The organism is Roseicyclus mahoneyensis, from assembly GCF_003148775.1.
Classification (GTDB): domain Bacteria; phylum Pseudomonadota; class Alphaproteobacteria; order Rhodobacterales; family Rhodobacteraceae; genus Roseicyclus; species Roseicyclus mahoneyensis.
This window is the reverse complement of record NZ_QGGW01000011.1, coordinates 1-55485: the sequence shown is the minus strand read 5'-3', so window position 1 is coordinate 55485 and position 55485 is coordinate 1. Positions and strand designations below refer to the sequence as shown.

The 55485-nt window shown below is 65.6% G+C and carries 58 protein-coding genes and 1 riboswitch (1 of these 59 only partly in view); of the genes, 18 read left to right on the top strand and 40 right to left on the bottom strand.

Going from position 1 to position 55485, the window contains the following annotated elements:
* The 10 genes from C7455_RS17460 to C7455_RS17430 form a co-directional block, all read right to left on the bottom strand.
* Nucleotides 1–1017, bottom strand: partial view of a threonine aldolase family protein gene (locus tag C7455_RS17460; protein ID WP_109670478.1) — the 5' portion only. It extends 12 nt beyond the left edge of the window; the window shows 1017 of its 1029 coding nt (coding positions 1–1017); it begins with the start codon at nucleotides 1015–1017; the stop codon falls past the left edge of the window.
* 279 nt (nucleotides 1018–1296) lie between these two features.
* Nucleotides 1297–1419, bottom strand: coding sequence for a hypothetical protein (locus C7455_RS20630; RefSeq protein ID WP_281269423.1), 123 nt, complete (start codon nucleotides 1417–1419; stop codon nucleotides 1297–1299).
* Nucleotides 1420–1422: 3 nt separating this feature from the next.
* On the bottom strand, nucleotides 1423–1629 hold the full coding sequence (locus C7455_RS19980) for a hypothetical protein (RefSeq protein WP_146200038.1): 207 nt from the start codon (nucleotides 1627–1629) through the stop codon (nucleotides 1423–1425).
* Complete coding sequence (locus C7455_RS17455; RefSeq protein WP_170119131.1) at nucleotides 1607–1999, bottom strand: metallophosphoesterase; 393 nt, start codon at nucleotides 1997–1999, stop codon at nucleotides 1607–1609. The genes C7455_RS19980 and C7455_RS17455 overlap by 23 nt, the downstream gene beginning before the upstream one ends.
* Before the next feature lie 249 nt (nucleotides 2000–2248).
* Entirely contained in the window at nucleotides 2249–3088 is an 840-nt protein-coding gene (locus C7455_RS17450) for a metallophosphoesterase (RefSeq protein WP_109670417.1), read from the bottom strand.
* A 381-nt stretch (nucleotides 3089–3469) separates the two neighbouring features.
* Entirely contained in the window at nucleotides 3470–3667 is a 198-nt protein-coding gene (locus C7455_RS20505) for a metallophosphoesterase family protein (RefSeq protein WP_245904401.1), read from the bottom strand.
* Nucleotides 3667–3981, bottom strand: coding sequence for a hypothetical protein (locus tag C7455_RS17440; RefSeq protein ID WP_109670415.1), 315 nt, complete (start codon nucleotides 3979–3981; stop codon nucleotides 3667–3669). Before C7455_RS17440 ends, C7455_RS20505 begins: the two co-directional genes overlap by 1 nt.
* Before the next feature lie 170 nt (nucleotides 3982–4151).
* Nucleotides 4152–4289, bottom strand: coding sequence for a hypothetical protein (locus C7455_RS20230; RefSeq protein WP_170119130.1), 138 nt, complete (start codon nucleotides 4287–4289; stop codon nucleotides 4152–4154).
* Nucleotides 4290–4447: 158 nt separating this feature from the next.
* Nucleotides 4448–4939: a hypothetical protein gene (locus C7455_RS17435; protein WP_109670413.1), complete on the bottom strand. Its 492-nt coding sequence runs from the start codon at nucleotides 4937–4939 to the stop codon at nucleotides 4448–4450.
* A gap of 521 nt (nucleotides 4940–5460) precedes the next feature.
* On the bottom strand, nucleotides 5461–5772 hold the full coding sequence (locus tag C7455_RS17430; RefSeq protein ID WP_109670476.1) for an ETC complex I subunit: 312 nt from the start codon (nucleotides 5770–5772) through the stop codon (nucleotides 5461–5463).
* 350 nt (nucleotides 5773–6122) lie between these two features.
* Here C7455_RS17430 and uvrB point away from each other — a divergent pair, with 350 nt between their 5' ends.
* From uvrB to C7455_RS17420, 3 genes are all read left to right on the top strand, one after another.
* Nucleotides 6123–8315 (top strand): excinuclease ABC subunit UvrB, encoded by a 2193-nt coding sequence (uvrB, locus tag C7455_RS17425; protein ID WP_109670411.1) that lies wholly within the window; start codon nucleotides 6123–6125, stop codon nucleotides 8313–8315.
* Nucleotides 8316–8347: 32 nt separating this feature from the next.
* On the top strand, nucleotides 8348–9037 hold the full coding sequence (locus C7455_RS20225) for a hypothetical protein (protein ID WP_170119129.1): 690 nt from the start codon (nucleotides 8348–8350) through the stop codon (nucleotides 9035–9037).
* A 242-nt stretch (nucleotides 9038–9279) separates the two neighbouring features.
* The gene (locus C7455_RS17420; protein WP_109670409.1) at nucleotides 9280–9621 is read left to right on the top strand and encodes a hypothetical protein; all 342 of its coding nucleotides are present in this window, start codon (nucleotides 9280–9282) and stop codon (nucleotides 9619–9621) included.
* Here C7455_RS17420 and C7455_RS17415 read toward each other — a convergent pair.
* Nucleotides 9618–10217, bottom strand: coding sequence for a rhodanese-like domain-containing protein (locus C7455_RS17415; RefSeq protein WP_109670474.1), 600 nt, complete (start codon nucleotides 10215–10217; stop codon nucleotides 9618–9620). The genes C7455_RS17420 and C7455_RS17415 overlap by 4 nt on opposite strands.
* Nucleotides 10218–10345: 128 nt before the next feature.
* Here C7455_RS17415 and C7455_RS17410 point away from each other — a divergent pair, with 128 nt between their 5' ends.
* From C7455_RS17410 to C7455_RS17400, 3 genes are all read left to right on the top strand, one after another.
* On the top strand, nucleotides 10346–10783 hold the full coding sequence (locus C7455_RS17410) for a hypothetical protein (RefSeq protein ID WP_109670407.1): 438 nt from the start codon (nucleotides 10346–10348) through the stop codon (nucleotides 10781–10783).
* 116 nt (nucleotides 10784–10899) lie between these two features.
* Nucleotides 10900–11820, top strand: coding sequence for a ring-cleaving dioxygenase (locus C7455_RS17405; RefSeq protein WP_109670405.1), 921 nt, complete (start codon nucleotides 10900–10902; stop codon nucleotides 11818–11820).
* Nucleotides 11817–12467 (top strand): alpha/beta hydrolase, encoded by a 651-nt coding sequence (locus tag C7455_RS17400; protein ID WP_109670403.1) that lies wholly within the window; start codon nucleotides 11817–11819, stop codon nucleotides 12465–12467. Before C7455_RS17405 ends, C7455_RS17400 begins: the two co-directional genes overlap by 4 nt.
* Here C7455_RS17400 and C7455_RS17395 read toward each other — a convergent pair.
* The 7 genes from C7455_RS17395 to trmB form a co-directional block, all read right to left on the bottom strand.
* Nucleotides 12464–14023 (bottom strand): polyamine aminopropyltransferase, encoded by a 1560-nt coding sequence (locus C7455_RS17395; RefSeq protein WP_109670401.1) that lies wholly within the window; start codon nucleotides 14021–14023, stop codon nucleotides 12464–12466. The two genes, C7455_RS17400 and C7455_RS17395, sit on opposite strands and share 4 nt — an antisense overlap.
* Before the next feature lie 7 nt (nucleotides 14024–14030).
* Nucleotides 14031–14252, bottom strand: coding sequence for a DUF350 domain-containing protein (locus tag C7455_RS17390; protein ID WP_109670399.1), 222 nt, complete (start codon nucleotides 14250–14252; stop codon nucleotides 14031–14033).
* 16 nt (nucleotides 14253–14268) lie between these two features.
* Nucleotides 14269–14454 carry a hypothetical protein gene (locus tag C7455_RS17385; RefSeq protein ID WP_109670397.1) on the bottom strand — a complete coding sequence of 62 codons (186 nt, stop codon included), beginning with the start codon at nucleotides 14452–14454 and terminating at the stop codon, nucleotides 14269–14271.
* A gap of 4 nt (nucleotides 14455–14458) precedes the next feature.
* Nucleotides 14459–15727, bottom strand: coding sequence for a DUF4178 domain-containing protein (locus tag C7455_RS17380; RefSeq protein WP_109670395.1), 1269 nt, complete (start codon nucleotides 15725–15727; stop codon nucleotides 14459–14461).
* Entirely contained in the window at nucleotides 15724–16350 is a 627-nt protein-coding gene (locus tag C7455_RS17375; RefSeq protein WP_109670394.1) for a DUF4178 domain-containing protein, read from the bottom strand. Before C7455_RS17375 ends, C7455_RS17380 begins: the two co-directional genes overlap by 4 nt.
* Before the next feature lie 110 nt (nucleotides 16351–16460).
* Nucleotides 16461–17831, bottom strand: coding sequence for an aspartate aminotransferase family protein (locus tag C7455_RS17370; protein ID WP_109670392.1), 1371 nt, complete (start codon nucleotides 17829–17831; stop codon nucleotides 16461–16463).
* Between the two features lie 184 nt (nucleotides 17832–18015).
* Nucleotides 18016–18723: a tRNA (guanine(46)-N(7))-methyltransferase TrmB gene (gene trmB, locus C7455_RS17365; RefSeq protein ID WP_109670390.1), complete on the bottom strand. Its 708-nt coding sequence runs from the start codon at nucleotides 18721–18723 to the stop codon at nucleotides 18016–18018.
* Between the two features lie 134 nt (nucleotides 18724–18857).
* Between trmB and C7455_RS17360 the strand changes: the two genes are divergently transcribed.
* Nucleotides 18858–19991, top strand: a complete 1134-nt coding sequence (locus tag C7455_RS17360; protein WP_109670388.1) for a site-2 protease family protein — start codon at nucleotides 18858–18860, stop codon at nucleotides 19989–19991.
* 21 nt (nucleotides 19992–20012) lie between these two features.
* On the opposite strand, the gene metK is transcribed toward C7455_RS17360, so the two are convergent.
* From metK to C7455_RS17320, 8 genes are all read right to left on the bottom strand, one after another.
* Nucleotides 20013–21194, bottom strand: a complete 1182-nt coding sequence (metK, locus tag C7455_RS17355) for a methionine adenosyltransferase (protein ID WP_109670386.1) — start codon at nucleotides 21192–21194, stop codon at nucleotides 20013–20015.
* Nucleotides 21195–21204: 10 nt separating this feature from the next.
* A riboswitch (SAM-SAH riboswitch) is annotated at nucleotides 21205–21252 on the bottom strand.
* Between the two features lie 16 nt (nucleotides 21253–21268).
* Nucleotides 21269–22813: an apolipoprotein N-acyltransferase gene (lnt, locus tag C7455_RS17350; protein WP_245904400.1), complete on the bottom strand. Its 1545-nt coding sequence runs from the start codon at nucleotides 22811–22813 to the stop codon at nucleotides 21269–21271.
* Nucleotides 22810–23709: a transporter associated domain-containing protein gene (locus C7455_RS17345; protein WP_109670384.1), complete on the bottom strand. Its 900-nt coding sequence runs from the start codon at nucleotides 23707–23709 to the stop codon at nucleotides 22810–22812. Before C7455_RS17345 ends, lnt begins: the two co-directional genes overlap by 4 nt.
* Nucleotides 23710–23752: 43 nt before the next feature.
* Entirely contained in the window at nucleotides 23753–24250 is a 498-nt protein-coding gene (gene ybeY, locus C7455_RS17340) for an rRNA maturation RNase YbeY (protein WP_109670470.1), read from the bottom strand.
* A 47-nt stretch (nucleotides 24251–24297) separates the two neighbouring features.
* A complete protein-coding gene (locus tag C7455_RS17335; protein ID WP_109670382.1) occupies nucleotides 24298–25590 on the bottom strand; it encodes a flavin monoamine oxidase family protein in 1293 nt (430 codons plus the stop codon).
* Nucleotides 25591–25598: 8 nt separating this feature from the next.
* On the bottom strand, nucleotides 25599–26606 hold the full coding sequence (locus C7455_RS17330; protein WP_109670381.1) for a PhoH family protein: 1008 nt from the start codon (nucleotides 26604–26606) through the stop codon (nucleotides 25599–25601).
* A 175-nt stretch (nucleotides 26607–26781) separates the two neighbouring features.
* On the bottom strand, nucleotides 26782–27123 hold the full coding sequence (locus tag C7455_RS17325; protein WP_109670469.1) for a hypothetical protein: 342 nt from the start codon (nucleotides 27121–27123) through the stop codon (nucleotides 26782–26784).
* A 13-nt stretch (nucleotides 27124–27136) separates the two neighbouring features.
* Nucleotides 27137–27691, bottom strand: a complete 555-nt coding sequence (locus tag C7455_RS17320) for an OmpA family protein (protein WP_245904399.1) — start codon at nucleotides 27689–27691, stop codon at nucleotides 27137–27139.
* A gap of 391 nt (nucleotides 27692–28082) precedes the next feature.
* On the opposite strand from C7455_RS17320, the gene C7455_RS17315 reads away from it, so the two are divergent.
* The gene (locus C7455_RS17315) at nucleotides 28083–28418 is read left to right on the top strand and encodes a hypothetical protein (protein WP_146200037.1); all 336 of its coding nucleotides are present in this window, start codon (nucleotides 28083–28085) and stop codon (nucleotides 28416–28418) included.
* Between the two features lie 5 nt (nucleotides 28419–28423).
* Here the strand turns inward: C7455_RS17315 and miaB are convergent, their stop codons facing one another.
* Nucleotides 28424–29755 carry a tRNA (N6-isopentenyl adenosine(37)-C2)-methylthiotransferase MiaB gene (gene miaB / locus C7455_RS17310; RefSeq protein WP_109670376.1) on the bottom strand — a complete coding sequence of 444 codons (1332 nt, stop codon included), beginning with the start codon at nucleotides 29753–29755 and terminating at the stop codon, nucleotides 28424–28426.
* Between the two features lie 151 nt (nucleotides 29756–29906).
* On the opposite strand from miaB, the gene C7455_RS17305 reads away from it, so the two are divergent.
* Together C7455_RS17305 and C7455_RS17300 are read left to right on the top strand one after the other, a co-directional pair.
* Complete coding sequence (locus C7455_RS17305) at nucleotides 29907–30779, top strand: hypothetical protein (RefSeq protein WP_109670467.1); 873 nt, start codon at nucleotides 29907–29909, stop codon at nucleotides 30777–30779.
* A 4-nt stretch (nucleotides 30780–30783) separates the two neighbouring features.
* Complete coding sequence (locus C7455_RS17300) at nucleotides 30784–31971, top strand: MFS transporter (protein WP_109670374.1); 1188 nt, start codon at nucleotides 30784–30786, stop codon at nucleotides 31969–31971.
* A gap of 52 nt (nucleotides 31972–32023) precedes the next feature.
* Here the strand turns inward: C7455_RS17300 and C7455_RS17295 are convergent, their stop codons facing one another.
* The 6 genes from C7455_RS17295 to C7455_RS17270 form a co-directional block, all read right to left on the bottom strand.
* Nucleotides 32024–32479 (bottom strand): Hsp20 family protein, encoded by a 456-nt coding sequence (locus C7455_RS17295; RefSeq protein ID WP_109670372.1) that lies wholly within the window; start codon nucleotides 32477–32479, stop codon nucleotides 32024–32026.
* A gap of 155 nt (nucleotides 32480–32634) precedes the next feature.
* Nucleotides 32635–33417, bottom strand: coding sequence for a trypsin-like serine peptidase (locus tag C7455_RS17290; protein ID WP_170119128.1), 783 nt, complete (start codon nucleotides 33415–33417; stop codon nucleotides 32635–32637).
* Nucleotides 33418–33576: 159 nt separating this feature from the next.
* On the bottom strand, nucleotides 33577–34896 hold the full coding sequence (gene glcF / locus C7455_RS17285; protein WP_109670369.1) for a glycolate oxidase subunit GlcF: 1320 nt from the start codon (nucleotides 34894–34896) through the stop codon (nucleotides 33577–33579).
* Between the two features lie 10 nt (nucleotides 34897–34906).
* Nucleotides 34907–35248: a hypothetical protein gene (locus tag C7455_RS17280; protein WP_109670368.1), complete on the bottom strand. Its 342-nt coding sequence runs from the start codon at nucleotides 35246–35248 to the stop codon at nucleotides 34907–34909.
* A gap of 10 nt (nucleotides 35249–35258) precedes the next feature.
* The gene (locus C7455_RS17275; RefSeq protein WP_109670465.1) at nucleotides 35259–36374 is read right to left on the bottom strand and encodes an FAD-binding protein; all 1116 of its coding nucleotides are present in this window, start codon (nucleotides 36372–36374) and stop codon (nucleotides 35259–35261) included.
* Nucleotides 36375–36484: 110 nt separating this feature from the next.
* Entirely contained in the window at nucleotides 36485–37930 is a 1446-nt protein-coding gene (locus C7455_RS17270) for an FAD-linked oxidase C-terminal domain-containing protein (RefSeq protein WP_109670366.1), read from the bottom strand.
* Between the two features lie 125 nt (nucleotides 37931–38055).
* Between C7455_RS17270 and C7455_RS17265 the strand changes: the two genes are divergently transcribed.
* Together C7455_RS17265 and C7455_RS17260 are read left to right on the top strand one after the other, a co-directional pair.
* Nucleotides 38056–38466, top strand: a complete 411-nt coding sequence (locus C7455_RS17265; protein WP_109670365.1) for a CopD family protein — start codon at nucleotides 38056–38058, stop codon at nucleotides 38464–38466.
* 51 nt (nucleotides 38467–38517) lie between these two features.
* Entirely contained in the window at nucleotides 38518–38883 is a 366-nt protein-coding gene (locus tag C7455_RS17260; protein WP_109670363.1) for a hypothetical protein, read from the top strand.
* Between the two features lie 48 nt (nucleotides 38884–38931).
* Here the strand turns inward: C7455_RS17260 and C7455_RS17255 are convergent, their stop codons facing one another.
* Genes C7455_RS17255 through C7455_RS17240 form a run of 4 tightly spaced genes read right to left on the bottom strand, consistent with a single transcriptional unit; the run spans nucleotide 38932 to nucleotide 45653 of the window.
* Nucleotides 38932–40998 (bottom strand): hypothetical protein, encoded by a 2067-nt coding sequence (locus tag C7455_RS17255; protein ID WP_109670361.1) that lies wholly within the window; start codon nucleotides 40996–40998, stop codon nucleotides 38932–38934.
* 1 nt (nucleotide 40999) lies between these two features.
* Nucleotides 41000–43759 (bottom strand): DUF4159 domain-containing protein, encoded by a 2760-nt coding sequence (locus C7455_RS17250; protein ID WP_109670360.1) that lies wholly within the window; start codon nucleotides 43757–43759, stop codon nucleotides 41000–41002.
* Nucleotides 43756–44649: a DUF58 domain-containing protein gene (locus tag C7455_RS17245; protein ID WP_245904398.1), complete on the bottom strand. Its 894-nt coding sequence runs from the start codon at nucleotides 44647–44649 to the stop codon at nucleotides 43756–43758. Before C7455_RS17245 ends, C7455_RS17250 begins: the two co-directional genes overlap by 4 nt.
* The gene (locus C7455_RS17240) at nucleotides 44646–45653 is read right to left on the bottom strand and encodes an AAA family ATPase (RefSeq protein ID WP_109670358.1); all 1008 of its coding nucleotides are present in this window, start codon (nucleotides 45651–45653) and stop codon (nucleotides 44646–44648) included. The genes C7455_RS17245 and C7455_RS17240 overlap by 4 nt, the downstream gene beginning before the upstream one ends.
* A gap of 62 nt (nucleotides 45654–45715) precedes the next feature.
* Here C7455_RS17240 and C7455_RS17235 point away from each other — a divergent pair, with 62 nt between their 5' ends.
* The 3 genes from C7455_RS17235 to C7455_RS17225 all read left to right on the top strand — a co-directional run bounded on the left by C7455_RS17235 (nucleotide 45716) and on the right by C7455_RS17225 (nucleotide 47537).
* Nucleotides 45716–46330 (top strand): DUF1285 domain-containing protein, encoded by a 615-nt coding sequence (locus C7455_RS17235; RefSeq protein WP_109670357.1) that lies wholly within the window; start codon nucleotides 45716–45718, stop codon nucleotides 46328–46330.
* Nucleotides 46331–46413: 83 nt separating this feature from the next.
* Entirely contained in the window at nucleotides 46414–46788 is a 375-nt protein-coding gene (locus tag C7455_RS17230) for a VOC family protein (protein ID WP_109670355.1), read from the top strand.
* 59 nt (nucleotides 46789–46847) lie between these two features.
* Nucleotides 46848–47537: a helix-turn-helix transcriptional regulator gene (locus tag C7455_RS17225; RefSeq protein WP_109670353.1), complete on the top strand. Its 690-nt coding sequence runs from the start codon at nucleotides 46848–46850 to the stop codon at nucleotides 47535–47537.
* On the opposite strand, the gene C7455_RS17220 is transcribed toward C7455_RS17225, so the two are convergent.
* Nucleotides 47504–48340: a cobalamin B12-binding domain-containing protein gene (locus C7455_RS17220; RefSeq protein WP_109670351.1), complete on the bottom strand. Its 837-nt coding sequence runs from the start codon at nucleotides 48338–48340 to the stop codon at nucleotides 47504–47506. The genes C7455_RS17225 and C7455_RS17220 overlap by 34 nt on opposite strands.
* A gap of 703 nt (nucleotides 48341–49043) precedes the next feature.
* On the opposite strand from C7455_RS17220, the gene C7455_RS17215 reads away from it, so the two are divergent.
* Together C7455_RS17215 and C7455_RS17210 are read left to right on the top strand one after the other, a co-directional pair.
* Nucleotides 49044–50030, top strand: coding sequence for an ABC transporter substrate-binding protein (locus tag C7455_RS17215; RefSeq protein WP_109670461.1), 987 nt, complete (start codon nucleotides 49044–49046; stop codon nucleotides 50028–50030).
* A 42-nt stretch (nucleotides 50031–50072) separates the two neighbouring features.
* Nucleotides 50073–51746: an ABC transporter permease gene (locus C7455_RS17210; protein WP_245904397.1), complete on the top strand. Its 1674-nt coding sequence runs from the start codon at nucleotides 50073–50075 to the stop codon at nucleotides 51744–51746.
* A 3-nt stretch (nucleotides 51747–51749) separates the two neighbouring features.
* On the opposite strand, the gene C7455_RS17205 is transcribed toward C7455_RS17210, so the two are convergent.
* Nucleotides 51750–52778, bottom strand: a complete 1029-nt coding sequence (locus tag C7455_RS17205; protein WP_109670349.1) for an ABC transporter ATP-binding protein — start codon at nucleotides 52776–52778, stop codon at nucleotides 51750–51752.
* A gap of 860 nt (nucleotides 52779–53638) precedes the next feature.
* On the opposite strand from C7455_RS17205, the gene C7455_RS17200 reads away from it, so the two are divergent.
* On the top strand, nucleotides 53639–55186 hold the full coding sequence (locus tag C7455_RS17200; protein WP_109670347.1) for a phospholipase D family protein: 1548 nt from the start codon (nucleotides 53639–53641) through the stop codon (nucleotides 55184–55186).
* 93 nt (nucleotides 55187–55279) lie between these two features.
* Here the strand turns inward: C7455_RS17200 and C7455_RS20380 are convergent.
* Nucleotides 55280–55485: hypothetical protein (locus C7455_RS20380; RefSeq protein WP_211315514.1), on the bottom strand; the 206-nt coding region annotated here is incomplete at its 5' end.

The following is a 55485-nucleotide window of genomic DNA, read 5'->3' as shown; positions in this document are numbered from 1 at the left end:
CCGAACTGCTGCCAACCCTGCTATCAAGGCGTCCGCGTCTACAGGGCCTACATCAAGATGTGTCACGATACGGATGCGTCTGTGCCCGACAACGGTGACGGTCACGTTCTTTTCCCGCAACAGCCTGGATGTTTCACGAGCGTCCGGCCCCTGTTGATCAAGATCAGCGATTATGATGTTCGTCTCAATCGGCAACACACGCGCGATGATCGGAAGGTCCAAAAGGCGCGCGCCTATGGATTGCGCGAGCGCATGATCTTCAGCCAGCCGTTCGACATGGTGATCAAGCGCGTACAGACACATTGCGGTCAAGACCCCAGTCTGGCGCATCGCACCACCCCAGCGCCGTTTGAGAAGCCACGCATTTTCAACGAAGTCGGCTGATCCCGCAAGTACGGCCCCAACCGGGCAGCCGAGCCCTTTGGTAAACGCGATCCACGCGCTGTCGAATCCGCGCGCATACGCGGCCGCGGGAACACCGGTTGCAACCTGGGCATTCAGCAATCGCGCGCCATCCAGATGTGTCGCGAGGCCCGCCGCTTTTGCGACCGCGGCGACACTGTTTAACTGTTCCAGAGGCCAGATCGCCCCGCCCGCAAGGTTTGCGGTTTGTTCAGCCACCAGCAGGCGACTGCGTGGGGCGTGCGCAGACCGCGGGCGGATTGCACTGGCCAGCTGTTGTTGCGTCAGCATTCCGCGTTCGCAGTCAATCGGGTGCATCATCACACCCGAAAGCGCGGCGGGTCCGCCACTTTCAGCGAAGATGATGTGACTTTCTCGAGTACAAATCACCTCGTCACCCGGGCGGGTATGCACTGCGATCGCAATCTCGTTGCACATCGTGCCGGACGGCAGGAAAACTGCCGTCTCCATTCCAAGCATATCAGCCACCCGCTCACACAGTTCCAGCGTTGCCGGGTCTGCATCGTGCCTTTCATCACCCAGCGGAGTGTCAAGGGCGGCCTCGCGCATGGCCCGCGTCGGCCGAGACTGTGTGTCGGAATAGAAATCGTGCATTGAGCCTGCCATTTCGGTGAGTGGAAACCTTACCCAACAGCTTTGCCATGGGCAGTGTCGACAGTAATGCCACATAGTGTCGGAGCGAAGATGAAACACCTTTATTTATCAATCCGTCGCGCTGCCGGCAAAGCACCACCCCCACCCCGGAGAACGCTTGTGCAATCGAGGCGGCCCAAAATGGGCGGTCCGTTTTTCGGGGATGCTATGCAAAGTTCAGGTTCGTCTGAGCACCAATATGTCTGCGTCAACCCGCACGGATAGTCTTTCAAGACTGTCCTAGGTGTTCAGTCCCGGCATCTGGTGGATCGGGTCGCCAATGTCCGTATCCATGTTGGCCGGATCCACGATGGACGAGCCGAGACCGCGCGCCGTTTCGGCGAGATAGCTGGAAAAAGGCATGTCTTACACCTCGGGCCACCCATCCGGTTCGGGGAGCATCGTGCCGATGATGTCACCGGCAGCGACGGAAGCGGTTTCCCGTGCGAAGCGTTCGGCTAGACCGATTGTCGGATCCGTTGCGAGCCTCAGATGGACAGATGCGGCGGCCTGCATCTGCGTTATAGCTTCCCGAGCACAAAAAAGCCGTTCACGGCGATCGGCGAGGCTCATCTCCGCGTTCAAGGCGAACATCCAAGGCGCGGCTGCCACGAGTGGGTCGGTACCCACCCCATAGCGTTCCTTGGGCGTAATGCGCGCCCGCGGTGGTCACGATCCGCGCGAGGCGGTCCTCTCCGTCAAGGACTTGGTCATAAAAACAGTGATTGCCCGGGAAGACCTGGAGCCGGTCGAGGGGGATGTGCCGGCCAATCTGCTCGAGCGCGGGCGCCAGCCGGACTTTGGGCTTGTCGACCACGTCGCCCGAGAGGATCACCATGTCGAATTGGCCGAACCAGCCGGGTGGCATGAGCGCCAGAGGATCGCGGCGCGCTGCGGCCCACCTGTCGTGGTGAAGATCGGCAACGACGAGGAGCCGGGGCATTACGGAGTTTCCCCTCAACAAGCAGGCGCAGCGGTTGGATCCTGCCATCGACGATGACCTTGATCGGGTCAGCGAAAGACGCGTCGTAAATGTCGGCGAAATGAACATCGGCCTTTATGCCTTCCTCATCGGCAGGATCCTTGTTGACCGCCGTGCCAATCCGCCTTGCAAAAACCAGCCGATCCCCTAGCTCGTCAAGGCGCGGCTGGACGGGCAGCAAAGCCGGCGCGCGCAATCCTTCGATCCCCGTCATCGCAGCACCTGGGCAAGCATCGTCACCTCATCGAAGGACCCGCGCGTCCATTCGGACGGATAGCCGATCGAGACGCAGCGGACGTCGGTCTTGCCGACCGTGGCCTGACAGCGCCTGTGCGAATGTCCGAAGAGCCAATAGTCGGGCTGTGTCTCGAGGATCAGGTCGTCGAGATCGGAATGAAAGGCGGCGGTCAGGCTGTCGATCGCGCCGGCCGCCGTTGCGCGGCTTGGCCCATGATGGGTGACAACAAGGGTCACCCCCTCGGCGCCCGCGAAATGCGGGCTGCAGAGCTGGTCCTCAAGCCAGGCGCGATGGTCGAGATGCACGCGGATAACATCCTCGGGCAGGATCTGCCGGTTGTGGCCCGCGATGGTGCCAAGGGACCGGCTTGTCGTGATCTGGTGGTAATCGTTCAACCCTTGCCGCGCGGCGCGCGCATCGAGCTCCGGGGTGCCGTTGAGCGCGAAATCCGTCCAGAGCGTGCAGCAGAAGATCCGGACCTTGCCGATGCGGATCTCTTCCTTCTGCGCAAAGCGCATCCCGGCCCGCCTCGCGATACGCCGCAGTTCGTCATCCCCGTCGAAGCTGAAGCGGTAGTAGTCGTGGTTGCCGGGAATGATCACGACATTCTCGGGAGGGACGTAATCCACGATATCGCGCAGGGCCATGGGCCAGTTCCACATCGGATGGTTGGCGATATCCCCGGCAATGATCAGGAGGTCCGGCGCGTTGTCCAGAATCCACGGTCCAAGGCCAGTTTCCTCGAGAACCCTCGTACCAAGGCGCCCCCACGTGTCGGCATGAAGGTCGCCAAGGACAAGGATGCGGGGCATGCGGCCAGCGATTTGATCAGTAATTTCAGGTCACTCCTCGGTTCGACGGTGCTCCAGAGCGGGTTGACGGGGAGGGTGGCCGCCCGACGCTTGATCTCGGCGATGCCGACGTGCCGGAACTCCCAGACATCCACGCAGACATTCACGCTGTTGCGCGTGCCCGGGCAGTTGTTGTGGACATGACCGAAGAGCTGCAAGGCCCCGTGCCGCGCGCCCGGGGAAGGTTACCATCGGGTAATGGCACAGCGTCAGCGCCGTCTCCCCGGCGACGATCTCGACCAGATCATGGACACTGCTCCAGCCCGACATCTGCGTCATCCAGGTTCTGTCGTGGTTGCCACGGACGAGGTGCTTGCGCCCCGGGATCGAGGATAGATAGCCCTAGAACCGGGCTGCCCTGTCGGGTCCCCCGAAGGCGAAATCCCCGATCACCCAGAGATCGTCGTCCGGCGTCATCGCGGCCTGCATCCGGGTCAGGATATGGCTGTCCATCTCCGCGATCGAGGCCAAGGGGCGGTTGCAGAAGTCGATGATGCGGGCGTGCCCGAAATGCGGGTCGGCGGTGAAGAGATGGGCCATTACTGGGTCTCCTCGAACAGGGGGTGCGCTGCGACCAGCAAGGTCAGTTGCGCCCGCAGGAAGGTGTCGACCGCGACCGGGTCGGGGTTGAAGGTGCCGCGCGGCGTATCGAGATGGACCAGCGGGCTGGTCACGATCGCCTCATTGTCGGCGAAGTCGGGGCTGCCTTGCACCACGCCAGCCAGCGCCAGACTGCCGTTCCACAGGATCGTGAAGGACCAGTCCCGCAGGAGCGGGCTGGCCGAGATCTCGTTCGGCGATGGTCCCGCCAGCACGGCGGCGGCAGCGTCGGTCATCTTCTTGTTGAAGGTCATTTGTAGGATCTCCTTTATGAAAATCGGGTGGTGCGGCCATTGCCGGTCCATCCTGTGTGGTCGGTGATGCCCGGTCCCGGACTGCCGAAGCCCGCGAACATCACCGCGGCCCCTGTCTCGGCGAATATGATCGGCGACCGCCGTGATCGTGGCTTGGTTGCGCCACGGCGTCAGTTCAGCGAGGGGAGTTCTCCCAATGCTTCCAGATCGTCGATGATCCGCAGGATGCCGCGCAGGCAGAGGTCGATGTGGCCGTCAGGCATGGCCTTCATGAGGGCGCTCACGACCACCAGAGCACCGCTTTCCATCCCGCGCTTGCGGATCTGGCGCTCGGCGAATTCGAACAGCTCGCGAGGATGGTCTCCACCACGCGCCCCGGCGTTGACCGGCCCCAGTTCCGCGTCGATCCGGCCAGCCGGAACCCGTCACTGCCCGAGCCGATGTCGATCGAGACCTCGGGCACCTTTCATAACCGCGCGAGGCTCCGCGCCAGATGCGTCTTGCCGATCGAGGGCGGCCCGTCGAGTTGGATCGGCCGGAACCGCAGACCATGACCCTGTGCCGCGGCCCGTCGCATGTCGCGCCAGATGTGTTCGGTGGCCTGCCGCATCCACGGCATCTCTGCCAACAGGTCCACCGCAATCTCGTCGGCACGATGCTCGGTCGCGGGGCCGCAAAGCGTGATGCCCTCGAACACGGCGCTCAGCTGCTCCCAGTCCTCTTTCCTGAGGTTGGGGTTCTTCTGTGCCTTGCGCTGCGCTTCGTGCAGCCTGCGGGCGCGGCGGCCGATGCGGTCCCAGTCAGGTCGGGAAACGGGGTCGAGCATGGCTTCCGCATCATCATCGGCGGCCTTGCGGCGCCTCAGATCGGCGAGGAACCGACCGAGGCGTTTCTCGATCTCGTTCGTCGGAGTAGGTTGCCGTCGCAGGCCGGGGGCGAAGTCGAAGGGTTTGGGCATGAGATGTCCGTTGCGCCGCCAAGGCTTTGCCTCGCGCGCTTTCGTGGGTGTGCTGGATCAAGAGGTTGGACGCGCGCTCAGCGCGGCTGCGATCCGGCTATCGACCGGAGGCGTGCGACGACGCTTGGCGTATTTGCCAGCGCCGCGAACACGCGCGGGGGCACCTTTTTCGAAGGGAACAGGGGACATCATGGAAGACAGTCTCGGGCAGCGGGGAGCCATGACCCGGACCTTGGTCCGAGTCGCGATCGTCAGATAGACGTGCCTATGAGCTGATTACGACCCATGCGGCGAGGAGGCGCGCGGCACTGGCGGCTGTCAACGGTGCTTTTTTACAATCTGGTGGATGGTGGGCTGCAGCTTCACGGACGCCAGACTGCGAAACATCATTCGGCTCGCCGTCCTATTGGAGATCTACATCCTGTAGAACTGGCAGTAAGCAACACTGCATATAGCCGAGGCAAGCGTTCCGCGAAATCCTTGGCCCGATTCCGAGACAACTTTGCCCCGATTTACAGCCCTCAGTGGGTCCAGGCGCCGCGGCGGTTGGTGGCGAAATTCTCGCCATAGCCGCCTGCACGGATGTTGGGTTTGCGGGTTTTGGGCTTGAGCACCAGCGCGTCAAGGCCTTGCGCCTTGGCATAATCCTGCGCTGCCTCCAACGTGTCGAAACGCAAGCGCACCTGAGAGTTCATATCCGACGACGAGGTCCAGCCCATCAACGGATCGACCTCGCGCGCTGACGCCGGGGCGAATTCCAGAACCCAGTGGTCGGTCTTCGCCGTGCCCGAGGACATCGCTGTTTTCGCAGGCTTGTAGATGCGGGCGCGCATGGGGATCCATCCGATGGTCATGTCTGGTTCTTATATGGAAAAGACCCGGCCACTTGTCCACCACCCAAGCTGTCGCGGGTTGGAGGTGACCCAAGCACAGAGGGTTGCCGACCGGGCCCGAGGGAGCGAGGGGTGGGTGGGTGGTTCGACCCCGGCCGGCAACCGCATCTGCTGCTTGCACGGAAAAGCTACGACAACCCTACCGGCCATTGCAACGAAATTTTCGCCTTAAAGTTGTAAAAATTGTCGCGGTTTTCGCAAGCTTGCGTTAACCAATTCGCGCCTCCGGACCGGCGGGGTTGAACCTTGTCCCGATAAGGTCAATTTGCTGGGGATGACGGAGGCCACCGATGCACAACAACTCCCCCCAGCAGATGCCTGATACCGGCCTTTCGGTCGATATCGTACGTTCCCGCCCAAAGCTGGAAGGCGGTCGGCGCTTTGTCTTGCATACGGAATTCGAGCCCGCCGGTGACCAGCCCAAGGCCATCGTGGAGCTGTCGAAGGGCCTGATCGCAGGCGAACAAAATCAGGTTCTGCTCGGCGCGACAGGCACCGGCAAGACCTTCACCATGGCCAAGGTCATCGAGGAAACGCAGCGCCCCGCCATCATCCTTGCGCCCAACAAGACGCTGGCCGCGCAACTTTACGGCGAGTTCAAGGGGTTTTTCCCGGAGAACGCGGTCGAATATTTCGTCAGCTACTACGACTACTACCAGCCCGAGGCCTATGTCGCGCGGTCCGACACCTATATCGAGAAGGAATCCCAGATCAACGAACAGATCGACCGGATGCGCCATTCGGCGACCCGGGCGCTTCTGGAACGCGACGACGTCATCATCGTGGCCTCGGTGTCGTGCATCTACGGCATCGGCTCGGTCGAAACCTACGGCGCGATGACCCAGGATCTGTTCACGGGCCGCGAGTATGACCAGCGCAAGGTGATGGCCGATCTGGTGGCGCAGCAATACCGCCGCAACGATCAGGCCTTCCAGCGCGGATCGTTCCGCGTGCGGGGCGACAGCCTCGAGGTCTGGCCAGCCCACCTTGACGACCGGGCGTGGCGCCTGTCCTTCTTTGGCGAGGAGCTGGAGAGCATCACCGAATTCGACCCTCTGACCGGCCACAAGACCGACACCTTCGAGAAGGTGCGGCTCTACGCCAATTCGCATTACGTGACGCCGCGCCCGACGATGCAGCAGGCGATCAAGGGCATCAAGGCGGAGCTCAGACAGCGCCTCGACCAGCTGGTGGGCGAGGGCAAGCTGTTGGAAGCGCAGCGGCTGGAACAGCGCACCAATTTCGATCTGGAAATGCTGGAGGCGACCGGCGTCTGCAACGGGATCGAGAATTATTCCCGTTACCTGACCGGCCGCGCGCCCGGTGAGCCGCCCCCTACCCTGTTCGAATACATCCCCGACAATGCCATCGTCTTTGCCGACGAGAGCCACGTAAGCGTGCCCCAGATCGGCGGTATGTATCGCGGCGACTACCGGCGCAAATTCACGCTGGCTGAACACGGGTTCCGCCTGCCGTCCTGCATGGACAACCGGCCGCTGAAGTTCGAGGAATGGGACGCGATGCGCCCGCAATCGGTTTTCGTCTCGGCCACCCCCTCGGCGTGGGAACTGGACCAGGCGGGCGGCGTTTTCACCGAACAGGTGATCCGCCCCACCGGCCTTCTGGACCCGATGGTCGAGATCCGGCCCGTCGAGATGCAGGTCGACGACCTGCTCGACGAGATCCGCAAGGTCGCGGCAAACGGCATGCGCATTCTGGTGACGACGCTGACCAAACGCATGGCCGAGGATCTGACCGAATACCTGCACGAACAGGGCATCCGCGTGCGCTACATGCACAGCGACATCGACACGATCGAGCGGATCGAGATCCTGCGCGACCTGCGGCTGGGGGCCTTTGACGTGCTGATCGGCATCAACCTGCTGCGCGAAGGGCTCGACATTCCCGAATGTGGCCTTGTGGCGATCCTCGATGCGGACAAGGAGGGCTTCCTGCGGTCCGAGACCTCGCTGATCCAGACTATCGGGCGCGCCGCGCGCAACGAACAGGGCCGCGTGATCATGTATGCCGACCGTATCACCGGCTCGATGGAGCGGGCGCTACGGGAAACCGACCGGCGGCGGGCGAAACAGATCGCCTACAATATCGAACACGGGATAACCCCCGCGACCGTCAAGAAGAACGTCGAGGACATTCTGGCCGGCCTCTACAAGGGCGACGTGGACATGAACCGCGTCACCGCCAAGGTCGACAAGCCGATGGTGGGCGCCAATCTGGCGGCGCATCTGGACGGGCTGCGCACCCAGATGCGCAAGGCCGCCGAGAACCTCGAGTTCGAGGAGGCGGCGCGGCTGCGCGACGAGGTCAAGCGGCTGGAGGCGGTGGAGCTTGCCGTGGCCGACGACCCGCTGGCGCGCCAATCGGCGGTCGAGGAGGCGGTGGAGGGCGCGGTGAAGATGGCCGGACGCAGCACGGCGGGGCGGCCGGGGCAGCGGGGCGGGAAGGCGCGGCGGGGGAGATAAACAACACATCCGTTATAGGGAAACAGAAATAATTGCCAAACATTTACACTGATAAACCATTTATGATGGGGAATGCTCTCGAGAAGCTTGGAAGTGACGCTCGCCGCCTTCAAGCCCCACTTTATGAGCGGTGGGTAGAAACCTATGCGACGCTATCAGAATTTAGACAGGACGAATCTCGAGCATTCAGTGGACATCTAGATGCAAACATTGACTTGATTCTCCGAACCTTGGAAGATGAGCAATTGGAATTCCAAGCGAAAGCTGGCGCACACCGCGATGGCGGCGCGTTATTTCTTCAAGTTTCCCTCTCACAAGGTTGGCTTCTCGCCACATACGAGCTGCTTCGGACAACGTGCGACCACATACATTGCGTGCACCCCAAAGAAGACAAAGATCTGGCTATAGTTTCATGCTTGGGATGCCGTGTAAGAACTGTGAAGAAGCATTTTTCCCTCGTTCGGATTTCATTAGCCAAGTTTGAACCCGAAGGTTTTCAAAAGAGAGACTCACCACCCTCGCACATAAAGATTGAGGACCATGAGTCAGAAACTCAGGTTGCCCAGATATATCCAGGGCACGGCAGATACCACCCTGAACTCGTCTTTGAAAACAATTCAGGCAGCATTGGATGGAAATTATTTGATAAAAAGAGTGGATTGGGGCGGACAATAAGTCGTCGATGGCTTTCCGACTTATTTCTTTCCTTGACCAGCGATTAAGGGAAAACGAGTTTGTATTGGCGCGGCGGCGCCCGCGCGTCGGCCGTAGGCCACTATGCACGCTTGGGTAATTCGCTCGAAAAATGACAGCGTATGGACTGCCAACCCTAGAACCCTACAGACCGTACGTCAGCCCGACACTCCTCCCCCAAAGGTAAGGCTTCCCACCATTGCCCACCGACGCACCCTCACCCACCCTACCCCCATTATCAGGGGGCCTGCGCAGCATCGCAGGGACAGTCATGCAAAGCATTTTCTACGGCTTCGGCTTCATCGCCGTCACCGCGATGGTCGTCATCGCGGGGGACTTCTTTCTCAAACTCGCCGCCGACCGCGGCCTCACCGCGATCTCCTCGCTCGTTGCCATCGGCATCGTGCTCTATGCCGTCTCCGCCGTGCTCTGGTTCGCGGCCATGCGGCACATCACGTTGGGACAGGCAGGCGTCGCCTATTCCATGCTCACGCTGATCGCGCTGGCGGTGATCGGGGCCACGGTTTTCGGCGAAAAGCTGGGCGCGCGCGAATGCGCGGGCATCGGCTGCGCGCTGACGGCCATGGTCTTGATGGTGCGGGTGGGCGGTTAACCCCCCGCACCGCCCGGCACCACGGTCAGGCCCAACCCCTGCCAGTTCTGCATGCCGCCACGGTAGTAGCTGATGTTCTCGGCCGGGAAACCCGCTTCGATCATGTTGCGCGCCGCCGTGGGCGACTGGCCGCACCACGGCCCGTTGCAGAACAAGACCACCTGCATCAGATCGCCCTCACAGATGAAGCCGTCGAAATCGACTTCGCATCCCAGTTCGTCCAGACGGTCGGCAGCCTCGTTATAGGGCACGGAGACCGCTCCGGGGATCGTGCCTGCCTCGAACTCGGGGCGGATACGGCCGTCGATCACGACCGTGTTGGCGTCTTGCAGCGCGGCGATCACCTCAAGCTCGCCCACGGGCGTGACGCCGGGCGCTGGCACCATCGGCTGGATGCAGAAGTTCGGACAGGGCCGCGAGGTCAGCGTCCAGTCGCCGGACAGGCGGTTGGCATTGTCTTGATTGCGCAAGATCTCGACCGGGCCCGAAGGCGTGGGCACGGTCGCCGACATCATGTCAGGGGTCAGGCCGACCGGGTCGGCCAGCGCCGCGCCGGGCAGCGCGATGAGGGCGAAAGCAAAAGCTGTGATACGCATGGGGTCCTCCGTGGTCTCCTCCGGCGACAGGGTCTTCCTGATGATGGGCATAGTCAACCTCTGGTTGGGTGCGCGGTGCGCGACACCGCACCCCTTTTCACCGCCGCCCGGGGCGCTACCCTTCCGACATGCGTTTGCACCTTGCCGCCCTGCTATCCCTGACCCTCGCCACGACCGCCCATGGCTGGCAGGCGGGCCACGACGGCGCAATCTGCACGCTGACCCATAGCGAGGACGGCGTCGAGGTGCGCCTGACCCATGACCCGGGCCCGCCGCTTTGGACGATCGCGGTCAGGGGGCCCGAGCCATGGCCCGAGGCCCCGAGTTTTGCCATCGCTTTCCTTGGTGGGGCAGAGCTGACCATCAGCACCGACCGCCACACCCTGTCGGCGGATGGTCGCACGATCAATGTCGCGGACCGCGGTTTCGGCAATGTGCTGGCGGGTCTCTCGGGCAATGCGCACGCGGTCTTTCGCGCAGGCGGGGCCGAACTGTCGGTGTCGCTCGAAGGGGCCGCGCCCGAAGTGGCGGCCTTCGAGGCCTGCGGGAGCATGCCCAGCGTCTGAGCCGTGCATTCCGGCACAGACGCCCTGTGGCCATGTGCATTGGCACGCGCCGCGTTCAGCACCATCTCGTCACTCGAACGGGGGCCCTGCCCCCACCCTATTCGGGAGATCACACCATGACCCGCACCATTCCGGGCCTGCACCATGTCACGGCCATTTCCGGCCCGCCGCAAGACAACCTTGCCTTCTACACCGGCACGTTGCGCCAGCGGCTGGTGAAAAAGACCGTCAACTTCGACGATCCGGGCACCTATCACCTGTATTACGGCGACCAGGGCGCCAACTCTGGCACGATCCTGACATTCTTTCCCTTCGTCAACGCCGGCCGCGGCCGCGCGGGCCCCGGCATGGCATCCGCCTATGCCTATGCCGTGCCCAAGGGCGGGTTCGACGGCTGGATGGAGCAGTTGGCCGAAGACGCCATCGACTTCGACGGCCCGACCGAGCGGTTCGGACACCGCATCCTCACGCTGCGCGACCCTGACGGCGCGCCGGTGGAACTGGTCGAGACCGACCGGGACAGCGATCAGCCGCTGGACGGGTTCCATTCCGTCACGCTCTGGGAACGCGACATAGCGCCGACCGCGCGGCTACTGACCGAGGTCTTCGGCTACGCCGAAGCGGGCCACGAGACCGCGGGCGGGGTGGAGCGGTTGCGGCTGGTGGCACCGGGCGACGCGCGGGGGGCCGTCATCGACCTGATGCGGTCCGACGCGCCCTCCATCGGGCGGCAAGGGGCGGGCAGCATCCACCATGTCGCCTTTCGCGCCGAAAGCGATGAAGTGCAGCGCGACTGGCACGAGCGGCTGGCCGTCGCCGGCCACCCGACCACGCCCGTGATCGACCGGCAGTATTTCAACGCGATCTATTTCCGCGAGCCGGGCGGCGTGCTGTTCGAGATCGCAACCGACCCGCCGGGCTTCGCCGTCGACGAGGACCCGGCCCATCTGGGCGAGGCGCTCAAGCTGCCCGCGAAATACGAGGCGCACCGCGCCCGGATCGAACAGATCCTTCCGCCGCTGAAGGTGACAGCATGACCCGGCTCATGCGCGCAGGCGCAGGCGGTGCCACGGCCCGGATGGGGCTGGTGCTGCTGCACGGGCGAGGTGCGGGGGCCGAGGATATCCTCGGTCTCGGCGCGGCGCTTGGGCTGCCCGATGTGGCGATGATCGCCCCCGAAGCGCCGGGGCGCAGCTGGTGGCCAAGCTCCTTCCTTGCGCCGATGGGCGGCATGGCCCCTCATGTGACGCGCGGACTGGCCGCGGTGGATGAAGCGATCGCAACACTTGAGGCCGAGGGGCTGACCCGCGACCGCATCGCGCTGGCCGGCTTCAGCCAGGGTGGCTGCCTTGCGCTGGAATACGGCGCGCGGCGGGGCGGTCTGGCGGGCATTTTCGGCCTGTCGGCGGGGCTTGTCGGCACGTCGGATGCCATGGGCGGACCGGACCCGGCGCTTTACGGGGCCACGCCAAAGCGGCTCAACTACGACACCGATCTGACCAGCCTGCCCGTGACGATCACCGTGCATGAACGCGATCCGCATATCCCGCTCAAGCGTGCGCAGGACAGCGCCGACGCATTTCGGGCGCTGGGGGCGTCGGTGCGCCTGCACGTGGCGCCCGGCGCGGGTCATGCGGTGACCGAGACGGGCATCACCGACATGCGGGCGATCCTGAACAGCTAGCGGAACCAGAAATCCCAGCCGCGCTGGTACTCCGCAACGAGCGGATGCCCCTGGATCGAGTTCACCTCGACCTGGCGCGGCCCCTGATCGGCGCCAAAGGCCTGCGCGGCGCGCCAGACCGCCAAGGTCAGGTGGCGCAGACCATCGGGGAGGGTCGGGTCGCGGGCCTCGTCGGGCATCAGGGGCGCGGCCATCACAAAGCCCCAGTCGCCGAAACTGGGCACGTAGAGGTGGTAGGGCAGCGTGCCGAGCGTGCCGCCGGGCCGCCCGGGATTGCGGGTGGCGGCCAGCGTCGCCTCGATCGTCCAGAAGGCACCGGGCGAGAAGGTGGGCGATCCGGCTTGCGTCACGATGATCCCCTGCGCGCTCAGGCGTTCGACCATCATGGCGTAGAACTCGATGGAGTAGAGCTTGGACAGGGCAATGGATTTCGGGTCGGGCAGGTCGGCGATTATGACGTCAAAGATATCATCTGCTTCGGCCAGCCAGGCCCATGCATCGGCGTTCACGATCTCGACACGCGGATCGTTCAGCGCGTCACCGTTCAGCGCCGTCAGGTCGGGCATGGTCGAAAACAGGTCCGTCACGCGCGGGTCCAGATCGACCAGTACCACCCGCTCCACACCGTCGTGGCGCAGCACTTCGCGCACCGCCATCCCATCGCCGCCGCCCAGCACCAGAACTTGGCTCCGGCGCGGAGCAAGACCCATCGCGGGATGCACCAGCGCCTCGTGATAGCGGTGTTCATCAAGGCTGTCGAACTGGATCGAATGGTCGAGGAACAGGCGATAGCGATCATCGAAGCGGGTCAGGATGATGGACTGGTAGGGCGTGGTTTCCGACAAGATCACCTCGTCCTGAAACAGGCGCGCATCGACCACAGACACCAGCCGCTCGGCCCCGAAGAGTGCCAGCAGCGTGGCCAGCAGGAAGGCGCCCCATGGCGCCCAATAACCTTGTGGCAGCCGATCGCGGAACAGCCATATGGAGAACCCCGCGACCAACAGGTTCAGCGCGCCGAAGGCAAGCGACGCCGCCATCAACGACAGGTTGGGAATGATGAGCAGCGGAAAGGCGAGCGAGGCGGCAAGTGCGCCGATGTAATCGGCGGTCAGCACGTTCTCGAACCGGAACTCGGCCGCGCCGATCTCCTTCATCACGCGGGAGATCAGGGGAATTTCCATCCCCGACAGGATGCCGATTGCGATCAGCCCGCCATAAAGCGGCAGACCAACCGCGCCATACCAAGCATAGGAAAAGAACAGCAGTGGCCCAAGCGCGCCGCCGATCACGCCCAGCGCCAGTTGCGCCCGGATGAAACCCTGCAGCGCATCGCCCACATAGCGCGAGACATAGGCGCCGATGCCCATGGCGCTCAGGAAGACGCCGATGACGAAGCTGAACTGCCGGATGCTGTCGCCCAGCAGGTAGCTGGCGATGGTGGCCGCGATCAATTCATAGATCAGCCCCGCGACAGCGACGACAAAGGTCGCCGCCAGAAGCCAGGCGACCTTGGGCGTGACATCGGCGGGGGCCTTGGGCCCCGCGTCGCTCAAGACCGGATCATCCGGAGACCACGACCGCCGCGATGATGATCGCCATGGCGATGAAGATCGAGGCGATCAGGACCGCAAGCGCGACGTTCTGATCCTCTTCGATTTCCTTGATGATCGGGAAGGGAGTGACGATGTCGATCACCTTCCAGCAGATATACATCAGCCCCATGCCGATGCTTGTGTAGAACAGCATCGACACGACCTCGGAAAGAACGATTCCGTCCAGCATCACGTTTCCTTTTCTGTCATTTCACGCGCCCGAAAAATCCGTAGCCGCCAGCGGTGCCCGTGCCGGTCGAGCCGGTGCGCACCGAGGGGGCGGCCGCCGCCAGATCGCCGCTGGTCCGTCCGACCCCGTACCAAGACATGTAGCCGGCCCCGAGCACCAGGGTCGCGCAGCCGGCCAGGATGACAAGGCGGAAGGGGCTCATCGCGTCACTCCTCGTGCCAGTCGCTGCCGGCAAAGCGGAACTTGTCGTGGATCGCGCGCCGCGCCTTGAGGTAGATCCAGCCCAGAACGAACAGCCCGCTCACCACAAACAACCAGAAGGACGTGGCTTTGCCCTCGTCGATGCGAACGGACATCGAAGTGCCGCCAGTGCCTTCGGCACGCCCCAGCGTGATCTGATGCGTCCCGGCTTGTTCAGCACGGAAGCGCAGGGTCGCGCCGCGGTTGCCCTCGCTCCAGGAACCGTCGCTGTCGCGGCCGGAATAGTACTGCACCAGGCGGCCGCCCTCGACCAGGGTGGTGCCGTCGGGGTTGGTTATCTGGGCGCCGATCACGACCCAGTCGTTGCTGACATCGGTGTCGAGGCGCAGGCTGGCGATCTGCGCTGTATTCGACATGTTGAAGGCGAAACTGGCCGGCGCCTGACCGATCGGCACTTGCTGCTGGTCGAGCACGCGGGGGCCCGAGATCACACTGAAGACAAGCGCCAGCACGAAGGCGGCAATCGCCGAGAGGCCGACGATGCGGCGGGCGAACGCCTCCTCCGGGAAGGGTTGGTAGGGCGAGAGCGGATGGCGCGACTCTGCCCCCGGCGGGAGTGTCGCGCCCATCTCGCGTGCAGTGGCGTCGCGCGGCAATAGAGTGGTCATCTCCACCTCGCGCTCGGTCTTTCCGTCGCGCAGGCTCAGCATGGCATCGGGTCCGAGCAGGACCACGGCGGTCGTGGTCTCGCCCAGTTCGGGGACCCAGTTGAATTCGCCCTCCATGAAGTCGATCTCGGAGGTGGAGGTCTCGTAGTATTTGTAGCGCTGACCGCGGTGGTGACGGACAGGCGGGCTGTCGGCGATCTCGACCCCGGCGGAGGAGACCCATTGGCCCATATTGAAATCGCGTATCTTGCGCGAGAAGGTGAAATGCCCGCTTTCCCAGGTCAGCCAGGCGTAGCCGTGGGTGGGCGAGAACACCTGATGTTCGACCCAAGCCGCGGTGCCGCCCTTCCAGCGCTCGACCTTGCCGATGGTGCCGATGACGGTGAATTCGACGCCTTCGTAGGTCAGGGTCATGCCGATCTGCACCGGGCTGTCGGGATGATCCCGTTTGCCGATCGAGGTCAGGACCTTGTAGTTGTCCTGCGCGTCCAGCACCGATCCGCAATAGCCGCAGACCTGCGTCAGAACGCGCCCGCCGCCGAGCACCGAGAGCCCCGCACCACACTGGGTGCAGTTGATCGAGGACAGGCCCTGTGCGCGGCTCATCCGGTCTGCCTTTCGACCTTGATCTCGAACGGGTCAAGCCATTCGCCGACAAACCACGTCTCGCCGCCGTCCCAGACCTCGCCCGACAGGAGCGTGCCATCCCCGCCGCTGGCGTTCACGAAGCGGTGCCGCTCGCCCAGTTCGATCCGCTCGGGCAATTCACCGCGAAAGGCAGTGGCGGTCGCCTCGTCCATCTCTGTGACGGTGTAGACCTCGCCCTCGATCCGCACCTGCACGCCGAGGCGAAGCTCGCCCGCCAGACCGGCGCGAACGGCGGCGGGTGCGAGGCTGCGCTGGATCACCACATCGCCCTCGTCGATGGACAGCCATGCCCCCGCACCGTCAGGGGTTTCAGCCCACATCTCGTCCCAGAAGCCGCGCCCGTAGTCGTATCGGACATGGCCCAGCACGGTCCAGCGGCTGCCGATGGCCTCGACCGTGTCGCCGATGCCGATCAGCATGGGTGTTTCGTGCATCTCGCCGTGATTGCCGATCGGGGCGAGCGCGTCTCCCTCGCGGAAGAGGGTGGTGTCGCAAGACGGGCAGTCGAACATCCGGGTGGACCGGCGCAGGCCATCGAAACCGTAACCGCAATTCGGACAGGACACCGGGTCAGACGTCATCGGGAGGGGACAATCGGCAAAGGTTTCAATCAAACTGGCGACAGCCTAACCGTGCAACCGCCTGTCGGTAAAGGGGGAAGTCACTGGTGGACCTCCCCCCTTGACAGGTGTCAGCCCAACACTTCGGCGATGGCCTCGGCCGTGGCCGTGACCACCGTATCGGCCTCGCCCCGGCTTAGGCACAATGGTGGCGCATAGCCCAAGATGTCGCCCTGCGGCATCGCCCGCGCGATCACGCCGCGCCGGGCCATCGCGCCCACGATCTGCGGCACGATCTTGTCGGCGGGCGCAAACCCTTCGCGCGTGTCGCGGTTCTTGACCAGTTCGACCGCTGTCAGCATGCCCTCACCGCGGACCTCGCCGACATGGGCATGCTCGCCCAGCGCGTCCGCCATGGTGCGGGTGAGGTAAGGGCCGACCTCGCCCGCGTTCTGCACGAGGTTCAGGCTGTCGACGAGCTTGAGGTTGGCGATGCCCGCCGCCGCCCCGATGGGATGGGCCGAATAGGTCCAGCCATGGCCAAAGGGGCCGTTCTCGTCCGTGCCCTGTTCCAAGACTGCCCAGACCTTGTTCGACACGATGGAGCCGGACATGGGCGCATAGGCGCTGGTCAGACCCTTGGCGATGGTCATGATGTCGGGCTTGAGCCCGTAGTGCGGCGAGCCGAACATGGAGCCGAGACGCCCGAAGCCCGTCACGACCTCGTCGGCGATGAGCAGGATATCGTGTTTCTCGAGGATCGGGGTGATCGCCTCCCAGTAGCCTTTCGGGGGTGGGACAATGCCGCCGGTGCCCAGCATTGGCTCGGCGATGAAGGCGGCGATGGTGTCGGCGCCTTCCTTGGCGATCAGCTCTTCCAGATCGGCGGCGCATTGGGCGCTGAACTGTTCCTCGGTCTGGGTCACGTCAGCCCGGCGGTAGTAGTAGGGCGAGGTGGTGTGGCGCACCGTGTCGAAGGGCAGGTCGAACTTCTGGTGGAAGAGCGCGAGGCCCGTGAGCGAGCCCGACATGAGGCCCGATCCGTGATAGGCCCGCCAGCGCGAGATGATCTTTTTCTTCTGCGGACGCCCGAGTATGTTGTTGTAATACCAGACCAATTTGATGTTGGTCTCGTTGGCATCCGATCCGCCAAGGCCGAAATAGACCTTGGACATGTGGTCAGGCGCGCGGTCCATCACCATGTGCGAAAGCGTGATCGACGCCTCGGTGCCATGCCCGACATAGGCGTGATAATAGGCCAGTTCGCGCGCCTGATCAGCGATGGCCTCGGCCACCTCCTGCCGACCGTAGCCGATGTTGACGCAGTAAAGCCCGGCAAAGGCGTCGAGCAAGCGGTTGCCGTCGCGGTCGGTGATCCAGCAGCCCTCGCCGGTCTTGATGATGCGGCCCGCCGCCTCGCCGCGAGCGTGCTGGGCGAGGTGGGTCGTGGGGTGCATGAAATGGTCACGGTCCCATTTCGCAAGCTGATCGTTGGTGAGCATGGCTCTCTCCTGTCTGCCGGGCTTGCGATGAAGTATCGGGCTGGACAGGCGGGATGCAACCCTGAGGTGACGAAACGCCGGGGCTTCCGGCGCGTCGTCTGGCAAGGCGGGCGAAAAACTCGAGTTTTCCGTGCGGGAAAGCTGCGGTTTTCCCGGTCGTTTTGCCGCAGCAAAACGTGCCCGCTCAGCCCTCCCGCCGAAAGGTCAGGTAATGCGGCACGCGGCCCTCGCGCAGGGCCTTGAGCTCGTAGCGGGTGGAGATCCAGTCGGACCAAGGATGGTGCCACCCGTCCGGCACGGCGGTCAGCAACTCGAAGCCTGCCCGAGGCACCTCCTCCAGCGTCTGGCGGACGTAATCGGGGATATCCGTCGCCACCCGAAACTCCGCACCGGGCTTGAGAACGCGCGCCAAGGGCTCAAGATGATCAGGCGTGACAAAGCGCCGACGGTGATGGCGCGATTTGGGCCAAGGGTCAGGGTAAAGCAGAAAAGCCTTGGAGATCGACGCGTCGGGCAGCACGTCGAAGATGTCGCGCACATCGCCGGGAAAGACCCGCAGATTGTCCACGCCTGCACGCCGGATCTTGCCCAGCAACATGGCGACGCCGTTGATATAGGGCTCGCAGCCGATGATGCCGGCTTGAGGGTTCAGGCTGGCCTGATGAACCATGTGTTCGCCGCCGCCGAACCCCACCTCCAGCCAGACCTCGCGGCCACCAAAGATCGCCGGCAGTTCGAGCGCCGTGCGGTCGGGGTTCGCCTCCCAATCGACCGCACCGGGGCTGAGCGCGTCGAGATCTTCGTGCAGATAGACCTCCTGGCTGTCGCGCAGATGCTTGCCCTTGCGGCGGCCGTAGAAGTTGCGGTGCGGGCGCTCGGGCGTGTCGGGCATTGCGGACTTTCGGGCTTGGCTCTTGGCGTCGGGGTCTAGCCCGGCGGGCGGCTGGCCTCAATCCCCTGCCCGACCTTACCTTTGGGGGCACGAATGATTATCTCTGACAAGGACCGCGCAGAGAAGGGCCACACATGTTCGGACATTCGGTCAAGCTGTTCACGCTCATGGGCTTCGAGATCAAGATCGACGCAAGCTGGCTGTTGATCGCGGCCCTGATCGTCTGGAGCCTGTCATCGGGCTATTTTCCGCAAGTCTTGCCGGGCCTGTCGCAGAGCGCCTATTTGATACTGTCGATCACCGCGATGCTGGCGCTTTTCGCCAGTCTCATCTTGCATGAACTGGCCCATTCGCTGGTCGCGCGGCGATACGGGCTGGGGATCGGGGGGATCACGCTGTTCCTGTTCGGGGGTGTCGCGGAACTGGTGGATGAACCCAAAAGTGCCGCATCGGAATTCTGGATCGCCATCGCCGGCCCGATCATGAGCTTCGTTCTCGCAGGCCTCTTCGGGCTTGCGGCCCTTGTGGCGGGGGGCGCGGGGGTTGTTGGCATCCTTTTGGGATATCTCGCCTCGATCAACCTCGTGCTCGCGGTGTTCAACCTGATCCCGGCCTTTCCGCTCGATGGTGGCCGCGTCCTGCGGGCATGGCTCTGGCAACGCTCGGGCGACATGCTGGAGGCGACGCGCAAGGCCAGCGGGGCGGGCACCGTTCTGGCCATTGGCCTGATGGGGTTGGGGCTGTTCTCGGCACTGTCGGGCGGCGGGATCGGGGGCGCATGGCTGGTGCTGATCGGGTTCTTCGTGCTCAACGCCAGCCGCGGTGCCTATCAACGCCTGCTGGTGCAAGACAGCCTGAAGGGGCGGCGCGTGGCCGAGTTGATGACGCCCGACCCCTGGACGGCGCACCCCGACATGACACTGGCCGACCTCGCCGACCGGGTGATGATGGCCCATGCGGTCAGCTTTGCCCCCGTGGTGGGGGATGGCGCCGTGGTGGGGTATGTCGATGCGCAGCTGATGCGCACCATCGCGCGCGAGGAGTGGGCCAACACGACCGTTGGTGACGTGATGGCCGCCGTCGACGACTCTTGCCTGGTCGCCCCTCGCATGACCGCCGAGGACGCGCTGAACCGGCTGGCGCAGGGCCCGCATCGCAAATTGATCGTGGTGGAGGGGCGGCAGTTGCGCGGCGTGCTCAGCCTGCGCGACCTGATGGGCCATATCGCCGTGGTGCAGGCGCTTGGCGGGGCGCGGACGGGGCGATAGGCCCCGCCCGCCGTCTCAAGATCAGACCGACGCCGTCAGCGCGTCGATCAGATCGGTCTTTTCCCAGCTGAAGCCGCCATCCGCATCAGGCGCGCGCCCGAAATGGCCATAGGCGGCGGTGCGCTGGTAGATCGGGCGGTTCAGCGAAAGATGCGTGCGGATGCCGCGCGGTGTCAGATCCATGCTGGCGCGGATCGCCTTTTCGATCTGCACCTCGTCGGCTTGGCCGGTGCCATGGGTGTCGACATAGACCGACAGCGGTTCGGCCACGCCGATGGCATAGGACAGCTGGATGGTGCAGCGCGTCGCAAGTCCTGCGGCCACCACATTCTTGGCCAGATAGCGCGCGGCATAGGCGGCCGAGCGGTCAACCTTGGTCGGGTCCTTGCCGGAAAACGCGCCGCCGCCGTGGGGCGCCGCGCCGCCGTAGGTGTCCACGATGATCTTGCGCCCGGTCAGGCCCGCATCGCCATCGGGGCCGCCGATGACGAACTTGCCGGTCGGGTTGACCCACCAGTTCGTCGCCCCGGTGATCCATGCTGCGGGCAGAACCTCGCGGATGTAGGGCTCGACCACAGCGCGCACGTCGTCCGAGGTCATCGCCTCGTCCAGGTGCTGGGTCGACAGAACGATCGAGGTCACCTCGACCGGCTTGCCGCCCTCGTAGCGCAGGGTGAGCTGGCTTTTCGCGTCAGGCCCCAGCGACGGCTCGGCCCCCGATTTGCGGACCTCGGCCAGACGCCGCAGGATCGCGTGGGAATAGAGGATCGGTGCCGGCATCAATTCAGGCGTCTCGTCGACGGCATAGCCGAACATGATGCCCTGATCGCCCGCGCCTTCGTCCTTGTTGTCGGAGGCATTGACGCCCTGCGCGATATGGGCCGATTGCTCGTGCAGCAGGTTCGTCACCTCGACGGTGGCATGGTGGAACTTGTCCTGCTCGTAGCCGATGTCGCGGATGCACTCGCGCGCGATGGCGTCGATGCGGCCCATGTATTCGGCCAGCTTGGCCTGATCGGACAGGCCGACCTCACCGCCGATGACGACGCGGTTGGTCGTGGCAAAGGTTTCGCAAGCGACGCGCGCCTCGGGTTCCTCGGCGATGAAGGCGTCCAGAACGGCATCGGAAATGCGGTCGCAGACCTTGTCGGGGTGCCCCTCCGAAACGGATTCGGAGGTGAACAAATAGTTTTCGCGGGCCATGTGGTGAGAGTGCTCCAATGTTGAATGTCCCCACGCCAGGAAGCCGTTGTGGGGTAACATCGTCGCCTACGCCGTTATCCGCGCCCGCGCAATGCCCCGGGCCAGCGCGCCCCCAGCAACGCGCCCCCTGTTGCAAAAAGAACAAGCAAAAGCACCGGCAGATCGCCCGACCGGGCGTAAACCGTAGGCGGCAGCGCAGGCGGCAGGGCTGCATCGAGATACCCGGCCTCGTTCAAGGGCAGCGAGGCCAACACACGCCCGCGCCCGTCGATCACGGCAGAGACGCCGGTATTGGCCGCGCGCAGCACCGGCAGACCCTGCTCGGCGGCCCGCAACCGGGCGATGGCCAGATGCTGATAGGGGCCGGAAAAGCTGCCGAACCATGCGTCATTGGTCAGGTGAACCATCCAGTCGGGGCGGTCGACCTGCCGGATGTAGCCCGGGAAAATCGCCTCGTAGCAGATCATCGGAAAGGCGCGGCCAAGGCCAGCTCCCATGTCGAGCAGCGCGGGGCCGGGGCCGGGGCCATAGCCGCCCGCCAGAACCTCGGCCATCCCGCGCAGGCCCAGCGCCTCGGCAATGGCACCGCCCGGCATGTATTCCCCGAAGGGTACAAGGTGGTGTTTGTCGTAGACCTGCGCGATGCGCCCGCCCGGCGACAGCAGCGCCGACGTGTTGCGGGCCCCAAACCCTTCGAAGCGCTGCGCCCCGAGCAGCACCGGCGCAGAACCCGCCGCCCCGGCGATACGGGCGCGCACGGCGTCGGAGCGTTCCAACAAGACAGGCATGGCGGTTTCGGGCCAGACCACCAGATCGGGCGCGGGACCATTTGCCAGTGGCGGCGCGGATGTCAGGTCCAGACCGCGCTCGAAGAAGACCTCGATCATGTCGGGCCGCCATTTCAGATGCTGCGGCGCGTTGGGCTGCACCAGCCTGACCACCGGTGCATCGGGGTCGGGCCCCGCTGCGGACGGCGCCATGACCATGGCCAACAATGTGGCGACGACAGGCAAGGCAGCAGGCAAGACAACCAGCCGCGGCCGCGCGATCAACGCCGCAGCACAGGCCGCAGCGATGCCCATGACCACCGCCGTCAATCCATGCGGCCCCACCAGGGCCGCAAGAGCAAGCAGCGGCGAGCCGATCAGGATGTGCCCCGGATGCGCCCATGGAAAGCCTGTCAGCACCGTGGCGCGCAAGGCTTCGGCCAACACCATCGCACCGCCGAACACCAAGATCCGCGGCGCCGCGCGGCCGGTGCCTGCAACCCGCGCCGCCCCCCAGCCTGCCAGCATCCAGAACAGCGCCATGCCCCCTGCCATCAAGACCACGGCAAAGGGCGCCATCCAGCCATGGCGCGCGGCATCCACGAAGAAGGGCGCAGCGATCCAGTGTAGCGCAACGGCAAAATAGGCGGTGCCCCCGAGCCATGCCGTCAAGGCCGCCCGTGGCGCGGTCGGGGCGGCCCCCACGGCGACGCACAGACCGGCAAATCCCGCCCACCCCAAAGGCCAAAGGCCAAAAGGGGCAAGACCAAGGGCCCCGACGGCGCCGCTCAGACCGGCAAGCCAAAGGCCGGACGGCAGAAGCCGGCACAGGCCCCCGGACTGCTGGATCACCCGGCAACACCTTTCGGCACGCGCACGCGCAACCTCTTTATTCGGCGCGGATCGGCGTCGATCACCTCGAATTCCACACCCGAGGGATGGGGCACGACCTCGCCACGCGCGGGCACACGGCCCGACAGGAGGAAGACGAGGCCACCGAGCGTGTCCACCTCTTCCTCGTCATCGACTTCCGACAGCGCGATGCCCAGTTCCGCTTGAAACTCGTCGAGCGGCGCGCGCGCCAGCGCCAGCCACTGGGTCTCGCTCTCGCGGGTCCATGGTTGCGCCTCTTCGATGTCGTGTTCGTCCTCGATCTCGCCGATGACCTGTTCGATCAGGTCCTCGATCGTGACCAGCCCGTCGACCCCGCCATATTCGTCGATCACCAGCGCCATATGGGTGCGCTCGGTCTGCATCTTGGTCAGAAGCACGCCGATCGGCATCGATGGCGGCACATAGAGCAGCGGCCGCATCATCGTGCGCAACGAGAAACTGTCGTCCACGCCGTTGAAGCCGAAGCGCAGAGCCACGTCCTTGAGGTGCACAAGCCCCAGCGGGCTGTCGAGCGTCCCCTCATAGACCGGCAGGCGGGTCATTCCGCTGTCGCGGAACACCTTGAGCAGACCCTGCAGGTCCTCGTCGCACGATACGGCCTCGATCTCGGCGCGGGGGATGGCCACGTCATAGACACGCATCCGACGCAGGTTGGACATGCCGAACTGGGGCTGGATCACACCCGCGCTGCCGCCCTCTTGCGGTCGCTCACCGGTGTCGGAGCCGCTTGTCTCGGCTTCGTCGCCATTGCCAAACAATCTTGCGAAAAACCCCTGCCTTTGCGGCCCGGGATCGTCTGCCTCTTCCTGCGCGCCACGCGCCGCAGGAGACGAGGGATCTGGGTTCGAGCTCATGGCTCCTTTCCGAAACTGCACAGGCCCGTTGCGGCCCGCAGCGTCAATATGGGTCAGGTAGGCCCAGTCTTGCAAGGATGCGGGTCTCCAGACCCTCCATCAAACCCGCATCAGGGTCGGTTATGTGATCGAAACCCAACAGATGCAGCAGGCCGTGGACCAGAAGATGGGTTAGATGATGCTCGAAAGGCTTGCCCGCCTCGACCGCCTCGCGGGTCAAGACGCCATGGGCCAGCGCGATATCGCCCAATTCCTCGGGCGGACCGTCACGGTCGGCCTCGGGCAGATCGGGCATCGCGCCGGGCGTTTGCGCGCCGCGCTCCTCCGAGGGCCATGACAACACGTTGGTGGGCGTAGGCTTGCCACGAAACTCGGCGTTCAGTGCAGCGATGCGGTCGTCACCGCAGGCCAGGATCGACACGCAGAACCCCGCCGGGTCGAGGCCCAGCGCATCCAGCGTCGCCTCAAAGGCCGCGCGCGCCGCCGCTTCCAGCGCCGCCTCGTCCCATGCGTCGTTCTCGATGAGAATATCGATCTCCATGGGGCGCGCCATGCACCGCCACGGGGTCCACGTCAATGGACAGGCTATCAGGTAACGTCCCAGATCGCATCGGCGGCCGCCAGCCCCGATTGCCAGGCGCCACCCAATGTGGTGGCCAGCGGCCCGGGCGCAGCCTCTCCCGCAAAGAAAAGGCGGTCCTCAAACGGTTCGGCGTAATCCGCGCGCGCGTCCTCGGCGCCGGGGACGACACGCGACCAAGGGCCAAGACTGAAGGGATCGGCGGACCAGTCGTGGCTATCGGTTGCCAGCGCCTCGATGCGCAGGTGATGGCGCAATGTCTCGCGCGCGGCCTCGGCCAAGGACGCCGGGCCGCTGGCCGCAAGATCGGTGGCCAAGGCCCCAGCGAAGATGACACTGGCGAGCGGCGCGCGCGGATCAAAATGGAGGAGGGCCCCCTGCCCCGCCAGAAGCCGCGGCACATCGGTGGCGAATTCCGCCGCATCGGGCAGCGCGTGCGGCAGGCGCAGGCCGACCTTGACGAACTCCGCCGCGCCCAGCGCGGCCCATGCGCCCTGTCTGGCTGGTGACAGGGCGGGGGTGATCGTGATGGCCCCGGAGGCAAGCGCCATGGGCGGCAGGGTCACGACCACGACGCCGGCGCGCAGCGTGCCGAAGGGGCCCGAGACCGCCACATGATCGGCGGGGCGCAGGTCGATGGCGGTGACAGCATGGCCCAGATGCAGCGGCAGTCCCTCGGCCAGATGGGCCAGCAGCCCGCCCGGACCGCCCGCAACCAGCCGATCCTCGCCCGCCGTTTGCATTGCCGCGTCAGCCAGTGACACCGCTTGAGGGTCTCCACCCATCGACAGCGCGACAAGAGCGACCGCCGCGCGGTCCATCCGGTCGGCCCCGGCGATATCGGCCATCGTGGCAGCCGGGGCAGCTGTCGACACGGCGCTGTCGATCCGGTCGTCCAGTCGGTCGAGAGCCGCCAGAAGCGCCTCGGCCGTCACATCGAGCGGGGTATTGCCGTCAAGCGCGGTCAGGGCGTCGTAGAGGCTGTCGGTCAGGGCGAGGTCAAGCTCGGCGGCACGGCGGGCCAGCGGGTTGGCACGGCCATTGTGAAGCCATTGCGCGCCGCGGTCCCAGGGAAGGCCCAGCGTGCCCGCATCGGTCCAAGCCCTGCCGCCGACGCGGTCGCGCGCCTCGAGCAGGCGCACGTCGTATTCCCATTCGGTCAAGCGGCGGGCGGCGGCGATGCCTGCGGCCCCGGCACCGATCACCACGACATCGGCATCCAGCAAGGGCTGGGCCCGGACGATGCGGGGCATCGCAAGCGTAGCCCCAGCGAAGGCGAGAAAGGCGCGGCGGCCGGTCATGGGGCGCGTCAGCCCGGGGGGGCATCGGCGTCATAGGCCTCGATGATCTTGGCGACCATCGGGTGGCGGACGACGTCCTTGGAGGTGAAGTAGTTGAAGGAAATGCCCTTGACGTCCTTGAGGATGCGCTCGGCGTCCGACAGCCCGCTGGTCACGCCGCGCGGCAGGTCGACCTGACTGCGGTCGCCGGTGATGACCATGCGCGAGCCGCGTCCGAGCCGGGTCAGGAACATCTTCATCTGCATAGAGGTGGTATTCTGTGCCTCGTCCAGCACGACATAGGCGCTGGCGAGCGTGCGGCCGCGCATGAAGGCCAGTGGCGCGATCTCGATGGTCTTTTCCTCCATCAGCTTTTGCAGCTGCTTACCGGGCAGGAAATCGTTCAGCGCGTCATAGAGCGGCTGCATGTAGGGGTCGACCTTGTCCTTCATGTCGCCGGGCAGAAAGCCCAGACGCTCGCCCGCCTCGACGGCCGGACGGGACAGGATGATCTTGTCGACCCCGCCGTTGATGAGTTGGTTCACCGCGACCGCGACGGCAAGGTAGGTCTTGCCGGTGCCCGCGGGACCTATGCCGAAAGCCAGTTCGTTCTCGTAAAGCGCGCGGACGTAGGCCTGCTGCGCCTCGGTCCGGGGTTCGACGGTTTTCTTGCGGGTGCCGATTTCCAGCCGCCCGCGCTGGAACATCTCGATCTGGTCGCCCGCGCGCACACCAGTATCCTCGTTCGAGCCGCCCAGCCGCACGGCGGCATCGATGTCGCCCGGTTCCAGTCCCCGCCCCGCCTCGAGCCGGGCATAGAGTTTTTTCAGCACCTCTGCAGCCTCAAGACGCGCATCCCCCAGCACTGCCAGCATGTTGCCGCGCCGCAGGACATGGACGGACAGAAGATGTTCGATCTGGGCAAGGTTGCGGTCGAACTCGCCGCACAGCTCGATCAAAAGCCGGTTGTCGGGAAATTCGAGCGAAAGCTCGACCGGGATGCCATCTGTCGGGGCCGCCAGTGTGGTGATTGCCAAATCACGCTCCGGATTGGGATTTCGACTCTCTCAAGTCTGGAGAGTGCGACGGCACAACGCAACAGGTTGTGGCATCTGTTACCAAAGTTTCTTCATGCTGTGGTCTCACCGGATAGACAACAGGCGGCCCTTTCAGGCCGCCCGGTCCGGTTTCTCAAGAGGTTAGGCGCCGTGGTTACTGGCGCGGCACCCAGTCGCGGAACTGGCTGCCGGCCCGGAAATCGCCCACGATCGAGTTCGGCGGCGCGATGTCGGTGCAGACCGGCAAGCCCGACACGGGATCGCGGCGGCGCGACCAGTAGCCTTCGAGGCCATCGTCGATCATCCAGATGTGGCACCCGTCGGGGTCGATGTAGATGCCCGCTTCAAGCTGACTGAGGCTGCCCGAGTCGAAACCGGTGTCCCGGCCGATCGCCACAACCTCGTTGCCGCGCCCGGTCGACGGCTGGACCGCGACGCAGCCCGACATGCCCAGCGCTGCGACGAGGAGAACGGAAATCCGTGATATCGTCTTCATTTTTTCCATTCCCTCAGCGGTAGCACACGATTTCGACGCGACGGTTTTGCTGCATCCCTGCGGCTGTCGCGTTCGACGCGACCGGACGGCGTTCGCCATACCCGATCTCGCGGGCGACGCGGGCCCCGACCGACCGGGCGGTATTGGCGACCGCCGCGGCACGGCGCTGGCTGAGGCCCATGTTGTATTCGTCCGAGGCGCGGCTGTCGGTATGGCCGTAGATCGCATAGGCGTAAGCCCCCGCCGAGCGGAAGAACTGCTCAAGCTGGGCGCGCCCCGACGGCGTCAGGCGCGCGCTGTCGGTGTGGAACAGAACGTCGGTGTTGGTGACCGCGCAGGTGTTCAGGTTGAGGCAGACGGGCATCCCGTCATGCGGATTCACCCGGCCTTCCATGTAGCCTTCGGCTCCGCCGTCGGCGACCCAGTGCATGCACCCGTCCGGGTCGATCCAGATCCCCGGCTCGACACGGCCCGTGATCCTGACAGTTTCCTGTGCCGAGGCCGCACCAGGCACGAGCACGACTGCACTCGCGATTGCCGCCGCACCGACCAGGGTGCGCAATACCATGCGTGACAAGTTGGTCATCACATTCACATCCCCCAAATTTTTTCCGACAGTCCCGCGCTCAGTTCCGGCCTTGGCAGAGGCCTGCACGAAAACATCTTTGATTTCGGCACGATAGCACCATGCCTTCCCAAGGGAAGAGGGATTTTTCGATCTGTGTCGCCAATTTGGAAACAACGCGCGCCTGAATCGGCGATTTTTTCGGGAACACGACCGACGCAACGACCCGTCGCGTGACGGAGTGGCATTTAGCGCCTTCCGCCAACCGCTCCATTAACCGTTTGTTAAGAAAATCGAACGCCCGACCCATACTGACGTGCTATGATCGTATCTTGCGGGGCCGGACTGCCATCCGGCGGCGCTCTTACAGTCCTTTGGGGGAAGGAAAAAACCAATGAACGTTTCATCAACTCTGCCACGGGTCGCTTTTGCGGCGATGATTCTGTCCGGCTCCGCACTGGCGGTCGCTGCGGACAGCTACCGCTACCATCACCACGGCTACACCAGCCATGTGATCACCGTCAGCTGCTACCGCGGGCCATTGCAGGACGTGATCTGGGACAGGCCAAACCCGGAATTCACCGACAGTCTGGTGAACGCCGGCTATACCTTTCCCGAGGCGCATGCCATCGCCGAACGGGTCTGCCGGGACGCGAACAGTGTCGGACGGCCCGGGGCGCTCAGCGCCACGATGACCGACATATTGCGCCGCACACCGCCGGGCAGCTGAGCCCGTCAGCCCCGGGCGACAAGCCGACCGGCCAGAGAATTGGTGTTGGTGGCGACGATCTCGACCGGGGCGACACTGCCGATCAGTGTCTCGGGCCCGTCGACATGGACGGCATGCAGGTAGTCCGACTTGCCCGTGACCTGCCCGGTCATCCGGCCCGGTTTCTCGAACAGCACCTGCACGGTCCGCCCCACCATGGCGGCCTGTGTCGCGCGCTGCTGTTCGGTGATCAGCGCCTGCAAGCGCTGCAGCCTGTCGTCGGCCTCGGCGGCATCGACCTGTGCGCGTTCGGCGGCGGGCGTGCCGGGGCGTGGCGAATACTTGAACGTATAGGCGCTGCCGTAGCCGACGCTGCGCACCAGATCGAGCGTGGCCTGAAAATCTGACTCGGATTCGCCGGGGAAGCCCACGATGAAATCGCCCGACAGGACCAGATCGGGCCGCGCCGCGCGAAGACGCTCGATCACGCGCAGGTAGCTGTCGGCGGTGTGCTTGCGGTTCATCGCCTTGAGGATGCGGTCCGACCCCGATTGCACCGGCAGATGCAGATAGGGCATCAGCTTGGCGCAATCGCCATGGGCGGCGATCAGGTCATCCTCCATGTCGTTGGGATGGGATGTGGTGTAGCGGATGCGGTCCAGCCCATCGATCCGCGCAAGGTCGCGCACCAGCCGCGCCAGACCCCATTCTGCCCCGTCGCTCCCCGCGCCATGGTACGCGTTCACGTTCTGGCCCAGAAGCGTGATCTCGCGCACACCACGTTCGACCAGATCGCGCGCCTCGCGCAACAGGCGGTCGGCGGGGCGGCTGACCTCGGCGCCGCGCGTGTAGGGCACGACACAGAAGGAACAGAATTTGTCGCAACCTTCCTGCACGGTCAAAAAGGCAGTCGGCCCCTTGTGTGTGCCACGCCCCTTGGGCAGATGGGCGAACTTGTCCTCTTCGGGGAATTCGGTGTCGAGCGCGGTTTCACCTCGATCCAACGCCTCCATCATCGCGGGCAGGCGGTGGTAGGTCTGCGGGCCCACCACCAGATCGACAATGGGCATGCGGCGCATGATCTCGCCGCCTTCGGCTTGCGCCACGCAGCCCGCCACGCCGATCTTGAGATCGGGCTTTTCGTCATGCAGCGGCTTGAGCCGCCCAAGGTCGGAATAAAGCTTTTCCGCCGCCTTTTCCCGGATGTGGCAGGTGTTGAGCAAGATCATGTCGGCCGCCTCGGCGGTGTCGACCTGAATATAGCCCTGAACGCCCAGCGTCTCGGCCATGCGTTCGCTGTCATAGACGTTCATCTGACAGCCATAGGTCTTGACGTAGAGCTTTTTCGCCTCGGTCATCGCACCCGATCCGCTGGTTGAGGAAAACGTGGTCCGCCGCATGTACAGCGCAGCGGCCTGCGCTTCAACCGACGTGCGCGATTGAATTCCCTGCCACGCCGCGCCAATGTGCGGGCTGAGGCAGGCAAAACGGACCGGCAAGGCCCACGCGATGGATTTCGACACTCTGGAACAATTCGCGGCGCAGCGCCCGGGCAGCTTCGGCAAGGGGCCCGCCGCGATGGTCATAGCCGAGGACCGGATCGAGGTCGGCTCGACCATCGACCATGTCCGCTCGCTGGGGTTTCGCCATGTCTTCGTGCTGGCCCCCCCCGATCTCAACGTGCCTCCCGCGCCGCAGGGTACCAAGTCCGAACAGCATGTGATCCGGTCCCGCAGCCGGGCGCCGGGCGCGACGCAGGCCGCCGTGAACGCCCTGATCGACGTCATGCCCGGCGAATGGCTGCATTACTGCTACAACGGCGAATACCTGTTCTACCCGTTTTGCGAGGATCGCAGCGTGGGCGAGATGGTCACCTGGGTGATGGAGGAACGGCGCGCAGCGATCCTGACCTATGTCATCGACCTCTACGCCCCCGACCTGAGGACCTACCCCGATGCGGTGTCGCTCGATACCGCGATGCTGGACAGTTCGGGCTATTACGCCGAGGGTCGCCCGGACGAGCATGGCAACCCGAAGGACCGGCAGCTCGATTTCTACGGTGGCCTGCGCTGGCGGTTCGAGGAACATGTCGCCAGGCCCAAGCGCAAGATCGACCGGATCGGCCTGTTTCAGGCCAAGCCCGGCCTGCGCCTGCGCGAGGATCACACGCTGAATGACGAGGAAATGAACACCTATGCCTGCCCGTGGCACCACTCGCTGACGGCGACGATCTGTTCCTTCCGCGTCGCCAAGGCGCTGCGCACCAACCCCGGGTCGCGCCATGACATCAGCGATTTCCGCTGGCACAAATCGACGCCCTTCCATTGGTCGTCGCTGCAACTGATGGAACTTGGCCTGATGGAGCCGGGTCAATGGTTCTGATGTCATGACATCCGCGCCACCCGTCTGGCGCGATGGCCCTGTGCTGGCCTTCATGGTGTCGGAAACCGTCATCTGGGCGTCGATCTTCTACAGCTTTCCCGCGCTCGTACTGCATTGGAAGGACGAATTCGGCTGGTCGGCCACGGCGGCGCTGGGCGCCTTCAGCCTTGCGCTGGCCCTGCAGGGATTGGCCGCGCCTTGGGTCGGGCGGGCGATCGACCGGGGCCTGGCACCTTGGGGCTTTGCGCTGGGAACACTGGGGGCGCTGGCGGGACTGGCGGCGCTGACGCAGGTGGAGACATTGGTGGCCTTCTATGCTGTCTGGGCATGGATGGGCCTGATGATGGGCTTCACCCTGTATGACGCCTGTTTCTCGGTGGTGACGCGGGCACGGGGGGCACAGGCCCGGGCGGCGATCACGGCGATCACGCTGGCGGCGGGCTTTGCCTCGACCCTGACCTATCCGTTGACGGCATGGGTCATAGCCGCCGCAGGCTGGCGGGCGTCGGTCTGGGTGCTGGCGGGGCTGGTGTTGGTGTTTGTGCTGCCGCTCGCCAGCTACGCCGCGCACAGGATGGAGCGGGAGGCGCAGGCCCGCACGCCGGTCGCCACTGCCAAAGGCCCGGCCCGCACCCGTGTCAGCGCGCGGCCCGGCTATTGGCCGCTTGCAGGGGGCTTTGCGCTGACCTCGCTGGGCGTGGGGATCATCCTGAGCAACCTGATGCCTTTGATGGCGGCCTTGGGCGTGCCAGATGTTCTTGCGATCCTTGCCGCCTCCACCATCGGCCCGGCGCAGGTGGCGGGCCGCATCTTGCTGATCGTGGCAGGTGCGCGCGTGGCGGCCCAAAGGGTCATCTTGGGCGCCTTTCTCATGCTCGCCACGGCCGCAGTCTTGCTGGGCGCCGCGGCCGCCCTGCCCGCGCTGGCGCTGGTCTTTGCCATAGCACAGGGCGTGGGCAATGGCGTGATCTCGATCCTGCGCCCCGTGGTCACCCGCGAGGTGATGGGCGAGGCGGGATTTGGTGAAAGCGCGGGGGCGGTGGCGCGCCTGTCGCTGTTCGCCTTTGCGCTCGCGCCGGGGCTTGGCGCGGTTCTAGCGGACCTGTTCGGTTATGGTGCGGTCGTGGCGCTGTGCGTCGCTGCCCCATTGGCGGGCGCGGTGTTGCTGCGACGGCTGGCGCCAACCTCATGACAAAAGGGGCGACCCGACCGGGCCGCCCTTTCGTCGTCTCATCAGGTCAAGATCAGGCTGTCGCGCCTTCGATCACCTTGGATGCGCCCCGCGCGATCTCGATCTGGCGCGGCTTCAGCGCCTCGGGCACCTCGCGCACAAGGTCGATGTGCAGCATGCCGTTTTCATGCAGCGCACTGGTCACGCGGACATGATCGGCCAACTGGAACCGCTTTTCGAAGGCGCGCGTGGCGATGCCGCGATGCAGGTAGGTTCGGGGCGCGTCATCGGCGGCCTTGCGGGCGGCAACCACCAGTTCCTGCTCGCGCTGCTCGATGCTCAGCTCGGCTTCGGTGAAGCCGGCCACCGCGATCGAGATGCGATAGGCACCATCAGCGGTCTTTTCGATGTTGTAAGGGGGGTAGGTCGGCACGGCGCTGTCTTGCGACATCACGCGGTCGATCAGATCGGCCATGCGGTCGAAACCGACACTGGCCCGGTAAAGCGGGGAAAGGTCATAGGTTCGCATCTGTCATCCTCCATCGAGCGACAACTGTTGTGACAGACCGCCCCTTGCGCGGGCGCGGTCCTTGGGGTGATGAGCTTGGGCCCGATCATCGGCGCCCCTGCGCGACTGAGAACTGGGAAGCGTAACCGGGCCTGTCAAGATCCCCGGCGGACGGTTCAGGGTCGGATGAAGCGCGCGCCCATCCCTTCGCGCGATGCGCCCACATCGCCCACACGGCGGATGGTGATGCTGCTGCCTTGAAGGCTTCGCGCAACAGGCGCGGCCGGCGCGGCGATCAGCGCCTCCACGAGGGTCTCGGCCACGACTGCGACGGTCACATCGCCTTCGGCCATGTCGGACCGGCCCGAGACAATGGCCACGATCTGCGGCCCCTCGGGCCCGATCCGCACCACCGGTGCACCGGAACTGCCCGACACGACATGACATGACAGCACCTGCACCGTGTCGAAACCGGACAGCACGCGACAGTCATCCTCGATCGAGGGGAAGGCCTCGCGCTCGGCGCCGTAAGACACCAGTGTCACCGCACTGAGCACAGGCGCCGCCGCCCCCACCGCGATCGGGCGCACGGTACCCGAAGACACCGCACGATCGAGCCGCAACACGGCCAGATCCTGCGCGATGGCCTGCATATCGGCCTGTCCAACGGGGCGCGCATAGCCCTGCGGAACCCGGCTTTGCGCCACACCGCGGATCGCCTCGGCTCTTCCATGGCGCAGTCCAGCGGAAAAGGTCAGGTTGCCATCGGCGATGCGGTCGCCTGCCTCGGTGAACAGGCAATGCGCCGCGGTCAGGACCAGATCGGGGGCAATCAGCGTGGCGGTGCAGAATGACACGCCTGTGTCGAGCCGCCCCACCGCTTCCCAGTCGCGCGCATCATCGGCTGTGTGCAACCCGCGCAGCGCGGCGGACCCCTCGGGACGGGTCACGCTGGTCATGTCCTGCCCGCTCACGGGCAAGGAAAAAATTGCCAGCGCAACAATCGTAGGGACAAGGGCAAGGCGGCGCATCTGGGTCCGGTCATCATCAAGGCACTATCCGACGATGCCACCCGTTCAGGGCAAAATTATGTCACCTTTTCCGCGCCCGGCGCCCTCTCAGCGCAGGATCGGCACCGGTACCGCGCGCTTGCCATCCGCATCCAGCGCAGGCGGCCGCGGCCCGCCCGTTGCCCAATCCAGCAACTCGACCGTATGCACGATGGGAACATCGGTCCCCGAGCCGATCTGCATCATGCAGCCGATGTTGCCTGCCGCGATGATGTCGGGGCGCGTGGCTTCCAGCGTCTCAACCTTGCGGGCCTTGAGCTGGCCGGAAATCTCGGGCTGCATCAGGTTGTATGTCCCCGCCGAGCCGCAGCACAAATGGCTGTCGGCGGGTTCCACCACCTTGAAGCCCGCGCGCTTGAGAAGGTCCTTGGGGTAGGTCTTGATCTTCTGGCCATGCTGCAGCGAACAGGCGGCGTGATAGGCGACACGGTGGCCCATCACGCCCTCGGGCAAGTCGAGCTGCATCAGCACTTCCGACACGTCGCGGGCGATGGCGGCCACCGCCGCAGCCTCCTGCGAAAGAGCATGACCCGCGAACATGTGCCCGTAATCCTTGACCGTGGTGCCGCAGCCGCTCGTGTTGATGACGATGGCATCCAAGCCTTCGCCCTGCATCTCGCGCGTCCATGCCCGGATATTCTTCGAAGCCGTCGCGTGGCTTTCCGCGGTCTTGCCCATGTGATGGGTCAGCGCGCCGCAGCACCCCTGCCCCTCGGCGATCACCACGTCGCAGCCGAGCCTTGTGAGCAGCCGGATGGTGGCATCGTTGATATCGGTGTTGAGCGCCCGCTGCGCGCAGCCCGTCATCAACGCGACGCGCATCTTGCGGGTCCCTTGCGCCGGGAACACCTGCGGGTCGTCGTTGCGGCTGACGGGGGGGATGACCTTTGGCGCCATCGCCAGCATCGCCTTGAGCCGCGCATCGGGCATCAGGAAAGCGAAGGGTCGCCCGATCTTGGCCCCCAGCAGCGCCACCCGGAACCGCGTCGGATAGGGGAGGATGCGCGCCAGCGTCCAGCGCAGCACACGCTCGAACAGGGGGCGTTTGTAGGTTTGCTCGATGTATTCCCGCGCGTGATCGACCAGATGCATGTAATGCACGCCCGAAGGGCAGGTGGTCATACAGGCAAGGCATGACAGGCAGCGGTCGATGTGAAGCACCGTCTTGGCGTCCGCCGGTAGCCCTTTCTCAAGCATATCTTTTATAAGATATATCCGCCCCCGCGGACTGTCCAACTCGTCGCCAAGAACCTGATAGGTGGGACAGGTCGCCGTGCAGAACCCGCAATGCACGCAGGTGCGCAGCACGTCGTTCGAGCGCGCCATGACGGGATCGCGCAACTGTTCGGGTGTGAAGGTTGTCTGCATGTCCGCGCTTTCAGAAAAGGGAGAGGAAGACGAGGCCGAACAGCGCCGCAAGGCCGAGGTAGACCGCCGTAAAGACGCCGCGCGCCGCCCAGACCCGAACGAAGCGGCCAAGATAAAGATGGTAGAGCATCCCCGCCACCGCAGCCGCGATCAGCCCCGTTGCGATGCCCGCGATCTCGATCGGATCAAACCCGGCCAGCGGGCCGTTCGCGGTGATGGCAACGAACATCGCCACCACCGCCAGCACCAGCGCGCCCTGCGCCAAAAACGCGCCGCGCTTGCGGTCCGACATCAGCACAAGCGCACCGAACAGGGCCGCCGAGGGTAGCGCGACAGGAACCACATCGATCATCTTTACTCCCTCACGATCCCATCAGCCCGGGGTTCAGGATGCCCCGCGGGTCGAATTTCGCGCGCAGCCCGGCCGACAGCGCCGCCAGCGGCGCAGGCTCGGGATGGAAAGGCGCGATGCGCGCCCGCGTCTCCTCGGAGGCGCGCACCAGCGTCGCGTGGCCCGCAAAGGCCCCAAGCCGCGCGCGTAGGTCGGTACCCTCCGGCACGAGCGCCCAGATCAGCCCGCCGCCCCAGTCGAACATCACCTCGCCCCCGGTCAGCGCCGCCACCCCCGGCGCGTCGGATGGTTTGACGGATATGCGCCAGACATCGCCCGGCTGCGTGGCGAAGACCTGCACATCGCGGATCTGCCGCCATGTCTCGGCCACGGCCGCGGCATCGCGCTCAACCGTGACCGCGCCGAAGGGCGCCATCACCTCCGCCAACCGTCCGGCCCGATAGGCGACGCTGGCCGCGAACCCCTCGATCCTGAGCAAAGTCCGCCCCGCGCCCGGCAGATGCGCCGCCCCCGTCACCTCGAAGGGAGAGCCCAGCGCCACAGCCATCGCCTCGACCGCCTGCAGATCGCTCAGGCCTGCGATGCTGAAGCCCGCCGCCGCCTCCGGCGCGGGCAGCACCTTAAAGGCCACCTCAGTCAACACACCCAGCGTGCCCCAGCTTCCGGCCATGAGCTTGACGAGGTCATAGCCGGTGACATTCTTCATCACCCGGCCGCCATTCTTGATGATGCTGCCACTGCCATCGACGAACCGCACCCCAATCAGGCTGTCGCGCGCCGCCCCCGCCTGAATGCGGCGCGGGCCCGAGACATTGGCGGCGACGACACCACCGACGGTCGGCTCACCTTTCGTCCCGAGCAGCGCGCGGTGATCCATCGGCTCGAAGGGCAGGCGCTGCCTCTCGGCGGCCAGCGCCGCCTCAACCTCCGCCAAGGACGTTCCGGCCCTGGCCACGATGGTCAGCGCGCCCGGTTCGTAAAGCTCGATCCCCGCAAGGCCGGCCACCGACAGGACCTCGCCCGCCACCGGCCGCCCGACGGGCCGCGTCCCGCCGCCCGTCACGTGCAGGGCCCCGCGGGCCCCCGCCACGATCTCGCTCAACTCGCTCTCGGTCGCAGGGCTCAGCATCCGGCCCGCTCCTTCTCTGTTTTACAAATATCCCCGGGGTCCGGGGGCGTCGTCCATTGTTCTCGAACCAATGGCGCACAATGGACGACCCCCGGCGGTCGACGCCCTCAGGCGGCGATATCCCTTTCGCGCCGCGCCCGCGACACGGCCAGCGGAAACACCTTGGCCGGGTTCAGCAGCCAGGACGGATCGAACACGTCCTTCACCCGCATCTGCGCCTCCAGATCCTCAGGCGCGAATTGCGTCGTCATAAGATCGCGCTTTTCGATCCCAACCCCGTGCTCGCCGGTCAGGCAGCCGCCCACCTCGACGCAGAGCTTCAGGATATCGGCCCCGAAAGCCTCGCACAGTTCCAGATCCCCGGGCTTGTTGGCGTCAAACAAGATCAGCGGGTGCATGTTGCCGTCGCCCGCGTGGAAAACGTTCGCCACGTCCAGCCCGTAGTCCTTCGACATCTCGCCGATGCGCTTGAGCACATAGGGCAGCGACGAGACCGGGATCGTGCCGTCGAGACACATGTAATCGTTGATGTTGCCCATCGCACCGAAGGCGGATTTGCGGCCCAGCCAGATGCGCTTGGCCTCATCCTCCGATTGCGCCTCGCGCAGCTCCACCGGATTGTGGCGGCGCGCGATCTGGGTGATCAGGCCCAATTGTTCATCGATTTCGGCGGGGCTGCCCTCCACTTCCACGATCAGAAGCGCCTCGCACATCGGATAGCCCGCCTTGGCAAAGGCTTCTGTCGCCTCGATGCAGGGGCGGTCCATGAATTCGATCGCCACGGGCAGCACGCCCGCCTTGATGATGTCGGACACACAAGCGCCCGCCACCTCGTTGCTGTCAAAGCCGATCAGCACGGGCCGCGCGCCCTCGGGCTTGCGCAAGATGCGCAACGTGGCCTCGGTCACGACGCCCAGCTGCCCCTCGGACCCACAGATCACGCCCAAAAGGTCATAGCCCGCCGCATCCAGATGCGCGCCGCCGATCTCCATCACCTCGCCCGCCATGCTGACCATCGTGACGCCCAGCAGGTTGTTGGTGGTGACGCCATATTTCAGGCAATGCGCCCCCCCCGAGTTCATCGCGATATTGCCCGCGATGGCGCAGGCCAGCTGGCTCGAGGGATCGGGCGCGTAGAAGAAATCATCTTGTTCCACCGCGCCGGTCACGCTCAGGTTGGTCCGGCCCGACTGCACGCGGATGAAGCGGTTGTCGTAATCGACCTCCAGCACGCGGTTGAGGCGCGACACGCCAAGGATCACGCTGTCGGCCGTCGGCAATGCCCCGCCCGCAAGCGAGGTTCCCGACCCGCGCGGCACCACCGGCACCCCCTCGGCATGACAAATCTTGAGTACCGTCGCCACCTCTGCGGTCGAGGCAGGCAGCACCACGGCCAACGGCGGGCAGCGATAGGCGGTCAGCGCATCGCATTCATAGGCGCGCAACTCGGCCTCGTCGTGAATCACCGCAGCCTGAGGCAGGGCCGCGCGCAAGCGCTCCACGATCTTGGATTTACGCGACAAAATCGCGGCGTCGGGGGTGGGCATCTCCATGTCACAGTCCTCCTCTGTGATGAATTGGTAAAGAAATATAACCAATATCACGATTAGGCAACGAAAATCCCCCTGAGACAACTCCGCGCGTTGCCGCGCCCCTGAAATGCTGGGCAACTGCCGCCATGGATTGGATCAAGGTTCTTCACCTTCTGGCCGTGCTGGGCTGGATGACAGGCATCTTCGCGGTGCCGCGCGCGATCATCTTCTGGAAACGCGAATATGCGCGGCTGGGCGAATTCGGGCCTACGGGCGACCTGACCATCCGCATCTACCGCTTCTCGCTCGGCCTTGGCGTGATCGCCATCGTGACGGGTCTGTGGCTCGGATGGTTCTGGGGCTATCCGATCTGGGTCTGGACCAAGCTCGGCGTCGTCGCCCTGCTGGCCGCGCACTATGGCTGGACCGGGCGGTTGGTGCTGCGCGCAAAGCGCGGCGTGTTCACCGAAAGCGATCTGTGGCTGCGCGTCTTCAACGAGATCAGCGTTCTGGGCGCCATCGCGGTGCTGATCATCGTGGTGTTCAAACCTTTCTGACATCACCACAGCGTGACCCCACGGGCTGAGCGCGGTGCGCTATGAACAGGCATGATCCATCGCATCGCCCTTGCCGCTTTCGCCCTGTGCATCGCACCGCCCGCGCTTGCCGACCCCGCCCGCGTCGTCGCGGTCGAGGCGGTGGCGGGACACTCCGGGTGGACCTTCCATGTCACGCTGGAACATGGCGACACCGGTTGGGAGGATTATGCCGACGGCTGGCGGGTCGAGACACCCGATGGCACGGTTCTGGGCGAACGCCCGCTGCTACACCCGCATGTCGAGGAACAGCCCTTTACCCGGTCGCTGTCGGGCGTGGCAATCCCCGCCGAGGTGCGCAGCGTGGTGATCCGCGCCCGCACCAATGTCGAGGGATGGGCGGAGGACGTCTCAGCCCCCCTGCCCCTGCCCCGCTGACACCGCACCGGCGCCGTAGGGTTCCATCATCACAGTTCATGGAGCAGCTTACCGGCGCCCCTCGCGCAGCCAGCCTGCAACGGTCAGAGCCGCCGCCAGCAGCAAGAACAGCCAGGCCGAAATCAACGGCGTCACGGTCACATCGGTGGTGAGAAACGCCTCGCGCGGGGTAAGCCCGATCCAGCCACGGCCCGAGGCGTTGCGCCCCTCGGCCACACGGCGCAGGTCGGGCATCCCGTCCTCCAGCCGCAGCACAGCGCCCGACAGCGGCTCGGTCAGCGGGGCCAGCCGATCCCCGCTCGCGATGGTTTCCTCGAACTCGCGTGGCGCGGCAGGGCCCAGCGCGATCACGGTGTCCAGCTCACCCTCGGCCAGCCGGTACAGCCCCTGTTCGGCCCCCTCGATTTCGGCCGTAAAGCGGCCGGGCGCGGTTTCCGCCAGCACGATCTCGGTCTCGGTTCCGTCCGGGGCGGTGACACGCAGCGTGCCGACCCCATCAGCCAGCGTGCGGCGCGTCACGCGGATGGTCTGGCCATCGGCCTCGGCGACCAGCGCCTCTTCCTCGAGGTCGGGTTCGCCCATCATCCAATGCGCCAGACGACGCAGCATTTCCAGTTGCGGGCCGCCGCCCTCATAGCCGCGATCCCAGAGCCAGGGTTGGTCCGAGGCCAGCAACGCAACACGCCCCTCGCCTATCCGGTCAAGTATCAGGAGCGGCGCGCCGCCATTGCCGGTCATCACCGTCTGACCCGATTGCTCGATCACCTCGATCTGCCGCGTCCAGCGGCCCCAAGGCTGATCGCTGCCGTCCAGCGGTTCATGGGTCGCGTCCAATCCGGCGGTCACCGGGTGACGCTGGCCAAGATCGGAAATCTCGGGCAGGAAGGGCGCCTCGATCACGCGAGCCGTGGGCCGACCCGGCAGGATGTCGGCCAGGGGTGAGCGGTAAAGCGAGGCGGCGGAGGCATAATCCGGCCCCGCTGCCACCAACAGCGCTCCGCCGTCCTGCACATAGCGGCGGATGTTCTCGAAATACAGCATCGGCAAGATGCCGCGGCGGCGGTAGCGGTCAAAGATGATCAGGTCGAAATCATCAACCGACTCCATGAACAACTCGCGCGTGGGGAAAGCGATCAGCGAAAGCTCCGTCACCGGTACACCGTCCTGACGATCTGGCGGGCGCAGAATGGTGAAATGGACCAGATCGACCGAAGGATCTGATTTCAACAGGTTGCGCCATGTCCGCTGGCCCGGATGCGGCTCGCCCGAGACCAGCAGAACCGACAGCCGGTCGCGGATGCCATTGATCTGCACCACGGCGGCATTGTTGCGGTCGGTCAATTCGCCTGCGGCCTCGGGGATCGTGAACTGCACCACGTTCTGGCCCGCATGTTCCAGCGTCAGGGGCAGTTGCAGCGTCTCGTTGGTGGGCACGGTATAGGTCTGCGCCACACCGCCATCGATGGCGATGGCGATCTCGGCCCGGCCCGACAGGCCCGCGGGCACGGCGCCCTGATCCTCGATCCGGAGCGTCATCATCAACTCTTCACCGATGATGCCAAAGGCGGGCGCGGTCTCGATCACCAGCCGCCGATCCCAGTCGGTCTCGCGCCCGGTAATCAGCGCATGCAGCGGTGCCGGCAGGTCGGGCACCAGTTGCGCATCGTGCAATTGCCCATCGGTGACAAGGATGGCGCCTGCGATCCTCGCGCGCGGCTCCTCGGCCAGCATCCGGTTCAGTTCCGCCATCAAAAGCGTGCCGGCATTGTTGGGCGCGTCCGCGACGGTCGACAACCGCATTTCCATACCAAGACCCGCGATCTCGGCCTCCAGCACCGCAAGAGCCTCGGCGGTCTGGTCGGGGCGGTCGGAAATCCGCTGGCTGGCCGAAGCATCGGTGACGACCAGCACGATATCGGTCATGGGCTCCCGCTCCTCGGACTGGAGCGAGGGGTTGAGAAGGGCGGCCAGCAACGCACCCGCCGCCAGAAGGCGGAAGGGCCAGCCTGAAAGCCCGCGCCAGAGCGCCAGCGCCAAGACCAGCGCGGCAGCGGCGGCCAGCGCCCAGATCAGGGCCATCGGCAGCAGCGGGTCGAACAGGATCGTCTGTGCCATGCTACTGCCCCAACCTCTCCAGAAGTGCGGGCACATGCACCTGGTCGGATTTGTAGTTGCCCGACAGCACATACATCACGAGGTTGATCCCGAAACGCATCGCGATCTCGCGCTGACGCTCGCCGGTGGCCCCGCGGCCCACCGGAAGAAGCGGCCGCCCGCTATCGTCCTGCGCCCAAGCGGCGGCCCAATCATTGCCGCCGATCAGCACCGGCGTGACCCCATCGTTGAGGTTGCGGAACGGCATCCCCTCGACCGCCTCGGCATCGGGGGGCGATGCCTCCAGCCAGACATCGCGGGACAGGTGGCGACCGGGGAAATCCTGCAGCAGGTAGAAGGTGCGGGTCAGGATGTGGTCGGGCGGCACGGGTTCGAGCGGCGGAATGTCGAGCGGTGCGGCCAGCGTGCGCAGGCGTCGCCCCTCGGGCGTGCCGGAGCCAAAGCCGCCGATATGCGCGTCGCGCGTGTCGAACACGATCATGCCACCCGACCGCAAGTAATCGTTCAGGCGACGGTAGGCCGCCGCAGAAGGCAAGGGCTGATCGGGGGTAACCGGCCAGTAGAGCATGGGAAAGAACGCCAGTTCATCACGTTCCAGATCGACCCCGATCGGTGGGGAGGGTTCCACCGATGTGCGCTGGAAAAGCGTATTCGACAGGCCCTGAAGCCCCGCGCGCGAGGTCTCGTCTATCTGTGTGTCACCGGTCAGCACATAGGCCAATGTCACCTCTGATGTGGCGAGAAGCGCGCGTTCATCTTCGGGCGACAGACCCTGCGCCTGCCCGCCTTGCGGCAGGGTCACGACCAGTGCCAGAACCGCCGCCCCGCGCGCGAGGCCAGACAAGCGACCCGCAAGCCAGAGCGAGGCGATGGCATCGATCAGCAGCAAGACCAGCGCCCCCATGAGGAATGCCGCCATCAGGTCCGTCGGGGCGATCACGCTCATCCCCTCGACCGGCACGGCGGTGGGCCATGCGGCGGGCGACAGCAAAGTGTCAGCGGTGACCACGTTGCGCGCGATCCGCCGGTTGTCCGAGGCATAAAGGCCCGGCAGAAGGTCAGCCGACAGCGGCGCCACGGCCAGCGTCTCGCCCGGCACGCCGGGGCGCGTTCCTGCGTCGCGCAGCGTGCCGAACCCGTCCAGCACCTGATCGGGGGTCCAGACCGTGCCCTCCAGATCGGCGGCCTCGGGCGTAGCGGGGCGGGTGGAAATCGCCAGCCGCTCCAGCATTTGCACGAACAGACCCGACAGCGGCAAAGTCGACCAATCGGCATTAGCCGTGACGTGGAACAAGACGACGGACCCCTGCCCATGGCCGGCGCGCGTGACCAGTGGCGTGCCGTCGGTCAGCGACGCGATGGTGCGCGCGGCCAGTTCCGGGTCGGGCTGGGCCATGACCTGCGCGCTGATCTGAACGTCGGGCGGGATCTCCAGCCCGAAGAAGGGGGAGGTGTCGGGGAAGGGGCGCAATTGCTTTGGCTCGCCCCAGCTCATGGCACCACCCACGCTGCGCCCGCCCTCGCGCAGGCGCACGGGCATCAGGGTCCCGGCTGCATCGCGCGCCACGTCGGATGCGGCCAGCCGCGGCCCGGCAAAGCGCACCAACAGCCCGCCACGCTCGACCCATTCGGTCAGCCCCTGATCCTCCTCGGGCGAGAGTGTCGCGATATCGGCCAGGATGATGACATCGGGGCTGGCCAGCAGCATGTCGGACAGCGCGCCTTCCATCAGGTCGGCAGTGGGAGCCAACGCCTGCCGCAAGTAGTGCAAGGGCGACAGCAGCGCCTGTTGCTCATCGCTCGCCCCGCCCGCGATCAACGCCACCTGCCGTCGCTGCAGCCCGTCATCGGTCAGCGTCACCGTGCCTGCGCCGCGCAGGCCCGCTACTTCGAACCGCGTGATGCGGTTCCTGAGTTCGGGTGGCAGGTCGAAGACGGCTTCGGTCTCGGTCGCGCCCGCCTCGAACACGGCCTCGGACCGGGCGAGATCGCGCGGGATGCCTGCGGGGTCCAGGCCATGGGCAACCACCTCGTAAGTCAGCGCGACCTCACTGCCCAGCCGGGCCAGCGTGGCACGCACCGCGCCATCTTCGAAGCGTGGCGGGGCCAGTGCCAGCACGTCGCGGTCGCCCTGGAACACCGACAGGGGACCAAGTTCGCGCAGGGCGGCGGTCAGGTCGTCACGGCCGGCATGGTCGAGGCCATCGGCGATCCACCAGCTTTCCAGAGGCCCCTCGAGGGTGGCGGCCCAATCGGCGGCGGCGGCCATGTCGGGGGCGTAGGGCGCGGGGGAAAGAGAGGGCAGCCGCGCGGCCCAGGCATTGGCCGATTGCAGCGGCAGCTCGCCCGGCGGCAGGTCGGTCAGCGCCACAAGCGCCACTGGCCGCCCGGCGCGCGACGCCTCGTCGAGGAGCAGGGCCACGCGGTCGGCCCTGGCGGACCAGTCGCGGGCCGACGCCCAACTGGCGTCCATGACGATCAAAAGCGGCCCCTCGCCCGTGCGCACGGTGGCCGGGTTCAAAACGGGGCCTGCGAACCCCACGATGGCGGCCGCTACAGCCGCGATGCGCAAAAGCAGCAGCCACCACGGCGTCTTGTCGGTCTGACTGTCGGCATCCTTGAGACCCAAGAGCAGCGCCACGCCCGGAAACCGACGCCGGATCGGCGCGGGCGGCACGGCGCGCAAGATCCACCACAAGACCGGCAGCGCGATCAGCGCGGTGAGCAAAAGCGGCGTGGCAAAGGCGAGCGACCCGATCATCCGCGCACCTTTTCCAGCGCCCGGTAAAGCCACAGCAGCGTCGGTTCGGCCGGTTGGTCCGTGTGATGCAGATGGTAGCGCCAGCCAGTGCGGCGGCACAGCTCCTGCAGATGCGCCTTGCGCTCGGCCAGACGCGCCAGATACGCGTCGCGCAGGCTTTTGGCCTTCAGCGTCTCGAACCGGATCGCGCCGGTCATCGATTCAAAGACCGTGCGCCCGTCGTAAGGGAACACCTCTTCATCGGGGTCGAGCACCTGCACCAGCGCGCCCCTGACCTCGCGGTCGGCGGCGCGGCCCAGCGCAGCCTCGATCGCCGCGACATCGCCGAAGAAATCCGAAACGAACACCGCCCGGCTGCCCATCGGCATCATCTGCGGCTTGGGCGCGCCGTAATCGCCCGGCTCGTGTCCGTCCATAAGCGCCTGCGCCATCCGCATCAGTTGCGCACTCCCGCCGCGCGGGGGCTCGGGCAGATGGGTCAGCCCCACCCGTTCGCCGCCCCGCACCGACACGATGGCAAGCGCCATGGCAATCGTCTGCGCGCGGCGCAGCTTCGAAGGGCGGTTGCGATGGCCGGTGAAGGTCATCGAGGCGGCATCATCCACCCCCAGCATCACCGATTGCGCGGCCTGCCATTCGGTCTGGCGGATGAAATGCCCGTCCGACCGGGCGGACCTGCGCCAATCGACCTGCCGGTAGCCATCGCCCGCCTGCGCGGGCCTGTATTGCCAGAATTCATCGCCCATGCCCGCCCGCTTGCGCCCATGCACGCCCAATAGAACCGTGGCGGCCAGATGCTGCGCATCGGCCATCAGCGCGGGCAGCGTCGAGGCGACCGCCTCAGAGCGCGACCGCAGGCTGTCAGGCGTATGGAGCGCGGCGTCGGTCAAGCCGCCAAACCGATCCGCGTGACACGGGCCGTGACCTCGTCGATCACCTGTTCCAGAACCGCGCCCTCGGCCCGCGCGCCAAAGCTCAGCGCCATGCGGTGGCCCAAGACGGGGCGGGCCAGTGCGGCCACATCATCGGGCGAGGGTGCCAGCCGGCCGTCAAGCAGCGCGCGCGCCCGGACGGTCAGCATCAAGGCCTGCGCTGCGCGCGGACCGGGGCCCCAAGCGACGGTCTTCTTCACGATCTCGGGCGCCTCGGGGCTGTCGGGGCGGCAGGCACGGACCAGATCGAGGATCAGTTCGACGACGCTTTCGCCCACTGGCATCCGCCTCACCACGCCCTGTGCGGCGATCAGTGCCTCGGGGGTAAAGACGGCATGGGCGCGGGCCTCGGTCGTGCCGGTGGTCGCCAGCAAGATGCCGCGCTCGGTGTCGCGGTCGGGGTAGGCGACGTCGATCTTGACCAAAAAGCGGTCGAGCTGCGCTTCGGGCAGAGGATAGGTGCCCTCCTGCTCGATCGGGTTCTGGGTCGCCAGCACATGGAACGGGCGCGGGAGCGGCTTGTGGTCGCCCGCAATGGTCACCTCGCGTTCCTGCATCGCCTGCAACAGCGCGGATTGCGTGCGGGGGCTGGCGCGGTTGATCTCGTCGGCCATCAGGAGTTGGCAGAAGATCGGACCTTGCAGGAACCGAAAGCTGCGGCTGCCATCCTGCGCGGTTTCCAGCACTTCGGAGCCCAGGATATCGGCGGGCATCAGATCGGGTGTGAACTGGATGCGGTTGGCCGACAGACCCATGACGGTCGACAGCGTGTCGACGAGCAGCGTCTTGCCCAGCCCCGGCAGACCCATCAACAGCGCGTGGCCACCCGACAGCATGGCCGACAAGGCAAGGTTCACAACCTCGTCTTGCCCGATGATGCGCTGCGCGATGGAAGCCTTGGCCTGAGCAAGCTTTTCGCCAAGCTGTTCGATCTCGGCAACGAGGGCCTCGGGGTCAGACATGGCAATGCTCCGGATCATGGTTATGTAGGCCAGTGGTAACAGACCTATTCCGCGGACCACAAATGGCAAAGCAAGACGGCACACAAAAGATCGTGACGGGCGGCGGTGGGGCTGGGTTGGACCAGTTGCTGCAGGCCACCAAGGAGGCGTCCAAGGCAGGCGGCTTGCCGCCGGTGCATCTGTGGAACCCGCCCTTTTGCGGCGATATCGACATGGAAATCCGCCGCGACGGCACATGGTTCCACGAGGGCACGCCGATCGGACGGGCACCGCTGGTGCGGCTCTTCTCGACCATCCTGAAGAAGGAAGGCGATGACTATTTTCTCGTCACGCCCGTCGAAAAGGTTGGCATCAGGGTCGAGGACGCGCCTTTCGTCGCTCAGGATTTTACCGTTGCGGCCGAGGGGCACGGCCCCGAACAGGTCGTGACTTTCACCACCAACGTGGGCGACAGCACGGTGGCGGGGCCTGAAAACCCCGTCCGCGTGATCCGTGACGCAAACGGCGAGCCAAGCCCCTATGTCCATGTCCGCGCAGGGCTGGAGGCGCTGATCGACCGCAAGAGCTTTTACCGGCTGGTCGATATCGGCGAGGCGCATGGCGTGGACGGCGAGGAGTGGTTCGGCCTGTGGTCGGGCGGAACGTTCTTCCCTTTCATCCCGGTGCGGGAGCTTTGATCGCTGAACACTCCTGACAGAACGCTGTCAGGAGAGGTCTGGTAGCGACAGGACATCGCAACCCCGTTACCGGAGACAGACCGATGCCCTACACACCTGCCCATTTCGCCTGCTGGTTCGAGATCCCCGTGACCGACCTCGACCGCGCGATCGCCTTCTATGGCGCCGTCTTCGACATGGAACTCAAGATCACCCAGATGGAGCCGAACCCGATCGTCGATTTCCCCACCGCGGGGCCGGCCGGCATCTCGGGGCATCTCTACCCCGGCACACCATCGGAAAACGGGCCGACGATCCATCTCGTCGTGCCTGACAGCCTTGGCGCCACCAAGGCGCGGCTGCTTGCGGCGGGCGGGCGCGTGGCAAGCCCCGACATCAAGATCCCGCCGGGCACATTTTGCTACGCGCATGATCCCGACGGCAATTCCATCGGCCTGTTCGAGATGGCGGCCCAGTGACCCCTGCCCCGCGCCCCGAGCGGCTTGGTCGCCGGGGCGCGGCGCTGTAGCGTGATCCCATGCGCCGCGCCGACCGCCTGTTCATGATCGTCGAAAGGCTCCGCCCCGGGCGGCTGGTGACGGCCTGCGCGCTTGCCGAAGCGCTGGAAGTGTCCGAGCGCACGATCTACCGCGACATCGCCCATCTGATCGGGGCGGGCCTGCCGATCGAAGGCGCGGCGGGCTTGGGCTACCTGATGCGTCCCGGCTACGACCTGCCACCCCTGATGTTTGACGCCGACGAGATCGTGGCCCTGATCGCAGGCGCGCGCATGGTGTCCACATTCGGCGGCACAGGCATGGCGCAGGGGGCGGACCGCGCGCTCGACAAGATCGCGGCGATCTTGCCGCCGCCCTTGCGCGCCCGGGCCGAAGCGGTGGCGATCCGGTCAGTCAGCGCCCGCCCGCTCGATGCCGCCACGCGGGCGGCCATCGACACACTCGAACGCGCCTGCGAGGCCCGCCAGAGGGTGCGGATTACCTACCGCGACGAGACCGGGGCGGATACGTCCCGCGTCCTGCGCCCGCTGGGGCTGTGGTTCTGGGGCACGGTCTGGACTCTCGTGGCATGGTGCGAATTGCGCCATGATTTCCGGATGTTCCGTATAGACAGGATCGCGGGGACCGAGTTGCTCGACCGTTTCACGCCCGAACCCGGCCAGCGGATGGAGGATTTCTACGCCGCCGAGTTGGACCGGCGCTGCGACTGACCCTTGCGGTTTGCGGCCACCATCGCCTCGATCCGGATCATCTGGGCCTCGGCCTCGGCCACATCGGCGACCAGCGTGACCGGCGCAGGCAGCGTGGTAAGCTTTGCGGCGTCCTTGATGATCTGCCCCGACAGCAGCATCTGCGCATCGGGCCGCGTGCGGGCCAGCGCCGCCAGAAGCCGCCGCAGTGCGGGGTAGGAATGATCGCCCGAACAGCTGAGCCCGATCACCGGCCGGTCGTCGCGTGAGATGCGCGAGACAAGCTCGTCATGGGTCTGGCCCACCATCAGCCCCACATCCCAGCCGTTGCGGCGGAACAGATCGGCGGCCATCATCACGCCCAGCGTATGTTGCTCACCCGGGACGGCGGCAAAGACCGCGCCCTTGCCGTGCGCGCAGGACGGCGTCATCCGGCTGGCGGGCATGCGGCGCAGGATCGCCTGGATGCGCGCGCTGGCCAATGCCACCTCGCTGAATGGCAGGCGGTCCTTGTCCCAAAGCTCACCCAAGCGGCGGGCGGCGGGGGCAAGATGATCGAAACAGACATCCTCGACCGAAAGACCCGCCTCCAGCAGGTCCTCGACCAGCACGGATGCGGCCAGATCATCGTCGTCGCACAGCGCATAGGCCAGCGCCGCTGCGCAGGGGTCGCCCAGCACCTTTTGCGCATCGGTTCGACCGGGCTGCGCGCGCATCTCGGCGCAAAGTCGGGCCACAGCGCTTTGCGCGAGACGCGACAGGTCAGACGGGCGACCTGGGCAATTGCCGGGGCGGGGAGCGGGGATCTGCGGTTGATCGGTCATGGCGGTCACTCGTCTTTCATCGTCTGCAAGGGCGGACACCCCGAAACCCGGGGGAACTGACCTTCTTCCGCGCGCTTCCCTGATTGAAGACCACAGTATACCGCGCAATCTGTCAACCCAGATTTACATGTTTTGCTTCGGCAAGATGACCTGCACCGTCTTTATTAATTGACGAAAATGCCAGATTTCCTGTGACTGGCAAGCAAAGTTGACAGGAAAATTCAGTCGCCGGCACCTCATCGCGCGATTCGAGGCCCGAGAAGAGGATGCCGCCGATGCGCCAGCGCCGGTGCGCCGGTGACGGTGGTCGCTCCCGCGATGACGGAAATCTGAAGGCGCGGCATGCGCCGCCGGATGCCGCAGCGCGATTGATCCCGGACTACGCTGCGCATCATGCAGGCCTTGGACCGCGGGCCGAACCGGGCCTCGACCACGCTGGCCTTCTAGAACTACCAAAACGCCTTCGCGCCTTTCGCAATGGGCTATGCCTCCGCGCTGGCCTATGTGCTGTGTTTCGTTGTCGGCCTGATTACGCTTTTGAATTTTCACCTGCGGCTGAGCTGGGTCCATGATTGGCACCCTGCGCCGCGCCAACGCGCTGATCGCGCTTTACGCGGTGCTGCTGACGTCGTCATGCGCCTGTCATCTGGGCGCGGTAGCGGACCCGTCGGGAACATTCCGATTCCGGACGAGGGGAACCACCATGAAAACGCCGATGATCGCAACGCTTGCCGCCGCCCTGCTGGCCGGCCCGGCTCTGGCCCAGACCGATGACGTGTCGGGGCGGCTGGTGCTTTACACCTCGCAGCCCAACGAGGATGCGCAGCGCACCGTCGATGCGTTCAACGCGGTCTACCCCAACGTGACCGTCGACTGGATCCGCGACGGCACCACACAGGTCATGGCGCGGCTCGAGGCCGAGTTTGCCGCCGGCAGCCCGCAGCCCGATGTGCTGCTGATCGCCGACACCGTGGTGATGGAAGGGCTCGAGGCGCAGGGCCGCCTGATGCCCTACCCGGAGGCCGATGTCTCGGCCTATGACCCGGCCCTGATGGACCCGGAGCGGCATTATTTCTCGACCAAGCTGATCACCACCGGGATCATCTACAACACCGCCGCCCCCTTCGTGCCCGAAAGCTGGTCCGACCTGCTGCGGCCCGAGGCGCAGGGCCAGATCGCCATGCCTTCGCCGCTGGCGTCGGGTGCGGCCACGATCCACATGGTCGCGCTGACCTCGCACCCCGACCTTGGCTGGGCATACTACGAGGGTCTGGCAGCACAGGGCACCAACCCGCAGGGCGGCAATGGCGGCGTCTACAACGCGGTCGCCGGCGGCGAGCAGATGTTCGGCATGGTCGTCGACTTCCTGCCGATCCGCGAGATCCCCAACGGCGCGCCGGTGGCCTTCGTCTTTCCGGAGGAAGGCGTCTCGGCCGTGACCGAGCCGGTGGCGATCCTGTCCACCGCGCAGAACGTGCCCGCCGCGCAAGCCTTCGTCGATTTCCTGATCTCGCCCGAAGGACAGCAACTGGCCGCCGACATGGGCTACCTGCCCGCGCACCCGGCCATCGCCCCGCCCGAAGGCTTCCCGGCGATGGACCAGATCCAGCTGCTGGAGTTCGACCCGGCCGTGGCGCTGGAAAATGCCGAGGACTACCGCCTGCGTTTCGTCGAGATCTTCGGCGGCTGAGCCCTGACCACCTATCGAAAATACCTGCCGGGCGGCGAGGCATTGAGCCTTGCCGCCCTCGCGCTGTTTGCGGTGGCCCTGATGCTGGTGCCGCTGGGCCTGATGCTGCGGCAGGGCCTGCTGGTGGATGGCCTTCCCTCGCTTGCGCCGCTGCAAGGCGCGCTGGGGAACCGCTCGGTCGCACGCGCCTTGTGGAACTCGCTCGACAGCGCGGCGGTCTCGGCCACGCTGTCGCTGGGGCTTGGGGCTGGGCTGGCATTGGTCGTGGGGCTGACGAACCTGCGCGGCAAGGCGGTGTTCACCTTTCTGATCCTGATCCCGATGATGATCCCGCCGCATGTGACCGCGATTGCCTGGACGCAGGCGCTGGGGCCGTCTTCGCCGCTTCTGGGCGCTGTGGGGCTGGCGCCGCCCTTGGGCTCGCCCCACCCGCTCTACGGGCGGGGCGGCGTCATCGCGCTGCTGGCGGTGCAGCACATGCCGCTGGTGTTTCTGGTGGTTCTGGCGGCGCTGCGCGCCCTGCCCCGCGAGATGGCCGAGGCCGCGCGCGTGTCGGGTGCGGGCACCGCGCGCCTGCTGGCCAAGATCATCCTGCCGCTGCTTGTGCCAAGCCTGCTCGCGGCCTATGCGCTGGCCTTTGTCTCGGCGCTCGGCAATTTCGGTATCCCCGCGCTGCTCGGAATTCCGGGGCGCTACACGACCCTGCCCGTCCTGATCTGGCAGCGCTTGTCGAGCTTCGGCCCCTCGATGTTGGCCGATGTGGCGGTGATGTCGGCGCTGATGGCGCTGATCGCCATCGCGCTGGTACTGGTCCAGACATGGCTCTCCGCGCGCAGCCGCGCGGCGCTGATCGGCCCGCCGCAGCCGCCGATGCGGCTCGACCTCGGTCGCGCGCGGCCCTTGGCCGAGGCCGGGATCGGGCTCATGGTTCTTGTGATCCTAGGCCTGCCCATGGCCGCCCTTGTCGGCACGGCACTGGTGCCCACCTATGGCGTGACCTTGACCCTTGAGACCCTCACGCTGGCCAATTTCGAACAGGTCCTGTTTCGCCAGTCGGTCACGGCGCGCGCCTTTGTGAATTCGACCCTCGCGGCGGGCGTGGCTGCGCTGGCTCTCGCCGGTCTGGGCGCGCTGCTGGCGCGGGCCACATCGGGGCCGCCGGGGCCGGGCCGAGGCATCGGGCGGGTGGTGTCGACACTGGCGGAAACCACCTATGCCATTCCCGGCATCGTCATCTCGATCGCCTTCATCCTGACCTTCCTGCGGCCGCTGCCGCTGGTCGGGGTGTCGGTCTACAACACGCTCACGCTGATCGTGCTGGCCTATCTCTGCGCCTTTTTCGCCGTCGCGCTCAAACCGGTGTCGGCGGCCTGTCTGCAGCTTGACCCCGCGCTGGACGAGGCGGCGCGGGTCGCGGGCGCGGGCTGGAGCCTGCGTATGCGGCGGATCTTCCTGCCGCTGGTGGCGCCCGCCGCGGCGGCGGGCGGGATGCTGGTGTTCCTGACCGCCTATAACGAGATCACGGTCTCTGCGCTGTTGTGGTCCTCGGGGACCGAGACGATCGGGACCGTCATCTACAATTACGAGAATGGCGGCTACACGGTGCTGGCCGCCGCGATGTCGACCGTCACGGTGGTGGCGACGGTGGTGCTGATGGCGCTGCTCGACCTGTTGGGGCGGCGGATGCCGCCCGGCGTGGTGCCCTGGCGGCTTTGAACATCAGCCGGGCAGGACCCAGCCGCCGAGCACTCGCAGACCAAGAGCCTCACCGGCGCGCACAGGTCCCGGCAGATGCACGACACAGGGCGCGGGCAAGCCCTCGACCGCCAGCTTCGCCTCCCACAGCCCGCCTCGGTAGAGCGCTGAAAGCACGCGCGCGGGCAGGCCGTCACCCGATGCCCCGACCGCCAGATCGGCTGGCCGGAACAGCGCCTCGCGCGCGCCGTCTGGTCCCTCGGCCCCGCGCAAGCGGACGGGCTGACCGGCCAGTTCGGCCACCCCGCCCCGGATCAAAACCGGCTGGATCGCGCCTTGCCCGATGAAGCGCGCCACAGCCGCCGAGGCGGGCCGGTCGTATATTTCCGAGGGCGTGCCGACCTGCAGGAACCGCCCCTCTGCCATCACCGCCATGCGGTCGGCGACCGCCATCGCCTCGCGCTGGTCATGGGTGATATAGACCGTCGTGGCGCCCGAAGCGCGGTGGAACGTGCTCAGCTCCTCCTCCATCGTGGCGCGCAGGTGCGGGTCGAGATTGGCGAGCGGCTCGTCCATCAAGATCACGCGCGCCTCTTGCGCCAGACAGCGCGCCAGCGCCACGCGCTGCCGCTGCCCGCCCGACAGGTCGGCGGGTTTGCGACCGGCGAAATCCGACAGTTCCACGGTGGCCAGATGACGCTCGGCCCGCGCCGCCGCCTCGGCCCGGCCAAGCCCCGCCGCCTCGGCTGGAAAGGCCACGTTGCCGCGCACATCGAGATGCGGCCAGAGCGCGTAGGACTGGAATACGAAACCCGTGCCACGCGCCTCGGGCGGCACATGCAGCCCCGGCCCGCTCACCTGCCGCCCGCCCAGATGGATCTCGCCCGCGTCCGCCGTTTCGAGCCCCGCAATCAAACGCAACAAGGTCGATTTCCCACAGCCCGAGGCGCCGACGATGGCAAAGAATTCCCCTTGCATGATGTCGAGCGTCACACCGTCGACAGCAGGCTTGCCGGAAAAGGATTTCTGCAAGTATTGCAAGGTGATGGACATGGGATCCCTCGGGGCCGGGCGCGACAACCCCCGCCATGTAGGCGCGCGATGTGTCGGTTCTGTAACAGATCACTCAGGCGCGCGGCAACTCGGTGCCGCCTTCGGTCAGCACGCGCTGACTTCGCCCGGATCGGCCGCGGTATAGGGCCCAGAGGTCTTGCCCGTCGTATCGGGGAAAACTGCTGCCCGATACGACGGGCAAGTGCCATGACGGAACCGCCAAGATCCTCGCTCAAAACAAAAATCCGCCCTATCGGACCGAAACAACGTCTTGTTCCATCCGAAAGCACAAACTCTGCTCGGGCGGCCAAGAAGGGCTAGCGGTGTAATCTAGGGAAGTGGCGCACCACGGAGAATGAAGGTGAGAACTGAAAAATCGTCGTGATGCTGTCAGCTAGAGACAAATCGTGTCGGCTGACGCGGCAAGATCTGAAGCTTCAGCCTTCATGACCCGAAGGCTGCAAGAGAGCGGCGAGGCGCCATAGAACGACCTTGTCCGTGCGGTGGCAAGGCTATTGGGGTTTCAGGGCGTCGGAGCAGAATTGATTGCTGCGATCGACGCCGCGCTGGTCATAAAAACCTGGCTGAGGGGCGGATGCGTCTTGGGAGCAGTCGCCTTCGCAAGGGGAGGAGAGCCGCCTTTGACCTTGCGACATCCCATCCGCAGAACACCGCTAAAGCAGCCGATCAACCTGCCCCCGTGACCGGCGGCGGTTCGCCGGTCACGTCGGTCTGGTCATCTACTTGAACAAACGGCGGATAACAGTCTGGATCACGGCAGACAGCGGCAGGGAAATCCAGCACATTGACCCTGTCCGCCGCCCAAGCGGTCAAGTCTGACGGTCACATCGAGGCACTTCATGAAGATAGTGAAAGCTCTTCTTGGTCTCGCCCTGCTCGTGGGCGTGGGCCTCGGAGCGCTCAAGCTTGCGCATCCCTTGCCCGACAGGTCAGGCATCGAGGCCGGCGTTGCCATTCCGCCCAGCCCCGATACGCGGCTTGGCGCTGCGGTGCTTGCAGGCATGGTGGACCATCCGGGGCACAGCGGCGTGGTGCCGCTTGTGGACGGGCGCGATGCGCTGTCCGCCCGCATCCTTTTGGCACGCGCCGCCGAGGCTTCGATCGATGTGCAGTACTACATCTGGCAGACCGACACGACGGGCTGGTTGTTGCTGGACGAATTGCGTGCGGCGGCAGACCGGGGCGTCCGCGTCCGGCTGTTGCTGGATGACAACGGCATTCCGGGGCTCGATGATGTGCTGGCTGCGCTGCACGCCCACCCCATGATTGAGGTGCGCCTGTTCAATCCCTTTGTCCTGAGGCAACCCAGGCTCTTGTCCTACGGGTTCGACTTTTTCCGCCTCAATCGCCGGATGCACAACAAATCGATGACGGTCGACGGCGTCGCCACGATCCTTGGCGGCCGCAACATCGGCGACATCTATTTCGTCTACGGTGAGGGCGTTGGCTACTTCGATCTGGATGTGCTGGGCGTCGGCCCCATTGCCGCGGATGTCGCGACAGATTTCGACCGCTACTGGAACAGCGCGTCTGCATACCCGGCCGACATGATCCTTGCCCCAGACCCGAACGGCATGGATGGGCTTGCGGCCGCCGCGTCCGACGCGCGAGAGAGCGTCGCTGCATCCGACTACCTTGCCGCTATCGGCGCGTCGGCGCTGGTGCGCCAGATCATGGCAGGTGACCCGATCCTTGAATGGACCGAAGTTACACTGATGAGCGATGACCCGGCCAAAGCTTTGGGGCAGGCCGACCAAAGCGCGCTCCTCATGGCGCGTCTGGCGCCGCTGCTGGCGGAAACCGAGACCAGCCTCGATGTCGTTTCGGCTTATCTGATCCCGGGCCGCGCCGGGACCGATCTTTTCTCGGGACTTGCCGGCGAGGGCCGGGAGGTACGCCTGATGACCAATTCGCTTGCGGCAACAGATGTGCCGATCGTTCATTCGGCATGGATGAACTATCGCCCCGATCTCCTCGACGCAGGCGTGACGATCCTGGAATTGCGCCCGGACCGAGATGAGAGCCCTGGTGTCGACCTGTCCGCCATCCTGATGGGGCCAAGGTCCAGCCTGCACGCCAAGACCTTCGCCATCGACGGACAGCGCATTTTCGTTGGCTCGTTCAATTTCGATCCGCGCTCGGCGATGCTCAACACCGAGATGGGCGTCCTCGTTGAAAGCCCCCGGATCGCAGTTGCGCTTTCACAGGCGCTCGACGCGCGGCGCATGGTTTACGAGGTTATGCGGAGCGACGGTGGATCACTGATCTGGCAAGAAATGACACCGGACGGCGAGGAAACGACCCACACGACCGAACCGAATGCCAGCCTGATCCGCCGCGCACTCGCAAGAGCGGCAAGCTGGCTGCCGGTGGAGTGGATTCTCTGAACCGGATCAGAACCTCAACCCCGGCATGCCGCGCGGGAGATCTGCCGGCTGCTCTGGGGGTGTCATCACGCTCCGCTCGGCTCACCCTCCACCTCAGACAAAGACGGCGCGCAGCAGGTGCTCGTAATCCTGACCGGTCAGGGGTGCGGGGTTTGTCGGGTGGCTGTGATCGGCGAGGGCGCCGTGAATGACGACCTCGAACTGTGAGCTACCCCCCGAAAATTGGACAGTGACGGAAGCTACGATCTGAGGTCTGCTGATCCCCAAGACGAGGAGATCAGAATATGTCGAAACGCAGG

Bases quoted from the DNA above. Each gene is read 5' to 3' on its own strand.
- C7455_RS20630 (WP_281269423.1), bottom strand. From the start codon at position 1,419: ATGCCTTTTTCCAGCTATCTCGCCGAAACGGCGCGCGGTCTCGGCTCG.
- C7455_RS19980 (WP_146200038.1), bottom strand. From the start codon at position 1,629: ATGAGCCTCGCCGATCGCCGTGAACGGCTTTTTTGTGCTCGGGAAGCT.
- C7455_RS17455 (WP_170119131.1), bottom strand. From the start codon at position 1,999: ATGCCCCGGCTCCTCGTCGTTGCCGATCTTCACCACGACAGGTGGGCC.
- C7455_RS17450 (WP_109670417.1), bottom strand. From the start codon at position 3,088: ATGCCCCGCATCCTTGTCCTTGGCGACCTTCATGCCGACACGTGGGGG.
- C7455_RS20505 (WP_245904401.1), bottom strand. From the start codon at position 3,667: ATGGCCCATCTCTTCACCGCCGACCCGCATTTCGGGCACGCCCGCATC.
- C7455_RS17440 (WP_109670415.1), bottom strand. From the start codon at position 3,981: ATGACCTTCAACAAGAAGATGACCGACGCTGCCGCCGCCGTGCTGGCG.
- C7455_RS20230 (WP_170119130.1), bottom strand. From the start codon at position 4,289: ATGGAAAGCGGTGCTCTGGTGGTCGTGAGCGCCCTCATGAAGGCCATG.
- C7455_RS17435 (WP_109670413.1), bottom strand. From the start codon at position 4,939: ATGCCCAAACCCTTCGACTTCGCCCCCGGCCTGCGACGGCAACCTACT.
- C7455_RS17430 (WP_109670476.1), bottom strand. From the start codon at position 5,772: ATGCGCGCCCGCATCTACAAGCCTGCGAAAACAGCGATGTCCTCGGGC.
- uvrB (WP_109670411.1), top strand. From the start codon at position 6,123: ATGCACAACAACTCCCCCCAGCAGATGCCTGATACCGGCCTTTCGGTC.
- C7455_RS17420 (WP_109670409.1), top strand. From the start codon at position 9,280: ATGCAAAGCATTTTCTACGGCTTCGGCTTCATCGCCGTCACCGCGATG.
- C7455_RS17415 (WP_109670474.1), bottom strand. From the start codon at position 10,217: ATGCGTATCACAGCTTTTGCTTTCGCCCTCATCGCGCTGCCCGGCGCG.
- C7455_RS17410 (WP_109670407.1), top strand. From the start codon at position 10,346: ATGCGTTTGCACCTTGCCGCCCTGCTATCCCTGACCCTCGCCACGACC.
- C7455_RS17405 (WP_109670405.1), top strand. From the start codon at position 10,900: ATGACCCGCACCATTCCGGGCCTGCACCATGTCACGGCCATTTCCGGC.
- C7455_RS17400 (WP_109670403.1), top strand. From the start codon at position 11,817: ATGACCCGGCTCATGCGCGCAGGCGCAGGCGGTGCCACGGCCCGGATG.
- C7455_RS17390 (WP_109670399.1), bottom strand. From the start codon at position 14,252: ATGCTGGACGGAATCGTTCTTTCCGAGGTCGTGTCGATGCTGTTCTAC.
- C7455_RS17385 (WP_109670397.1), bottom strand. From the start codon at position 14,454: ATGAGCCCCTTCCGCCTTGTCATCCTGGCCGGCTGCGCGACCCTGGTG.
- C7455_RS17380 (WP_109670395.1), bottom strand. From the start codon at position 15,727: ATGAGCCGCGCACAGGGCCTGTCCTCGATCAACTGCACCCAGTGTGGT.
- C7455_RS17375 (WP_109670394.1), bottom strand. From the start codon at position 16,350: ATGACGTCTGACCCGGTGTCCTGTCCGAATTGCGGTTACGGTTTCGAT.
- C7455_RS17370 (WP_109670392.1), bottom strand. From the start codon at position 17,831: ATGCTCACCAACGATCAGCTTGCGAAATGGGACCGTGACCATTTCATG.
- trmB (WP_109670390.1), bottom strand. From the start codon at position 18,723: ATGCCCGACACGCCCGAGCGCCCGCACCGCAACTTCTACGGCCGCCGC.
- C7455_RS17360 (WP_109670388.1), top strand. From the start codon at position 18,858: ATGTTCGGACATTCGGTCAAGCTGTTCACGCTCATGGGCTTCGAGATC.
- metK (WP_109670386.1), bottom strand. From the start codon at position 21,194: ATGGCCCGCGAAAACTATTTGTTCACCTCCGAATCCGTTTCGGAGGGG.
- C7455_RS17345 (WP_109670384.1), bottom strand. From the start codon at position 23,709: ATGAGCTCGAACCCAGATCCCTCGTCTCCTGCGGCGCGTGGCGCGCAG.
- ybeY (WP_109670470.1), bottom strand. From the start codon at position 24,250: ATGGAGATCGATATTCTCATCGAGAACGACGCATGGGACGAGGCGGCG.
- C7455_RS17335 (WP_109670382.1), bottom strand. From the start codon at position 25,590: ATGACCGGCCGCCGCGCCTTTCTCGCCTTCGCTGGGGCTACGCTTGCG.
- C7455_RS17325 (WP_109670469.1), bottom strand. From the start codon at position 27,123: ATGAAGACGATATCACGGATTTCCGTTCTCCTCGTCGCAGCGCTGGGC.
- C7455_RS17320 (WP_245904399.1), bottom strand. From the start codon at position 27,691: ATGGTATTGCGCACCCTGGTCGGTGCGGCGGCAATCGCGAGTGCAGTC.
- C7455_RS17315 (WP_146200037.1), top strand. From the start codon at position 28,083: ATGAACGTTTCATCAACTCTGCCACGGGTCGCTTTTGCGGCGATGATT.
- miaB (WP_109670376.1), bottom strand. From the start codon at position 29,755: ATGACCGAGGCGAAAAAGCTCTACGTCAAGACCTATGGCTGTCAGATG.
- C7455_RS17305 (WP_109670467.1), top strand. From the start codon at position 29,907: ATGGATTTCGACACTCTGGAACAATTCGCGGCGCAGCGCCCGGGCAGC.
- C7455_RS17300 (WP_109670374.1), top strand. From the start codon at position 30,784: ATGACATCCGCGCCACCCGTCTGGCGCGATGGCCCTGTGCTGGCCTTC.
- C7455_RS17295 (WP_109670372.1), bottom strand. From the start codon at position 32,479: ATGCGAACCTATGACCTTTCCCCGCTTTACCGGGCCAGTGTCGGTTTC.
- C7455_RS17290 (WP_170119128.1), bottom strand. From the start codon at position 33,417: ATGACCAGCGTGACCCGTCCCGAGGGGTCCGCCGCGCTGCGCGGGTTG.
- glcF (WP_109670369.1), bottom strand. From the start codon at position 34,896: ATGCAGACAACCTTCACACCCGAACAGTTGCGCGATCCCGTCATGGCG.
- C7455_RS17280 (WP_109670368.1), bottom strand. From the start codon at position 35,248: ATGATCGATGTGGTTCCTGTCGCGCTACCCTCGGCGGCCCTGTTCGGT.
- C7455_RS17270 (WP_109670366.1), bottom strand. From the start codon at position 37,930: ATGGAGATGCCCACCCCCGACGCCGCGATTTTGTCGCGTAAATCCAAG.
- C7455_RS17265 (WP_109670365.1), top strand. From the start codon at position 38,056: ATGGATTGGATCAAGGTTCTTCACCTTCTGGCCGTGCTGGGCTGGATG.
- C7455_RS17260 (WP_109670363.1), top strand. From the start codon at position 38,518: ATGATCCATCGCATCGCCCTTGCCGCTTTCGCCCTGTGCATCGCACCG.
- C7455_RS17255 (WP_109670361.1), bottom strand. From the start codon at position 40,998: ATGGCACAGACGATCCTGTTCGACCCGCTGCTGCCGATGGCCCTGATC.
- C7455_RS17250 (WP_109670360.1), bottom strand. From the start codon at position 43,759: ATGATCGGGTCGCTCGCCTTTGCCACGCCGCTTTTGCTCACCGCGCTG.
- C7455_RS17240 (WP_109670358.1), bottom strand. From the start codon at position 45,653: ATGTCTGACCCCGAGGCCCTCGTTGCCGAGATCGAACAGCTTGGCGAA.
- C7455_RS17235 (WP_109670357.1), top strand. From the start codon at position 45,716: ATGGCAAAGCAAGACGGCACACAAAAGATCGTGACGGGCGGCGGTGGG.
- C7455_RS17230 (WP_109670355.1), top strand. From the start codon at position 46,414: ATGCCCTACACACCTGCCCATTTCGCCTGCTGGTTCGAGATCCCCGTG.
- C7455_RS17225 (WP_109670353.1), top strand. From the start codon at position 46,848: ATGCGCCGCGCCGACCGCCTGTTCATGATCGTCGAAAGGCTCCGCCCC.
- C7455_RS17220 (WP_109670351.1), bottom strand. From the start codon at position 48,340: ATGACCGATCAACCGCAGATCCCCGCTCCCCGCCCCGGCAATTGCCCA.
- C7455_RS17215 (WP_109670461.1), top strand. From the start codon at position 49,044: ATGAAAACGCCGATGATCGCAACGCTTGCCGCCGCCCTGCTGGCCGGC.
- C7455_RS17205 (WP_109670349.1), bottom strand. From the start codon at position 52,778: ATGTCCATCACCTTGCAATACTTGCAGAAATCCTTTTCCGGCAAGCCT.
- C7455_RS17200 (WP_109670347.1), top strand. From the start codon at position 53,639: ATGAAGATAGTGAAAGCTCTTCTTGGTCTCGCCCTGCTCGTGGGCGTG.